Here is a 57,671-nt window from a genome sequence, read left to right as displayed (position 1 = left end):
GCCGCTCAGTTGCTGCCAGGGCAGCATGCCTTTAACACCGCGTTCCAGTTCCTGCGCGCTACGCACGCCCCGGCTGGCGTATAAACGACGCAGCAAGGGCGGCAGATCAGCAGGCAGGTCTGCCGTTTCATCGATTTCACGGCGACGAAGTTTTATCTGTTGTTTCACGCGAATTATTTACCGCTGGTCATTTTTTGGTGTTCGTCGAGGAATTCTTTCATGTCTTTCGGCGGCTGGTAGCCCGGCACCAGAGTACCGTTGCTCAGCACAATTGCCGGAGTACCACTGACGCCAAGCTGGACGCCAAGCGCGTAATGGTTGGCAATATCCACGTCGCAACTGGCTGGCGCGACGCTTTTACCCGCCATCACATCATCAAACGCTTTGTTTTTATCTTTCGCACACCAGATGGCTTTCATTTGTTGCTCAGCCTGGCTCTCCAACCCCTGGCGCGGGAAAGCGAGATAACGCACGGTGATCCCCAGCGCGTTGTAGTCTGCCATCTGCTCATGCAGCTTGTGGCAGTAGCCACAAGTAATATCGGTGAACACGGTGATGACGTGTTTTTCCTGCGGCGCTTTATAAACAATCATATCTTTTTCAAGCGCGTTCAGTTGCTTTAACAGCATCTTATTGGTGACATTGACCGGAGCTGTGCCGCTAACGTCATACATTGGCCCCTGAATGATATGTTTACCATCATCGGTGATGTACAACACACCGCTGTTAGTCAGAACTGTCTTCATGCCAGCCACGGGTGCGGGCTGAATATCGCTGCTTTTGATGCCCATTTTGGCTAACGTTTGTTGAATTGCCGCGTCATCCGCCTGAACAAAGCCTGAAAACGCCGCCAACAAAGTAAACAACATAAAACCTTTCTTCATAAATCTTCCCGTTCTTTTCAGACATCACGCCCGTGGGTGATGCTGTTGATGAAGTTGCCGCAGACGCTCGGTAGCGACATGCGTATAAATTTGCGTGGTGGAGAGATCGCTATGGCCCAACAACATCTGCACCACGCGTAAGTCCGCACCATGATTTAACAAATGAGTGGCAAAGGCATGACGCAACACATGCGGTGACAGCTTTTCGCTATCGATACCCGCCAGCACGGCATAATGTTTAATGCGGTGCCAAAAGGTCTGGCGCGTCATCTGCTGAGCGCGCTGGCTGGGAAACAGCACGTCAATCGACACACCGTTCAATAGCCACGGACGCCCATGTTCCAGATAGTTTTCCAGCCAGTAGACTGCCTCTTCACCTAACGGCACAAGACGCTCTTTGTTGCCTTTACCAATGACCCGTACCACGCCCTGGCGCAGACTAATGTCGCTCATTGTCAGCCCAACCAGTTCCGAGACACGCAGCCCGGTAGCATACAGCACTTCGAGCATCGCTTTATCGCGAAGCTCCAGAGGCTGATCGACTAAAGGTGCCTGTAATAATCTTTCAACCTGCGCTTCGCTTAAATCTTTCGGCAAACGCTGGGGCAATTTCGGCGAAGCCAGATGCGCACTGGGATCGTCTTCACGAAACTTTTCGCGATAAAGATACTGGAACAATCGGCGCACCGCACTCAGCAAACGTGCTGAACTGGTGGCTTTATACCCGCCCTCCAGCCGTTCTGCCAGTAATGCCTGCAAATCGTCACTTTGTGCCGTTGCCAGCGTCAGCCCACGATGATGCAACCACTCCACCATCATTGACAGATCGCGACGGTATGCGTTCAACGTATTTTCGGCGAGATTTTTTTCCAGCCACAGGGCATCCAGAAACTGCTCGATGCGTGCCAGATCTTGTTTCACTTGCGCCCCTTATCGTTACTCGTTTGATCCATTATGCCTTATTGTGCCGTGACTAAAGCGATTCTGATACACTAGCCGCAAAAGCCACAGCAGAATCGAGAAGCTTACGTTATGAATATGGGTCTTTTTTTACGGTTCCAGCACCTGTTACACCGAAATGGCGGCGGAAAAAATCCGCGATATTATCGGCCCAGAACTGGTGACCTTACATAACCTCAAGGACGACTCCCCGAAATTAATGGAGCAGTACGATGTGCTCATTCTGGGTATCCCGACCTGGGATTTTGGCGAAATCCAGGAAGACTGGGAAGCCGTCTGGGATCAGCTCGACGACCTGAACCTCGAAGGTAAAATTGTTGCGTTATATGGGCTTGGCGATCAGCTGGGATACGGCGAGTGGTTCCTTGATGCGCTCGGCATGCTGCATGACAAACTCTCGACCAAAGGCGTGAAGTTCGTCGGCTACTGGCCAACGGAAGGATATGAGTTTACCAGCCCGAAACCGGTGATTGCTGACGGACAGCTGTTCGTGGGTCTGGCGCTGGATGAAACTAACCAGTATGACCTTAGCGACGAGCGTATTCAGAGCTGGTGTGAGCAAATCCTTAACGAAATGGCAGAGTATTACGCCTGATGTGACTGACGGCTTTGCGCATTAGCGTTGCCGTCATGTTTACCTTTGCGTCTCTTGTTGCAACAAAATTCGCCGTAAATCCCGCCATTCGGCTTCGTCCATGCTGTCGGCTGCCAGCCATAAATGCTGCCGTTTACCGCTGTCAGAACGTAAACGCAGCATCATGCCGCTTTTAACCATCCACGGCGCTTTGACGATGCTCCACTCCTGCCCTTGCCAACGCAAACGCCCGTCCATCAACAGGCGAATCTCCCCCTGGCGAGCATTAATACGCCGCTGGCTGCGAACGCAATCAAACACCACCAGCGAAAGCAACACCATCCATAACGGGGTGTAACTGAGCGGCCAGGGCATGAGTAAAATAACAGCGGCAACCAGCCCATGAATCAGCAAGGAAAGCCACTGTGCGCGCCAGGAGACGCGCAGATCAGATTGCCACAGGACCACGTTCCCGGTTCCGTGTCTGGATGAGTCGGACCATCATTTCCAGTTCTGCATCGGCCGGTTTACCGTGATTCATCAGCCAGTTGAACAGGTCCGGGTCGTCGCATTCCAGCAGACGAATAAAGATGCGTTTTTCGTCATCACTTAAGCTGTCGTACTCATGTTCGAAAAACGGCATGATTGAAATATCGAGTTCGCGCATACCACGGCGGCATGCCCAATGAATGCGGGCTTTGTTGTTAATGTCCATCTTCTTCCTGTCTCACGAAAATCCAGTACCTGGCTATTGTAACGTGTTTTTCGACTTCTTTTGCGGGAATATCGGTAAACACAATCGCGATCGCGAAATTAATCCGCAACAATTCAATAGCTTCATTTTTTTGGATGTCGCCTCGCAAAGCATATCAGAAGGCACAGATCGCGTAGTGAAAGCACTTGCATTGCCTCATAGCTCTTTTACCATTAGTCATTAATACGCCGTTTGTTACACAGGACTCCATTATGGCTTTTACACCTTTTCCTCCCCGTCAGCCTACGGCTTCTGCCCGTTTACCACTGACGCTGATGACGCTTGATGACTGGGCGCTTGCCACTATTACTGGCGCGGACAGCGAAAAATATATGCAGGGTCAGGTGACAGCAGACGTCAGCCAGATGTCAGAAGACCAGCATTTGCTCGCCGCGCATTGCGACGCCAAAGGTAAAATGTGGAGCAATTTGCGTCTGTTCCGCGATGGCGACGGCTTTGCATGGATTGAACGCCGCAGCGTGCGTGATTCGCAGCTGACTGAACTGAAAAAATATGCGGTGTTTTCTAAAGTGACCATCGTGCCGGACGATGAACGTGTGCTGCTCGGTGTTGCCGGTTTTCAGGCACGCGCCGCGCTGGAAAACCTCTTCAGCGAAATGCCTTCGAAGGAAAAACAGGTAGTCAGAGAAGGTGCGACCACACTGCTATGGTTTGAACATCCGGCAGAACGTTTTCTGATCGTAACCGATGAAGCTACCGCTAATACTTTGACCGATAAACTGCGCGGTGAAGCGGAACTGAACAATAGCCAACAGTGGCTGGCATTAAACATTGAAGCGGGTTTCCCGGTTATTGACGCTGCTAACAGCGGGCAGTTTATCCCGCAGGCAACTAACCTTCAGGCGCTGGGCGGTATCAGCTTTAAGAAAGGCTGCTATACCGGACAAGAGATGGTGGCGCGAGCAAAATTCCGCGGAGCCAACAAACGCGCGCTCTGGTTGCTGACAGGTAGTGCCAGCCGTTTGCCGGTAGCTGGTGAAGACTTAGAGCTGAAAATGGGCGAAAACTGGCGTCGTACCGGTACGGTGCTGGCTGCGGTAAAACTGGAAGATGGTCAGGTCGTGGTACAGGTCGTCATGAATAACGATATGGAACCGGACAGCATCTTCCGCGTGCGCGACGATGCGAATACATTGCGTATCGAGCCGCTGCCGTATTCGCTGGAAGAGTAAATCGCTGTATCGCTTCGGGCATCTATTGCCTGATGCGACGCTGGCGTGTCTTATCAGGCCTAAGATTTGATGTCTTTATCACAAATGGGAAGCGGCCCGTAGGCCGGATAAGGCGTTCACGCCGCATCCGGCAGTTGCGCTCCGATGCCTGATGCGACGCTGACGTGTCTTTTCAGGCCGACAAAGGCACAGCCATTACGGCTGTCCAATATACAAATAGATCGCCAGGAAATGGCACACACTGCCGCCGAGCACAAAGCCGTGCCAGATGGCGTGGTTGTAGGGGATGCGTTTGCAGACGTAGAAAATCACCCCAAGCGAGTAAACCACTCCGCCTACCGCCAGTAAGGTAACGCTGCCCGCCGCGAGCTTAACTGCCATTTCATAAATTACCACCAGCGACAGCCAGCCCATCGCCAGATAAGTCACCAGAGATAAAATTTTGAATCGGTGCGCGATGGTCAGTTTGAACAGAATCCCCAGCAGAGCCAGGCTCCAGATAACAATCATCAACCCGCGCGCTAACGGAGAATCCAGCCCCACCAGCAAAAACGGCGTGTAGGTTCCGGCAATCAACAAGTAAATGGCGCAATGGTCAAATTTCTTCAGCCACATTTTTGCCCGTTGATGGGGAATCGCGTGATAGAGCGTCGAAGCGAGGAACAGCAGGATCATACTGCCGCCATAAAGGCTGTAACTGGTTATCGCCGTGGCGCTGGCATTAAGATCCACCGCCTGAACCAGTAGCAACACCAGCCCAACGATACCAAACACCAACCCAATGCCGTGACTGATGCTGTTGGCAATTTCCTCTGCCAGCGAATATCCCTGCTTAATGAGAGGCTTCTGAACCATAACTTACTCCGGAGAAACGTACACGCACGTGAACACTTCTCCAGCGTAACTGAGAATAGTTCCAGTGAACACCTGTTAGCTAAAATAAATTCTGATTTGAGAGTAATCTCCGAAAAATCATGAAATTAAATGTTAAATTTCAACTAACAGGCGTGAGTTCAACTTAAAGGCATTTAAATTCAATTACATAAAACCGTGTCTGACCAGGATAGATGTCGGCAATGACTTTTTTCAGTTCAGGCAGGGTCATATTTTCCTGTTGTGCATGTTTTTCTGTGAGAGTATCCAGCGTTACGGTTGAAGTTGCGGTAACTTCAATGGTGCAAAAATAGCCGTTATCTTCAAAGCGCCCGACGCGAAGCACATCGCCCGTTTTAAAGTGCGATTCAGACTCGTCGCGGATGGTGATGGTTTTACGCCCAGCCAGAATGTCATCCTGGAAACGTTGAAAAAAAGTGATGTCGTTTGGCTGCATGGTACTATTTCCTGTAAGAATTGACTCATTTGGAGCCTATGATAGTGAAAAAACTCACCTTACCGAAAGATTTCTTATGGGGCGGCGCAGTAGCCGCTCATCAGGTCGAAGGCGGCTGGAACAAAGGCGGCAAAGGGCCGAGTATTTGTGACGTACTGACTGGTGGCGCACACGGCGTGCCGCGCGAAATCACCAAAGAAGTCTTGCCGGGCAAATACTATCCGAACCATGAAGCCGTTGATTTTTATGGTCACTACAAGGAAGACATCAAGCTATTTGCCGAAATGGGCTTCAAATGTTTTCGGACTTCCATCGCCTGGACACGCATTTTTCCAAAAGGCGATGAAGCTCAGCCAAACGAAGAAGGGCTGAAGTTCTACGATGATATGTTCGATGAACTGCTGAAATACAACATCGAACCGGTGATCACCCTCTCCCACTTTGAAATGCCGCTGCATCTGGTGCAGCAATACGGTAGCTGGACCAACCGTAAAGTGGTTGATTTCTTTGTCCGTTTCGCGGAAGTGGTATTTGAACGCTATAAGCATAAAGTCAAATACTGGATGACCTTCAACGAAATTAACAACCAGCGTAACTGGCGTGCGCCGCTGTTCGGTTACTGCTGCTCCGGCGTGGTTTATACCGAGCATGAAAACCCGGAAGAGACGATGTATCAGGTGCTGCATCACCAGTTTGTCGCCAGCGCTCTGGCGGTGAAAGCCGCGCGTCGCATTAACCCGGAGATGAAAGTCGGCTGTATGCTGGCGATGGTGCCGCTCTATCCTTACTCCTGTAACCCGGACGATGTGATGTTTGCCCAGGAGTCGATGCGCGAACGCTACGTCTTTACCGATGTGCAGTTGCGTGGCTATTACCCGTCCTATGTGTTGAACGAGTGGGAGCGTCGCGGATTTAACATCAAAATGGAAGACGGCGATCTGGATGTGCTGCGCGAAGGCACCTGCGATTATCTTGGTTTCAGCTATTACATGACCAACGCAGTGAAGGCCGAAGGCGGCACCGGCGATGCCATCTCTGGTTTTGAAGGCAGCGTACCAAACCCGTATGTGAAAGCATCTGACTGGGGCTGGCAGATTGATCCTGTGGGTCTGCGTTACGCGCTATGCGAATTGTATGAGCGTTACCAGAAGCCGCTGTTTATTGTCGAAAACGGTTTTGGCGCTTACGACAAAGTGGAAGAAGACGGCAGCATCAACGACGACTACCGCATTGATTACCTGCGCGCCCATATCGAAGAGATGAAAAAAGCGGTGACTTACGATGGCGTAGATCTGATGGGCTACACGCCGTGGGGCTGCATCGACTGTGTGTCGTTCACCACCGGACAGTACAGCAAACGCTACGGCTTTATCTATGTGAATAAACATGACGACGGTACTGGCGATATGTCGCGTTCACGTAAGAAGAGCTTTGACTGGTACAAAGAGGTAATTGCCAGCAACGGCGAGAAGCTTTAAGTCGATGAAATACCGGATGCAATACTCGTTGCATCCGGTCAGATAACTTTCCTGTTTTATTTTCCACCCGCCAAATCGATAAAACTTCCCGTGACATAAGAGGCTTTATCACTTAACAGCCAGACGATGGCCTGCGCGACCTCTTCCGCCTGTCCGCCGCGCTGCATGGGGATGTTCGACTTGACGCGATCTACGCGTCCGGGTTCACCGCCGCTGGCGTGCATTTCGGTATAAATAAACCCTGGCCGCACGCCGTTAACGCGAATTCCTTGCGCAGCGACTTCCAGAGACAGTCCGGTGGTTAACGTATCAATCGCCCCTTTCGATGCCGCATAATCAACGTATTCTCCCGGCGATCCCAGCAGTGAGGCCACTGAAGAGACATTGACGATAGCACCGCCATTACCGCCGTTTTTTAGCGCCATACGCTTTACTGCTTCGCGGCAGCAGAGAAAAAAACCCGTCACGTTGGTGGAAAGTACCCGGTTGATTCGCTCTGCGGTAAGGTTTTCTACGGTGCACTGGGTAAACAAGATCCCGGCGTTATTGACCAGCGCGGCTAGCGGTTCATCGTGCTGATCGATTGCTGCAAACATCGCGACGACCTGGTTTTCGTCGCTGATATCCGCCTGGAGTGCAAATGCCTTGCCACCGGCTTGCGTTATTAAGTTCACCACTTCCTGCGCCGCGTGGAGGTTTTGTTGATAATTAACCGCCACCGTATACCCTTCTTGCGCCAACAGTAATGCAGTTGCCCGCCCGATGCCGCGACTGCCACCGGTCACAAGTGCTGTAGCCATTTGTTTTTCCCAAAAAATAAAGGCGCCAAAGCGCCTTTCAAATTATTGATGACAAAGTACTTTTATTATGCCGGATGCGGCGTGAACGCCTTATCCTGCCTACAAGATCGTGCAAATTCAATACATTGCACAGACTATGTAGGCCTGATAAACGAAGTGCATCAGGCAATGTTGAGTTTGACATCAGTGTCAAAGGCGCCGAAGCGCCTTTAGAAGATAGTCGAATCAGTGAATTACTGGTATTCGCTAATCGGTACGCAGGAGCAGAACAGGTGACGGTCGCCGTAAACATCATCCAGACGTTTCACCGTCGGCCAGTATTTGTCTGCCACGCCTGCCGGGAATACTGCAACTTCACGGCTGTACGGATGCGCCCACTCGGCGACCAGTTCGCTCTGAATGTGCGGCGCGTTCACCAGCGGGTTATCTTCCAGCGACCAGACATCTGCTTTCACCTGGTCAATTTCTGCGCGGATAGCCAGCATCGCGTCGATAAAGCGATCCAGTTCCACTTTGCTTTCAGATTCAGTCGGTTCAACCATCAGCGTACCCGCCACCGGGAACGACATCGTCGGCGCGTGGAAACCGTAGTCGATCAGGCGCTTGGCAATATCCAGCTCGCTGATGCCGGTTTCTTCTTTCAGCGGGCGAATATCGAGAATACATTCGTGCGCCACGCGACCGTCGCGACCGGTATACAGCACCGGGAAGGCATCCTGCAGGCGGCTGGCAATATAGTTGGCGTTAAGAATTGCCACCTGGCTTGCTTTTTTCAGCCCTTCTGCGCCCATCATGCGGATGTACATCCAGCTGATTGGCAGAATGGATGCGCTACCGAACGGTGCCGCAGAAACCGCGCCCTGACGGGTTAACATGCCTTCGATTTGCACCACGCTATGGCCCGGCACAAACGGCGCCAGATGCGCTTTCACGCCGATCGGTCCCATACCTGGGCCGCCACCGCCGTGCGGAATGCAGAAAGTTTTATGTAGGTTAAGGTGCGAAACGTCCGCGCCAATAAAGCCCGGCGAGGTGATGCCAACCTGGGCGTTCATGTTCGCGCCATCAAGGTAAACCTGACCGCCGAACTGATGCACGACTTCACACACTTCACGGATCGTTTCTTCATACACGCCATGGGTGGAAGGATAGGTCACCATGATGCAGGAAAGATTGTCGCCCGCCTGTTCCGCTTTCGCGCGCAGGTCAGTCAGATCAATGTTGCCGTTTTTATCACACGCCACAACTACCACCTGCATTCCTGCCATATGTGCAGAAGCGGGGTTAGTTCCGTGCGCAGAAGCCGGGATCAGGCAGATATCGCGATGCCCTTCGTTGCGGCTTTCATGATAATGACGAATCGCCAGCAGGCCCGCGTATTCGCCCTGTGCGCCAGAGTTCGGCTGCATACAAACGGCGTCGTAACCGGTCAGTTTCACCAGCCAGTCAGCCAGCTGCGCGATCATCTGCTGATAACCTTCGGCCTGTTCCGGCGGGCAGAACGGGTGCAGTTCGGCAAATTCCGGCCAGGTGATCGGGATCATCTCGGCGGCGGCGTTCAGTTTCATGGTACAGGAACCCAGCGGAATCATCGCCTGATTCAGCGCCAGATCTTTACGCTCCAGCGAGTGCATATAGCGCATCATTTCGGTTTCGCTGTGGTAGCGATTAAACACCGGATGGGTGAGGATTTCGTCATCACGCAGCATCGCAGGTTGAATAGAGCGACTGTCGTGAGCCACGTCTTTATCCAGCGTGTCGATCTCCAGCCCGTGGTTATCGCCCAACAGCACGCTGAAAAGCTGCATCACGTTTTCGCGCGTGGTTGTTTCATCAAGGGTGATCCCAACCGCGTTCAGAATATCGCTACGCAGGTTGATTTCAGCCGCTTCGGCACGCGCCAGTACGCCCGCTTTGTCGGTCACTTCCACACACAAAGTATCGAAATAGTGCGCATGGCGCAGCTTCAGACCTTTTTGTTGCAGGCCCGCCGCCAGGATATCGGTCAGACGATGAATACGGTTAGCGATACGTTTCAGGCCAACCGGACCGTGATAAACGGCATACAGGCTGGCGATGTTTGCCAGAAGTACCTGGGAAGTACAAATGTTGGAGTTCGCTTTCTCACGGCGAATATGTTGCTCGCGAGTCTGCATCGCCATGCGCAGCGCGGTATTGCCAGCTGCATCTTTCGATACACCGATAATACGGCCCGGCATTGAGCGTTTGTATTCATCTTTCGCCGCAAAGAATGCCGCGTGCGGGCCACCGTAGCCCATCGGCACGCCGAAACGTTGCGCCGAACCAAAACAATATCCGCGCCCTGTTTACCCGGCGCGGTTAACAGCACCAGCGCCATAATATCGGCGGCGACGCTGACCACAATTTTGCGTGATTTCAGTTCGCTGATAAGCGCAGTGTAGTCATGGATTTCGCCCGTCGTACCGACCTGCTGTAACAGCACGCCGAACACCTCCTGGTGATCGAGCACTTTTGCGCGTCATCGACAATCACTTCAAAACCAAAGGTTTCGGCACGGGTGCGAACCACATCCAGCGTTTGCGGATGAACGTCAGAAGCAACGAAGAAGCGGTTGGCATTTTTCAGTTTGCTGACGCGTTTCGCCATCGCCATTGCTTCGGCGGCAGCAGTGGCTTCGTCAAGAAGAGAAGCCGAAGCCATATCCAGCCCGGTTAAATCCAGCGTTACCTGCTGGAAGTTGAGCAGTGCTTCGAGGCGGCCCTGGGAGACTTCAGGTTGATACGGAGTATACGCGGTATACCAGCCCGGATTTTCCAGCATGTTACGCAGAATAACCGGCGGCAACTGCACGGCGGTGTAACCCATGCCAATGTAAGACGTGAAGCGTTTATTGCGACTGGCAATAGCCTTGAGTTCCGCCAGCGCGGCGTATTCGGTCGCCGGTGCGCCAACCTGCGGCGGAGTCGCAAGCTGAATATCTTTCGGCACAATCTGGCCGGTCAGCGCGTTTAACGATTGTGCGCCAACGGCATTCAGCATTTCTTGCTGTTGCGCGGCGTCCGGTCCGATATGGCGTTCAATAAAAGCGCCGCTGTTTTCAAGCTGGCTTAACGTCTGTGTCATGAGCGATGGTTCCTGAAACGTGCAGTGAATTGTGAACCTCTCTCCTTGCGAAGAGAGTGAGGGTGAGGCGTAAATTTCCCTCACCCTGATCCTCTCCCGCAGAAGAGGATTAAAGCCGTTACTCGTCTTCTAACAATGCTTCGTATGCGGTCGCATCCAGCAGTGATTCCAGTTCGCTTTCATCGCTGGCTTTGATTTTAAAGATCCAGCCGCCTGCATACGGTTCGCTGTTCACCAGTTCCGGGGAATCGCTCAGTACGTCGTTTACCGCCACGATTTCACCGCTTACTGGCGCATAAATGTCTGACGCCGCTTTTACCGATTCGGCAACCGCGCAGTCATCGCCCGCGCTAACCGTCGCGCCCACTTCCGGCAGGTCAACAAACACCATATCGCCTAACAGCTCCTGAGCGTGTTCGGTGATGCCAACGGTGTAAGTGCCGTCGGCTTCTTTACGCAGCCATTCGTGTTCTTTGCTGTATTTCAGTTCTGCTGGTACGTTGCTCATCAATCAATCTCCAAAAAAGTAATCACGCGACGGCTTTGCCGTTACGCACAAAAACAGGTTTCGTCACTTTAACCGGCATTTCACGGTTGCGAATTTGCACAATCGCTGTTTCACCAATACCTTCCGGCACGCGCGCCAGCGCAATGCTGTAACCCAGCGTCGGTGAGAAAGTACCGCTGGTGATAATGCCTTCATGCTGGTTGCCCTGCGCGTCGGTAAAACGTACCGGCAGTTCATTACGCAGCACGCCTTTTTCGGTCATCACCAGACCAACTAATTTTTCTGTGCCATGCTCACGCTGCACTTCCAGAGCTTCACGGCCGATAAAGTCACGATCTGCCGGTTCCCAGGCGATAGTCCAGCCCATGTTGGCGGCTAAAGGAGAAATGGTTTCGTCCATCTCCTGACCATAAAGATTCATGCCCGCTTCCAGACGCAGCGTGTCACGCGCGCCCAGGCCGCATGGCTTAACGCCCGCTTCCACCAGCGCGCGCCAGAAATCCGCCGCTTTTTCATTGGGCAGCGCAATTTCGTAGCCCGCTTCACCGGTATAACCAGTGGTGGCAATAAACAGATCGCCCGCCTGCACGCCAAAGAACGGTTTCATCCCTTCCACCGCCTGACGCTGGGCGTCATTAAACAGTGTGGCAGCTTTTGCCTGCGCATTCGGCCCTTGTACGGCAATCATGGAAAGGTCATCACGAACGGTAATTTCGATGCCGAAAGGTTCAGCGTGTTGGATAATCCAGGAGAGGTCTTTTTCGCGAGTGGCGGAGTTAACAACGAGGCGGAAGAAATCTTCAGTGAAGTAGTAGACGATGAGGTCATCTATCACACCGCCAGAGGCATTCAACATCCCCGAGTAAAGGGCTTTGCCGCTTTTGGTGAGCTTCGCCACATCGTTCGCCAGCAGATAACGCAGAAACTCCCGGGTGCGGCTGCCGCGGAGATCGACGATGGTCATATGCGACACATCAAACATTCCGGCATCGGTACGTACCGCATGATGTTCGTCGATTTGCGAACCGTAATGCAGCGGCATCATCCAGCCGTGGAAATCCACCATGCGAGCGCCGCAAAGCGTGTGTTGTTCGTACAAAGGAGTCTGTTGTGCCATCTTGTCCTCATTGAATAAGCGGGGCTGACAACTTTTCATGGCGAAATTGTCACCACGAAACCCAGCACTGGAGCCACTCCCGGTCCCCAACGCAATCGTTCTCTTTTCCCTGAACTTACCACCGAAACAGACGGTTAACCATAAGGAAAAATTGATCATCACATTAGCTTATGGTTAAAAACCGCAAAAATGACAACAGGACAAAAAACCAAATAACACGACACCAGCAAACAAACATAACGAATTAATAAAACAGTTTTGAATAAAGCGATATTAAGAACTAAAAAATTGTCAAAAATCACTAAATCAAAAATTAACGACATTAGAAAATATAATGCGAAATTGCGGGTGAAATTAGTTTATTTCAAATGAGGAAAATCTCCCGGCGAAAAACCGGGAGATGAAAGTGTGATGGGTATCAAATAAACAAAAGATGAGAAATTTTTAACGCAGCCATTCAGGCAAATCGTTTAATCCCATTGCCTGACGAATAAGTTGCGGTTTAACGCCAGGAAGCGTGTCGGCCAGTTTCAGACCAATATCGCGCAGCAGTTTTTTCGCTGGATTAGCTCCAGAAAACAGATCGCGGAATCCCTGCATACCTGCCAGCATCAGCGCCGCGCTGTGCTTGCGGCTACGTTCATAGCGACGCAGGTAAATGTACTGCCCGATGTCTTTACCCTGACGATGCAGTCGTTTCAGTTCAGCAATCAGCTCTGCGGCATCCATAAAGCCGAGATTTACCCCCTGCCCCGCCAGCGGGTGGATGGTATGCGCGGCGTCGCCCACCAGCGCCAGACGGTGCGCGGCAAACTGGCGCGCATAACGCCCCGTCAGCGGGAACACCTGACGCTCGCTCTCAACCTTGCATAAGCCCAGGCGATTATCAAAAGCGATATTTAACGCGCGATTAAATTCATCTTCCCCTGCCTGCTGCATCCGCTGCGCTTCCTCTGGCGACAGTGACCAGACAATCGAGCAAAGATGCGGATCGCTAAGCGGTAAAAAGGCCAGAATGCCTTCGCCATGGAAAACCTGCCGCGCCACCGCATCATGCGGTTCTTCCGTGCGAATGGTCGCCACCAGCGCGTGATGCTGATAATCCCAGAAAGTCAGCGGAATATCGGCCTTGTTGCGCAACCAGGAATTAGCGCCGTCCGCACCAATTACCAGACGCGCCGTTAACATGCTGCCATCTTTCAGCGTCAGGAAGGTTTCGTTTTCTCCCCAGGCGACCTGCTGTAATTCTGCGGGGGCCAACAGAGTGATATCTGACGACTGCTGCGCTTTGTTCCACAGCGCGTAATGAATCACTGAGTTTTCAACGATATGCCCAAGATGGCTATAGCCCATGCTTTGATCGTCAAACGAAATGTGACCAAAACTGTCTTTATCCCACACTTCCATGCCGTGATAGCAACTGGCCCTATGAGAGAGAATGTCCTGCCAGACGCCAAGACGGGTGAGTAATTTTTCGCTGGCGGCATTGATAGCCGAAACGCGCAGTTGTGGTGGTGCATCCGCCGCCAGAGGTTCCGGTACGCGCTGCTCCAGTACGGCAACGCGTAAGCCGCTCCCCTGTAAGCCGCAGGCAACCGCCAGCCCCACCATGCCGCCGCCAACAATGGCTACATCAACACTTTGCATTGTTTATTCCTTAAAACCGCCTTCAACGCGCCACCCAACCGAGGGTGCGTTGCGCCAGCACATCGCGTGCCGGGGTGAATAATTCCATCGTCATCAGCCCGATGTTGCGTCCGACAACCAACGGCGCCCAACGGTTGGCAAAAAGATGTACCAGACTGTCCGTGACGCCGATGGTTGCTTCGCGATCGCTCTGCCGACGCTGCTGATAACGGCATAATACGCCGTAATCACCAATGTCTTCTGCGCGCTCCTGCGCCTGAGTCAGGGTTTCCGCAAGGCTCATCACATCACGCATACCGAGATTAAATCCTTGCCCGGCAATCGGGTGCAGGGTTTGCGCCGCATTGCCCACCAGCACAGTGCGATGGGTAATCGGTCTGGCGGCGCGGGTTAACGCCAGCGGATAAGCACTGCGTTTACCGGCGTGGGTAATTTGCCCCAGTCGCCAGCCAAAGGCAGACTGGAGTTCATGGCAAAACTTCTCGTCGCTCCACGCCAACACATCTTCGCGCCGTTCCAGTGGATGACACCAGACCAGCGAACAGCGTCCTTCAGACATCGGCAACATCGCCAGCGGGCCATGTTGCGTAAAGCGTTCAAAAGCGCGGCCTTCGTGCGCAACGGAAGTCGCAACGTTCGCAATCACAGCCAGTTGTTCGTAGGGCTCCTGCTGCCAGTCAACGCCGCACACAGAGGCTAACGCTGAATGAGTGCCATCAGCGGCTATCAGCACGCGGCCCGTCAGCATCTCGCCACTCTCCAGCGTCACTTCAACGTTAGCTGGGGTACGAACAACATTAGCAATGCGATCCGGGCAATGCACCGTTACGCCAGGCGCTTTGCGCAACAGCGAAAACAGCCGCTGCCCGACATTATGCAATTCGACAACCTGCCCCAGCGCCGCCAGTTGGTAATCTTCTGCGGCGAGGGTGACGAATCCGGCATGACCGCGATCACTGACATGCACGGTGGTGATGGCGGTTGCGCAATCAGCCAGAGATTGCCAGACGCCAATGCGCGCCAGTTGCTGGCAGGTACCCGCCGCCAGCGCAATAGCCCGTCCATCAAAGCCCGGATGAGCATGTGACTCTGGCGCGGTCGCTTCAATCAAATGTACCGGCAGCGTCCCGTGACTTAACCGGGAAATAGCCAGCGCCAGCGTCGCGCCCGCCATGCCGCCACCGACGATGATTACGCTCATTGCTTTCTCGCAGCTGCCATCAACGCTTCAATTTCTTCCGGCTTTTTCACCACGCTGGCGGTGAGGTTTTCGTTGCCGTTTTCGGTAATCACAATGTCGTCTTCAATACGAATGCCGATCCCACGATATTGTTCTGGTACATCCGCATCCGGCGCAATATACAGACCAGGCTCTACGGTCAGCACCATACCCGGTTCAAGAATGCGCGAGCGCTCCTGGCCATAAACGCCCACATCATGGACATCCAGTCCTAACCAGTGGCTAAGGCCATGCATAAAGAAAGGACGATGGGCGTTCTGAGCGATCAGTTCATCAACATCACCTTTCAGGATGCCGAGTTTTACCAGGCCGCTAACCATGATGCGCACTACTTCACTGGTGACTTCCAGAATGGAGGTTCCCGGACGATACAGACGCAAGCTGGTTTCGAGAGATTCCAGCACAATGTCGTAGATTTCGCGCTGGGCCTGGGTGAATTTGCCGTTGACCGGGAAGGTACGGGTGATATCGCCCGCGTAACCTTTATATTCACAACCAGCATCAATCAACACCAGGTCGCCGTCGCGCAGTTCACACTCGTTTTCGGTGTAATGCAGAATGCAGCCGTTTTCACCACTGCCGACAATGGTGTTATAGGAAGGATAGCGCGCACCGTGGCGGTTGAATTCGTGGTGAATTTCGCCTTCCAGATGGTACTCGAACATCCCCGGACGGCATTTTTCCATCGCCCGGGTATGCGCCAGTGCGGTGATTTCACCCGCGCGGCGAAGTACGGCAATCTCTTCCGGCGATTTGAACAGGCGCATTTCATGAACAATGGGACGCCAGTCGATCATCGTTGCTGGCGCGGTGAGATTTTGCCGCGAGCCTTTACGCAGTTTTTCCAGCGCACTATTCACGATTTCATCAGCATATGCATATTCGCCCTGGGCGTGGTAAACCACATCCAGACCATTAAGTAGTTGATAAAGTTGCTGATTGATTTCGCTGAACGCCAGAGCGCGATCAACGCCCAGTTTCTCTGGCGCGGCATCCTGACCTAAACGACGGCCAAACCAGATCTCCGCCGTCAGGTCGCGCACGCGGTTAAACAAAACGCTGTGGTTATGAGTGTCATCGCTTTTAATCAGCACCAGCACCGCTTCCGGTTCATTAAAGCCGGTGAAGTACCAGAAGTCGCTGTTCTGACGATAGGGGTATTCGCTGTCGGCGCTACGGGTCACTTCTGGTGCCGCAAAAATCAGCGCGGCGCTGCCGGGTTGCATTTGCTCCACCAGGGCCTGACGGCGGCGCTGAAATTCCTGCTGAGATATCTCACTCATAACACTCTCCTTACGTTTTTTGTTTTTAGTGTAGAGTTGGTTTTTGTACTTCTGGTGCGGTCGGTTGCGGATGAGTAAAGGTGTCGTGGCATAACAGCGCGGCAACACGGACGTACTCGATGATCTCTTCAAGCGACATTTCCAGCTCTTCTTGATCTTCGTCTTCGTCGTAGCCCAGTTGCGCGATGTTACGCAGATCGTCAATGGCTTCGCCAGTTTCACCGGTCACTTTATCCAGCTTCGGCTGAGTGACGCCAAGACCGAGCAGGAAGTGATTTACCCAGCCTGCCAACGCATCAGCGCGATCGAAAACGCTAACGTCATCGCCATCAGGCAGATAAAGCTGAAAAAGGAAGCCGTCATCTTGCAAGGCATCACTGGTGGCAGAGTGCATTTTGCGCAATGCCTGGGCAAGTTCATGCCCGAAAGCCATACCTTCGTTCGTCAGGTCGTGAAGCAGCGGCAGCCAGGAGCTGTCATCATTACCGCCACATATCATCCCACTGATTAAACCATGCATCTCAGCAGGGGTCAGACCTGTCCCTTGTTGGTTCAGATACTGGTTCATTTCATTGTAACCAGGCATTTCGTTCTGTATTGACATAAGCATTCGGCATCAAAGGGAGGAAGATTCATGATATGCTATCACTTTGGACCCTGGTGGACCAGAAAAGGGCTTGTCTCATTGCACCAGGGTAGCTATAGTTTCGCCCCTTCGCAGACCAAAGGTCTGAAGGCGAAGGCAGCGCAGTCAATCAGCAGGAAGGTGGCATGTCTGCACAACCCGTCGATATCCAAATTTTTGGCCGTTCACTGCGTGTGAACTGCCCGCCTGACCAAAGGGATGCGTTGAATCAGGCTGCGGACGATCTGAACCAACGGTTGCAAGATCTGAAAGAACGCACTAGAGTCACAAATACTGAACAGTTGGTTTTCATTGCCGCATTGAATATCAGCTACGAGTTAGCGCAAGAAAAAGCGAAGACTCGTGACTACGCGGCAAGTATGGAACAGCGTATTCGGATGCTGCAACAGACCATAGAACAAGCGTTACTTGAACAAGGCCGCATCACCGAAAAAACGAACCAAAACTTTGAATGACACTTTCCGGTTTACTGTGGTAGAGTAACCGTGAAGACAAAATTTCTCTGAGATGTTCGCAAGCGGGCCAGTCCCCTGAGCCGATATTTCATACCACAAGAATGTGGCGCTCCGTGGTTGGTGAGCATGCTCGGTCCGTCCGAGAAGCCTTAAAACTGCGACGACACATTCACCTTGAACCAAGGGTTCAAGGGTTACAGCCTGCGGCGGCATCTCGGAGATTCCCTTCTTATCTGGCACCAGCCATGACGCAACTACCAGAACTCCCACTGACATTATCCCGACAAGAAATCCGTAAAATGATTCGGCAGCGTCGTCGTGCGTTAACGCCGGAGCAACAACGTGAAACGGGCCAGCTGGCTGCCATGCGGATGATGAGTTATCCCCCTGTTGTGATGGCGCATACGGTCGCTGTTATTTCTCTCTTTTGATGGCGAACTCGACACCCAGCCGCTCATAGAGCAACTCTGGCGCGCAGGTAAGCGCGTGTATCTTCCAGTTTTACATCCCTTTAGTGCCGGTAATTTACTGTTCCTGAATTACCATCCTAAGAGTGAACTGGTGATGAACAGGTTGAAGATCCACGAGCCAAAACTGGACGTGCGTGACGTGCTACCCCTTTCCCGATTAGACGTCCTGATAACGCCGCTGGTCGCCTTTGATGTGTTCGGTCAACGCCTCGGAATGGGCGGTGGATTTTATGATCGGACATTGCAAAACTGGCAGCACTACAACATGCAGCCAGTAGGTTATGCCCATGATTGCCAGTTGGTGGAAAAACTCCCCGTAGAAGAATGGGACGTCCCGCTGCCTGCGGTGGTTACGCCATCGAAAATCTGGGAGTGGTGAGGGCGACACACCTGCATCGCCCTGATTGACATCGTTGATTCTTTGACCTAATTTAGTGAGTAAGGGTAAGGGAGGATTACTCCTCCCCTGTGACTGACTGTTAATAAGCTCCGAAACTTATGAGTAACAGTACAATCAGTATGATGACAAGTCGCATCATAACCCTTCTCCTTTAAGCCCTCGCTTCGGTGAGGGCTTTACCGTTACAGCCCTGTGCTGCCCCGTCATCGTAAATCCTCTTTGAATAAACACAACGCATTGATCTAGCTTTAATTTATTTCTTCGAGCAGGCTCGCAAAGGCGATTACACAGCGATGCAAAGGCCGTAATTAGCGCGGTAAAAGGGAATAAAAAAACGGGCAAGTCAGTGACCTGCCCGTTGATTGTCAGAGAAGGGGAATTAGTACAGCAGACGGGCGCGAACAGTACCCGGAATAGCTTTCATGGCCTGTAACGCTTTTTCAGCAACGTCTTCGTCAGCTTCAATATCAATAACGACGTAACCCATCTGGGCAGAAGTTTGCAGATATTGCGCGGCAATGTTGACGCCCTGCTCGGCAAATATTTTGTTCAGCGCAGTCAGCACGCCCGGGCGGTTTTCGTGAATGTGCATCAGACGGCGTCCACCATGCAACGGCAGCGAGACTTCCGGGAAGTTCACCGCAGAGAGTGTGGAGCCATTGTCAGAGTACTTGATTAATTTGCCCGCAACTTCCAGGCCGATATTCTCCTGCGCTTCCTGAGTCGAACCGCCAATGTGTGGCGTCAGAAGGACGTTGTCGAATTCGCACAGCGGAGAGGTAAACGGATCGCTGTTAGTCGCCGGTTCCGTCGGGAATACGTCGATTGCCGCCCCCGCCAGATGTTTGCTCGCCAGCGCGTCACACAGCGCCGGAATATCAACCACCGTTCCGCGCGAAGCGTTAATCAGTAGCGAGCCCGGCTTCATCAGCGAGATCTCTTTCGCGCCCATCATATTTTTGGTAGATGCATTCTCTGGCACATGCAGACTCACTACATCGCTCATATTCAGCAGGTCGGAAAGATGCTGTACCTGAGTGGCGTTGCCCAGCGGCAGTTTGTTTTCAATATCATAAAAGTAAACATACATTCCCAGCGATTCAGCCAGAATGCCCAATTGCGTACCAATATGACCGTAGCCGATGATACCCAGCTTTTTGCCGCGCGCTTCAAAAGAGCCTGCGGCCAGCTTGTTCCATACGCCACGGTGCGCTTTGGCGTTGGCTTCCGGCACTCCGCGTAATAGCAGCAGAAGTTCGCCAATCACCAGCTCAGCAACGGAACGCGTATTTGAAAACGGGGCATTAAATACCGGGATCCCGCGTTTTGCCGCAGCATTCAAATCAACCTGGTTGGTCCCAATGCAGAAACAGCCAATAGCGACCAGTTTTTCAGCCGCGTTGATCACGTCTTCGGTCAGATGGGTACGGGATCGCAAGCCGATGAAGTGGGCATCGCGGATGGATTCTTTTAATTGTTCATCATCCAGCGCGCCTTTGTGAAATTCGATGTTGGTGTAACCTGCCGCGCGAAGGCTTTCGAGCGCCTTTTGATGCACGCCTTCTACCAGCAGAAACTTAATCTTGTCTTTCTCCAGCGATACCTTTGCCATTTACCCAATCCTGTCTTTGAAATGTTGTGTGCGGATTTGCGTCCGCCTTTCAACATATCAAAAAATAATATTGCGGCAATATGAACGTTTGCGTCGCGATGTTGAGGAAATATCACGCAAAGGTATTTCTTGGATGAATATGCTGGTTTAGAGGATTTATTTAGAGCAATCGACAATAGCCTGGTAAAAACGTGACACATGTCACCAAATTTAACGAAGAGAATTTTTTTAACGGGGGAGGTTCCCCCGTCAGATCATTTCACAATGGTTTTGACACCGTCAGGTGTGCCAATCAGCGCAACGTCCGCGCCACGGTTAGCAAACAAGCCAACGGTCACCACGCCAGGAATCGCATTTATAGCGTTTTCCATCGCGATCGGGTCAAGGATTTCCATGCCGTGGACGTCGAGGATCACGTTGCCATTATCGGTCACCACACCCTGACGGTATTCCGGACGACCGCCCAGTTTCACCAGCTGGCGCGCCACTGCACTACGTGCCATCGGGATAACTTCTACTGGCAGCGGGAATTTGCCCAGAATATCAACCTGCTTGGAAGCATCTGCAATACAGATAAATTTTTCCGCAACCGAAGCAATGATTTTTTCACGAGTCAGCGCCGCGCCGCCGCCTTTGATCATTTGCATGTGGCCGTTGATTTCATCTGCGCCATCAACGTAGATGCCAAGGCTGTCGACTTCGTTGAGATCAAAAACGTGAATGCCGAGGCTTTTTAGTTTTTCAGTGGAAGCATCTGAACTGGAAACGGCCCCTTCAATCTGGCCTTTCATTGTACCGAGCGCGTCAATAAAGTGTGCGGCGGTGGAACCTGTACCTACACCAACAATGGTGCCGGGCTGAACATACTGAAGTGCCGCCCATCCTACTGCTTTTTTCAATTCATCCTGCGTCATGATCGTTTCGCCTGTGGTATGAAATTTCACACGCATTATATACAAAAAAAGCGATTCAGACCCCGTTGGCAAGCCGCGTGGTTAACTCATCCATAAAATAACGGGCAATGTTGCTCTTCAGGAAAAAGATAGACAAGGGGCCTGATATTCAGCTCCACTGCATAAACCGTTGCACCAACTCTCCGTTCTCCCGCGCAGACGCAATGGGATTATTGGCCGATAAACCAACCTTTACAACACACGGCCTGGGTACTTCACAAAGGCTTAGAAAGCACGGTATTGCCAACCAAAATGTCCACTATGACCGCTTTTGTATGCGTTAAATACTCTGTAACCAAAGCAAAATTATGTCATAGTTCGGCATGAGAATATTTGAGGAGCAGGTTAGAGAAATGAAACGCCCGGACTACAGGACATTACAGGCACTGGATGCGGTGATACGTGAACGAGGATTTGAGCGCGCGGCACAAAAGTTGTGCATTACGCAATCAGCCGTCTCACAGCGCATTAAGCAACTGGAAAATATGTTCGGGCAGCCGCTGTTGGTGCGAACAGTTCCCCCGCGCCCGACAGAACAAGGGCAAAAATTACTGGCACTGCTTCGCCAGGTCGAGCTGCTGGAAGAAGAGTGGCTGGGCGATGAACAAACCGGTTCCACCCCACTACTGCTCTCGCTGGCAGTCAACGCCGACAGTCTGGCAACCTGGTTGCTTCCGGCACTGGCTCCTGTACTGGCTGATTCGCCTATTCGTCTGAACTTACAGGTAGAAGATGAAACTCGCACCCAGGAGCGTCTGCGCCGAGGTGAAGTGGTCGGCGCGGTGAGTATTCAACATCAGGCGCTGCCTAGTTGCCTGGTCGATAAACTTGGCGCGCTCGACTATCTGTTCGTCAGCTCCAAACCGTTTGCCGAGAAATACTTCCCCAACGGAGTAAGCCGCTCTGCGCTGCTCAAAGCACCAGTAGTCGCGTTTGACCATCTTGACGATATGCACCAGGCATTTTTGCAGCAAAATTTCGATCTGCCGCCAGGTAGCGTACCGTGCCATATCGTTAACTCGTCCGAAGCCTTCGTGCAGCTCGCTCGCCAGGGTACAACCTGCTGTATGATCCCACACCTGCAAATTGAAAAAGAATTGGCCAGCGGAGAGTTGATTGATCTGACGCCCGGGCTATTCCAACGGCGAATGCTCTACTGGCATCGCTTTGCCCCAGAAAGCCGCATGATGCGTAAAGTCACTGATGCTTTGCTCGACTATGGTCACAAAGTGCTTCGTCAGGATTAATCAATCAGTTAACGCCTGGTAGCACATATCAGGCGTTTTTTCTTTTTTTCTTTTTTATTCTTTGAATAACGTCACAAAACAGACTAATCTCACACGGCAAAAAACGACGCCCCATTCCATTTTTTTTGCTGGCGACAAACCCGTATAAAAAGCTCACCGTAAGCGCAAACACCCTCATTTTTATTGCGTTTTATGGAGCAAATAATGTCAAACGTGCAAGAGTGGCAACAGCTTGCCAACAAGGAGTTGAGCCGTCGGGAGAAAACCGTCGACTCACTGGTTCAGCAAACGGCGGAAGGGATCGCCATCAAGCCACTGTATACCGAAGCCGATCTCGACAATCTGGAAGTGACCGGTACCCTTCCTGGCTTGCCGCCCTATGTTCGTGGTCCCCGCGCAACCATGTATACCGCCCAACCGTGGACCATCCGTCAGTATGCCGGTTTCTCGACCGCCAAAGAGTCCAACACTTTTTATCGCCGTAACCTGGCTGCCGGGCAAAAAGGTCTTTCCGTGGCGTTTGACCTTGCCACCCACCGTGGCTACGACTCCGATAACCCGCGCGTGGCGGGCGATGTTGGCAAAGCGGGCGTCGCTATCGACACCGTAGAAGATATGAAGGTGCTCTTCGACCAAATCCCGCTGGATAAAATGTCGGTTTCGATGACCATGAACGGCGCAGTCCTGCCAGTGCTGGCCTTTTATATCGTGGCGGCAGAAGAGCAAGGCGTTCCCCCCGATAAACTGACGGGTACAATTCAGAACGATATCCTCAAAGAGTACCTCTGCCGCAATACCTATATTTACCCACCGAAACCTTCTATGCGCATTATCGCTGACATTATCGCCTGGTGTTCCAGCAATATGCCGCGCTTCAATACCATTAGCATCAGCGGCTACCACATGGGCGAAGCCGGTGCGAACTGTGTGCAACAGGTGGCGTTTACTCTCGCCGATGGGATTGAGTACATCAAAGCAGCTCTCTCTGCTGGCTTAAAAATTGATGACTTCGCCCCGCGCCTGTCGTTCTTCTTTGGTATCGGCATGGACCTGTTTATGAACGTCGCCATGCTGCGTGCCGCACGCTATCTCTGGAGCGAAGCAGTAAGCGGGTTTGGTGCCAAAGATCCGAAATCGCTGGCGCTACGCACCCACTGTCAAACCTCCGGCTGGAGTCTCACCGAACAGGATCCGTATAACAACGTTATCCGCACCACCATTGAAGCGTTGGCAGCTACCCTTGGCGGAACCCAGTCGCTGCATACAAATGCCTTTGATGAAGCGCTTGGTTTGCCGACCGATTTTTCGGCTCGTATTGCCCGTAACACCCAGATCATTATTCAGGAAGAGTCTGAACTCTGTCGCACCGTCGATCCGCTGGCCGGTTCTTATTACGTTGAGTCACTAACCGATCAGATCGTGAAACAGGCCAGAGCCATCATTGATCAGATCGACGAAGCCGGAGGCATGGCGAAGGCGATCGAAGCAGGTCTGCCAAAAAGGATGATCGAAGAAGCGTCTGCTCGTGAACAGTCGTTGATCGACCAGGGCAAACGCGTGATCGTCGGCGTCAACAAGTACAAACTGGATCACGAAGATGAAACTGATGTCCTTGAAATCGACAACGTGATGGTGCGTAACGAGCAAATTGCTTCGCTGGAACGCATTCGCGCCACCCGTGATGATGCCGCCGTAACCGCCGCATTGAACGCTCTGACTCACGCTGCACAGCATAACGAAAACCTGCTGGCTGCCGCTGTTAATGCGGCTCGCGTTCGCGCGACGCTGGGTGAAATATCCGATGCGCTGGAAGCCGCTTTTGACCGTTATCTGGTACCGAGCCAGTGCGTTACCGGCGTCATTGCGCAAAGCTATCATCAGTCGGAAAAATCAGCCTCCGAGTTTGATGCAATTGTTGCGCAAACGGAGCTGTTCCTTGCCGACAATGGTCGTCGCCCGCGCATTCTGATCGCCAAAATGGGACAAGATGGACACGATCGCGGAGCGAAAGTTATTGCCAGCGCCTATTCTGATCTTGGTTTCGACGTTGATTTGAGTCCCATGTTCTCCACGCCGGAAGAGATCGCCCGCCTGGCAGTGGAAAACGACGTTCATGTGGTGGGCGCATCCTCGCTTGCAGCAGGACATAAAACGCTGATCCCGGAACTGGTTGAAGCCCTGAAAAAATGGGGGCGCGAAGATATTTGCGTGGTCGCCGGTGGCGTTATTCCGCCGCAAGATTATGCCTTCCTGCAAGAGCGTGGCGTGGCGGCGATTTACGGTCCTGGAACTCCCATGCTTGACAGCGTGCGTGATGTGCTGAACCGGATTAGCCAACATCATGATTAACGAAGCCACGCTGGCAGACAGCATTCGACGCCTGCGTCTGGGTGAGCGAGCCACGCTCGCCCAGGCCATGACGCTGGTTGAGAGCCGTCACCCTCGCCATCAGGCACTCAGCACTCAACTGCTTGATGCCATCATGCCGTTTGTGGTAACGCCCTGCGACTGGGCGTTACGGCACGCCAGGAGCAGGAAAAAGTACCTTTCTTGAAGCCTTTGGCATGTTACTGATTCGCCAGGGGCTTAAGGTCGCAGTGATTGCCGTCGATCCCAGCAGCCCAGTGACCGGTGGCAGCATCCTTGGGGATAAGACTCGTATGACCGAACTGGCGCGTGCCGATGCAGCATTTATTCGCCCGGTTCCGTCATCTGGTCACCTTGGCGGCGCCAGCCAGCGGGCGCGGGAGTTAATGCTGTTATGTGAAGCGGCGGGTTATGACGTGGTGATCGTTGAAACCGTCGGCGTCGGGCAGTCAGAAACGGAAGTCGCCCGCATGGTGGACTGCTTTATCTCGCTGCAAATTGCCGGTGGCGGCGATGATCTCCAGGGCATTAAAAAGGGACTGATGGAAGTGGCAGATCTGATTGTCATCAACAAAGATGATGGTGATAACCACACAAATGTCGCCATTACCCGCCATATGTACGAAAGCGCTCTGCATATTCTGCGCCGCAAATATGACGAATGGCAGCCACAGGTCCTCACCTGTAGCGCACTGGAAAAATGCGGTATCGATGAGATATGGCGCGCAATTATTGATTTCAAAACCGCACTGACTACCAGTGGTCGTTTACAACAGGTGCGGCAACAACAATCGGTGGAATGGCTGCGTAAACAGACCGAAGAAGAGGTACTGCACCACCTGTTCACTAATGAAGATTTCGATCGCTACTACAGCCAAACGCTACTGGCGGTCAAAAATAATATGCTCTCGCCGCGTACAGGTTTGCGGCAGCTCAGTGATTTTATCCAGACTCAGTATTTTAATTAAGGGAATTTTTATGTCTTATCAGTATGTTAATGTAACCATCATCAACAAGGTGGCGGTCATTGAGTTTAACTATGCCCGCAAACTCAATGCGTTAAGTAAAGTCTTTATTGATGACCTGATTCAGGCATTAAACGATCTCAACCGTCCAGAAATCCGTTGCATCATTCTGCGCGCCCCAGGTGGTTCCAAAGTCTTTTCCGCAGGCCACGACATTCATGAGTTGCCGTCAGGAGGTCGCGATCCGCTCTCTTACGATGATCCGCTACGTCAAATTACCCGCGTGATCCAAAAATGCCCCAAACCGGTAATTTCGATGGTCGAAGGTAGTGTCTGGGGCGGTGCCTTTGAAATGATCATGAGCTCTGATCTGATCATCGCCGCCAGTACTTCTACTTTCTCAATGACGCCAGTCAACCTGGGCGTACCGTATAACCTGGTGGGGATCCACAACCTGACTCGTGACGCGGGCTTCCACATTGTCAAAGAGCTGATTTTTACCGCTTCGCCAATCACCGCTCAACGCGCGCTGGCTGTTGGCATTCTCAACCACGTTGTTGAGGCCGATGAACTGGAAGATTTCACCTTACAAATGGCTCACCACATTTCCGAAAAAGCGCCGTTAGCCATTGCAGTAATCAAGGAAGAGCTGCGCGTGTTGGGTGAAGCGCACACCATGAATTCAGATGAATTTGAGCGTATTCAAGGGATGCGCCGGGCGGTTTATGACAGCGAAGATTATCAGGAAGGTATGAACGCCTTCCTGGAAAAACGTAAACCTAATTTCGTCGGTCATTAATGATCCACGAACTAAGGAGCAAAGGATGAATATTACCCGGACAAGGATGACCGCCGATGAAGCGGCGGAAATTATCCAGCACAATGATATGGTGGCATTCAGTGGTTTTACCCCTGCAGGTTCGCCCAAGGCTCTTCCTGTCGCCATTGCCCGTCGCGCCAATGAACAACATGAGGCGAAAAAACCGTATCAAATTCGCCTGCTGACCGGAGCGTCGATTAGCGCCGCCGCCGATGACATTCTCTCTGAAGCTGACGCCGTTTCATGGCGCGCGCCATATCAGACATCATCGGGATTACGTAAAAAGATCAATCAGGGGTCGGTTAGTTTTGTTGATCTGCATTTGAGCGAAGTTGCGCAAATGGTCAACTACGGCTTTTTCGGCGACATCGATGTTGCGGTAATTGAAGCCTCAGCCCTCGCTCCGGATGGTCGCGTCTGGTTAACCAGTGGGATAGGTAATGCCCCGACCTGGTTGCTGCGTGCAAAGAAAGTGATCATTGAACTCAATCATTATCACGATCCGCGCGTTGCAGAGCTGGCGGATATTGTGACTCCTGGCGCGCCACCGCGGCGCAATAGCGTGTCGATCTTCCATGCGATGGATCGCGTCGGTACCCGCTATGTACAAATCGATCCGAAAAAAATTGTCGCCGTCGTGGAAACCAACTTACCTGATGCAGGTAACTCGCTGGATAAACAAAATCCCATGTGCCAGCAAATCGCCGACAATGTGGTCACCTTCTTGTTGCACGAAATGGCGCAGGGCCGCATTCCGCGGGAATTTCTGCCACTGCAAAGCGGGGTAGGCAACATCAATAATGCGGTAATGGCGCGTCTGGGGGAAAACCCGGAAATTCCTCCATTTATGATGTATTCAGAAGTGCTACAGGAGTCTGTGGTTCATCTTCTGGAAACCGGCAAAATTACCGGGGCCAGCGCCTCCAGTCTGACAATTTCTGCCGATTCACTGCGCAAGATTTACGCCAATATGGATTACTTCGCCAGTCGCATTGTGTTACGTCCGCAAGAGATTACCAATAACCCAGAAATTATCCGCCGCCTTGGTGTTATCGCTCTGAATGTCGGCCTCGAGTTTGATATTTACGGCCACGCCAACTCAACGCACGTAGTCGGCGTTAATTTAATGAATGGTATCGGCGGTAGCGGTGATTTTGAACGCAACGCGTATCTGTCGATCTTTATGGCACCGTCGATTGCTAAAGAAGGCAAGATCTCAACCGTCGTGCCTATGTGCAGCCATGTTGATCACAGCGAACACAGCGTGAAAGTGATCATCACAGAACAAGGGATCGCCGACTTGCGTGGCCTCTCTCCACTTCAGCGCGCGCGCACTATCATCGATAACTGCGCACATCCGATGTACCGTGACTATCTGCACCGCTATCTGGAGAATGCACCCGGCGGGCATATTCACCACGATCTTAGCCACGTTTTCGATCTGCATCGTAATTTGATCGAAACGGGCTCAATGCTGGGTTAATCGCTCGTACCGTCACGATCTTCAGCAATTTGCTGTAGCAGCGTGGCGGTATAGCGATGATTTTTCAGTGAATAAAGGTATTCCTGCATATACATTGGCGTATGCGGTGCATCAAAATATTTCAACGTAGCTGGGTTCACCAGCCGCCATGCAAAATGTGGGATCACCGTAAGAAAATGTCCGTGCTCAACGGCGCTGATTTTGGCCATAAAACTGTATGGGCGATAAATAATTGTTGGATTGATCCCACAAGGGCGCATGTTCGCATCTATCATCGCTTCATAATTAGCACGGTTTTGAAAGCGCATCTGTAACCAGGGCAACTCCTGTAATAACTCCTGCTCCTGACGCTCTTCATAACGGCGAGAAACGAGAAACCCCAGTCGCAGCGGCGGCAGTTCACTCATTGTTAGATTATCCAACCCGTGTACACGAGCGGAAACATGCTGCGGAGAGATAATAAAATCAAGCTGACGATAGAAGAGATTGTCGATAACCTCATTTTCGCTGAATTCAACCGGCTGGGCCGTCACGCCTTCGTACTTATCACCCAGGCTAATTAACTGATCAAAAATAATCGTCGGATAGGTATTATCGATACCAATCACAATTTCACGAGAACGACGTCCAGAATTATGAATTTCATTATCGATAGCAGAAAGCCGTTGGTAAACCGGGAAGAGCTTTTGATAAAGCTCCTGCCCGGCTTTATTAAGGCTGATGTTATTATCTTTACGGGTAAATAATGTATAACCAATTTGCTCCTCTAGCGCGGCAATACTTTTGCCGAACGGCGAAGCAGTCATATGTAACTTTTCTGCCGCTCGGGCAATATTATTGGTTTGCGCTAATAAAATAAAATTGCGCATCTTTTTCGAAATAAAAATATCCATCGCCGCTTCCTCCAAACATCCCTGTCCGCTTAACCGTTTCAGTAAGTTAATCCTTAATGAAATCGCAAGCAAAGATAGGTGCTTATGTCATGGTTTTACAGAAAATTACAGAAAAAAGAGGCGATATCAGATAAAGACATTAGCCCGACAATGAGTCGGGCTACAAGTATTATTGTGCGGCAGGTGTTTTAGCGGGTTGTTGATCCACTGGTTCTAACTGGAAGACCACATCGACCTGATCATCAAACTGAATAGCGGCCTGCTCGTAAGTTTCCTGGGCGGAAACCGGTGCGGCATCGGCTTTCATCATGCGTACCATTGGGCTGGGCTGATAATTGGAAACATGGTAGCGCACGCTATATACCGGCCCCAGTTTGCGATTAAAGCCGTTCGCCAGCTCCTGAGCCTGATGAATCGCGTTATCAATCGCTGCCTTACGCGCTTTGTCTTTATAGGCATCTGGCTGTGCCACGCCCAACGACACAGAACGAATTTCGTTGAGTCCGGCCTTCAGCGCGCCATCCAGCAAGGAATTCAGTTTGTCTAACTGACGAAGCGTGACTTCCACCGTTCTCACGGCACGATAGCCTTTCAGGATACTTTTACCATCCTGGTAATCGTAGTCTGGCTGGGTACGCAAATTCGCGGAACTGATATCTTTTTTCGCGATCTGATTGAGTTCAAGGAAAGAAATATATTGCGCGACACGCTCATCCGCCTGCTTCTTGGCAGAAGCGGCGTCCTTCGCCGTCACGTTAACTTCAATAGCAAGAATAGCGATATCTGGCACCGCATCAACGCTTGCCGTTCCTGAAGTGACAATGTGCGGACCATCCGGTAGTTCATTGGCCTGCACAGCCATCCCGCTGAAACCCATCAATGCCGCCAGGGCGATAACTTTGAACTTCACGTTAGTCTCTCCGTGTTAATTGACTTGCCCAAAATTCAGGACCTCTGGAGGCAAGCTTAGCGTCTCTGTTTTATTTTTCCATCAGATAGCGCCTAACTGAACAAGGCTTGTGCATGAGCAACCCCCTCTTTCGCCAGTTGTAGGGCGATAATCCACATAACGCAGCCCACCACGAGATTGATAATGCGCTGCGCTTTGGCGGTACGCAAACGCGGCGCCAGCCAGGCGGCTAATAACGCCAGACCAAAAAACCACAGGAAAGAGGCACTGATCGTCCCGAGCGCAAACCAACGTTTGGGATCTGGCTCAAGTTGCCCGCCCAGACTGCCCAATACCACAAAGGTATCCAGGTAAACATGCGGATTCAGCCAGGTTACTGCCAGCATAGTGGCAATAATTTTCCAACGTCCCTGCTTCATCACTTCAGCACTAACCAGCTCAATATTGCTGCTCATCGCCGTTTTAAAAGCACCAAAGCCATACCACAGCAAGAAGGCCACACCGCCCCAGGTCACCAGCGCCAGCAACCACGGTGACTGCATCAATAACGCGCTACCACCAAAAATCCCGGCGCAAATCAGGACCAAATCGCTTATCGCGCAGAGCAAAGCAATCATAATGTGGTACTGACGGCGAATGCCCTGATTCATCACAAAAGCATTTTGCGGGCCAAGCGGTAGAATCATAGCAGCACCAAGTGCAAGACCTTGAAAATAATAAGAAAACACGTTGAACATTCCGAACTAATTATCTGATAAAGAGACTATAGCGCGGGATTGTTATTAGATAAAATTTATAATGCTAATAGCATATAAATAATTTTAATAAAAAAATAAATAATTCTATTCGGTAACTGATTTTAGGATAAAGATCTCATCTTCCCCATAACATAAACGGCGTTATGGCTCTCTTTCCTGCTAGCGTTGTAAAGGACTAACACTATGCAAGCCTATGATCTCACTCTTCTCCCCTACCCTATCCACGAAAATATGCCGCGCCAACAAGGTTGGTGCTTTGGCCTACCGCCAGGCATAACGCCCGAACAGTGGCCGCTGGATCCAAATAATGGTTTCCCATTGAATCATGGATTTACCCTGCTGTTGCCGGAAGATTATCGGATTTATGGGCCAGAGATTGTCGCGTTATCCTTCTTTGCTGTTGCGCCCGAGCACAACGATGGCGGAACACCCTGTACGGAAGCAATATTGGATGTGTTTGAGAATTTTGAATCCTGCCCCCCACCCAAAGATCCAGACCTTTATGTTTTCTGGCAGGCAGAAAAGCAACGACATCCACGGCTATTTCGGATGGAAGATATATTAGGCTGTTCTTATGCCGTAATCTTACTCACCCAGCACGAGTTCAACGGCCCATTTTGTGAGCCACCTGAACTTATACCTAACCACTATCGCGACCAGCAAGATACGCCAGAATGGCTGACTATTGGCAGTGCGTTTAGTTATTTTCAGGCTAACGTCAGGCCAAAAGATACGCCTGAAAGCAATTTTGTATACCGTAAAATGGGCACCATTCCTGAGCAGTCGCTGGCTTTCAATCTGGCGATTTCATGCGAGCCGCGCGCTTTTGATCCTAATGCGGGAATTAGCCCCACAGAAAGAAATAATACGGAATATCAGTCCATTCGTTATTTTTCTAAAGATGCAGAGGGAAAGAGTAAATGTGAAACTCACCAGTGGCATAGCGCTCATCAGCTTGATCATCTCGGTGGTTCAATGGCGCCCGTGCAGTCTATACCAAACGAAATGTCGCCTTATTATATTGAGTTTGAGGAGTATTTCGGCGGGTATAATTTTGGTGCGGGTAATGCCTGGCTGGACTTTAAAAATATGAAGTTTGATTTTAGTTGTTAAAGTTTACAGCTTTTAATATTAATGACGACAAATAAAATTACAGAAGGAACTGACATGATATTCAAACCATTCTTACTCTCTGTGTTATCAGGATCACTTCTGATATCTACACCCAATTTTACCGCAGAAAAAATTCTACGCTATACCGATCATGAACCTTATGGCGGAATGCGTACCCAGCTAATTCAAAATACATTTTTTGCCGAAATTGAAAAAGAATCTCAGGGGCGTTTGAAAATCGAACCACACTGGAACGGTGAAACCGCCATCAGCTATGATGCACTGGCGACGATAAGCGATGGCAGTAAAGCTGATATGGGTATAGTGGTGCCGGAATACACAGCGAAACAATTGCCGCTTCATCAAATCTTCAAGAGCTTTGCTATTGGCCCGGATCATGGTACCAGTCAGGTAGAATTTTTTCGTCGCGTTTATGCAGAAATGCCTGAGTTTAACGCTGAACTTGAGCATAACAATATCGTGAATTTACAGTTTTTCCTTGGCTACCCGGTAGGTTTTTTCTCTACCAGGCCCATTGATAAATTGACTGCGCTTCAGGGAACCACCTGGCGAACAGCCAGTTTCTGGCATCGGGCTTATTTAAATCATACGGGAGCAAAAACCGTAACTTTACCGTGGAATGAGCAAATTACGACAGCACTCCGCGAGGGAAAACTCGATGGCTTAATGGTCAATCTTGATAGCGGATATGACATCCATGCTGAACGTGCTGCGCCGAATGTGTTGCTCTCCCCTTCTCTCTGGCTTGGTCATGTCTATCTGCTGGTAATGAATAAACAAACGTGGGAAAACCTTGATAAAAGAGATCGTGAGGCGATTCAACGAGCTGCCATTACAACCGAGAAAGCGCTGGGCAAGGCATTAGATAACAACCTGATCAGCATGGTAAAAACACTTGAGCAGGACGGTGCACAGGTTCGCTATCTGAAAAAATCAGAACTGGACGCCTGGCAGAAAGCAATTGGTTATCAGCAAGAGCAAACTCAGTGGGTAGAACAGCAAAATAATGAAGGCGTGGAGAAAGCCGGGGAAGTCATGCAAAAAGTTGCCAATATACTAGATGAAACAATGCGTTAAATTGGTAGTGCGCCCATGAACTTCATGGGCGCTTCACATGATTAACGTGTTACCGCTCCGCTCTCTTTATTTTCTTTCACCCGCTTAAAGTTCACATCCATTTGCGGATACGGGAAGCTGATACCAGCAGCATCAAATTCACGTTTAATACGTTCCAGCACATCCCAGTACACGTTTTGCAGATCGCCACTGTTGCTCCAGGCACGAACGACGAAATTAATCGACGATGCGCCAAGTTCGTTCAGGCGTACGGTAATTTCACGATCTTTTAAAATACGATCTTCGGACTGAATAATATCGGTCAGGATCTGCTTAACCTGATCGATATCAGAATCATACGCTACGCCAATAATAAATTCGTTACGGCGCGCCGGCTCACGAGAGAAGTTAATAATATTACCGGCAATAATTTTACCGTTCGGAATAACAATTATTTTACCGTCTGCGGTACGCATGGTGGTGGAGAAAATCTGCACACTCTGCACAGTACCAGCAACGCCGCCGAGGTCAACATATTCTCCTGCACGGAACGGGCGGAACATAACCAGCAAAACGCCAGCAGCCAGGTTAGACAGTGACCCCTGCAAGGCCAGACCTACAGCTAAACCTGCGGCACCGAGTACGGCAATGACCGATGCGGTTTGTACGCCCACGCGGCCCAGTGCTGCAATTAACGTAAAGGCGATAATTGCATAACGGATTAATGCAGAAAGAAAATCAGCAACGGTGGCATCTATGTTACGGGAGATCATCAGGCGATTCACCGCGTTGGAAATCATCCGCGCGATAATCAAACCAACGATGATGATCGCGAGTGCCGCCACGATGTTTACAGCATAACTCAGCAACAGTGCCTGGTTATTTACCAACCAGGATCCTGCGCCGTTTATGCTATCGACAACTTTCAAATCTTCCATTCAATATTCCTTTTCAACTGACTTAAATTGGAGAAACATACTCCGCCGCCTTACGACGGGCAGTCTGACAAGGGTAAACAATAAAGCATAATTTTGCCAAATAGATCACAGATTTCTTAAGTACATCACCTTGCTTTTGGCGAAAAAAAGGTCCGCAGAGCGGGCCTCAGACAGATGACAATGTGCGCTTTGTCATGCCGGATGCGGCGTGAACGCCTTATCCGGCCTACAAAAACCTGCAAATTCAATATATTGCAGGATTCGTGTAGGCCTGATAAGCGTAGCGCATCAGGCAATTTTGCTTTTGGCGAAAAAAAAGACCCGCAAAGCGGGTCTCAGACAGATGACAATATGCGCTTTGTCATGCCGGATGCGGCGTGAACGCCTTATCCGGCCTACAAAAACCTGCAAATTCAATATATTGCAGGATACGTGTAGGCCTGATAAGCGTAGCGCATCAGGCAATTTTGCTTTTGGCGAAAAAAAAGACCCGCAGAGCGGGCCTTGAGATAAGCAGAAAGGAATATCTTACAGAACGTCGATCGCGTTCAGTTCCTGGAATGCTTTTTCCAGACGAGCGATCATCGAAGTCTGACCGGCACGCAGCCATACGCGCGGATCGTAGTATTTCTTGTTCGGCTGATCTTCGCCTTTCGGGTTGCCCAGCTGGCCCTGCAGGTAAGCTTCGTTCGCTTTGTAGTAGTTCAGAACACCTTCCCAGGTCGCCCATTGGGTGTCGGTATCGATGTTCATTTTAACTACACCGTAGCTTACGGAGTCTTTGATTTCCTGAGCAGTAGAACCGGAACCACCGTGGAATACGAAGTTCAGGCTGTTGTGCGGCAGATTGTGTTTCTTAGAAACATATTCCTGAGAGTCACGCAGGATGGTCGGAGTCAGAACAACGTTACCCGGCTTGTAAACACCGTGTACGTTACCGAAGGACGCTGCGATGGTGAAACGCGGGCTGATTTTGCTCAGCTCGGTGTATGCGTAATCAACGTCTTCCGGCTGGGTGTACAGTGCAGAAGCGTCCATGTGGCTGTTGTCCACGCCGTCTTCTTCACCACCGGTGCAACCCAGTTCGATTTCCAGAGTCATGCCGATTTTGGACATGCGCTCCAGGTATTTAGAGCAGATTTCGATGTTCTCTTGCAGAGATTCTTCAGACAGGTCAATCATGTGAGAAGAGAACAGCGGCTTACCGGTAGCAGCGAAGTGTTTTTCACCCGCGTCCAGCAGACCGTCGATCCACGGCAGCAGTTTCTTCGCGCAGTGGTCAGTGTGCAGGATAACCGGAACACCATAATGTTCAGCCATCTGATGAACGTGATGCGCACCAGAGATCGCACCCAGGATAGCAGCGCCCTGCGGAACGTCAGATTTCACGCCTTTACCAGCGATAAAGGAAGCACCACCGTTGGAGAACTGAACGATAACCGGCGCTTTAACTTTAGCAGCGGTTTCCAGTACGGCGTTGATGGAGTCAGTACCGACGCAGTTTACTGCTGGCAGTGCGAAGTTGTTTTCTTTTGCTACCTGGAAAACTTTCTGTACGTCATCACCAGTGATTACGCCAGGTTTTACGAAATCAAAAATCTTAGACATGTCTCTTGTCCTGTATCGTCGGGCCTTATACTCGTCATACTTCAAGTTACTGTGCTGCAACTCGAATTATTTAGAGTATGAAAAAGTGCGTGCTTTAAAAGCGCGCTGCAACAAGGGCAGGTTTCCCTGCCCTGTGATTTTTTACTTCTTAGCGCGCTCTTCGAGCATCGCTACTGCAGGCAGTACTTTACCTTCCACGAATTCGAGGAATGCGCCGCCGCCAGTGGAGATGTAGGAGATTTTGTCAGCAATGCCGAACAGGTCGATTGCTGCCAGAGTGTCGCCGCCGCCAGCGATGGAGAACGCTTCGCTGTCTGCGATAGCGTTAGCCACGATTTCAGTACCTTTGCGGAAGTTCGGGAATTCGAACACGCCAACCGGACCGTTCCACAGAATGGTTTTCGCATTCTTCAGGATTTCAGCCAGTTCCTGAGCGGAAGCATCACCGATATCCAGGATCTGCTCGTCAGCTTTCACATCGTTAACAGATTTCAGAGTAGCCGGAGCGGTTTCAGAGAACTCAGTCGCTACGCGAACGTCAGACGGAACCGGGATGTCGCAGATGGTCAGCAGACGTTTTGCTTCGTCAACCAGGTCAGCTTCGTACAGAGATTTACCCACATCGTGGCCTTGTGCCGCGATAAAGGTGTTAGCGATCCCACCACCTACGATCAGCTGGTCAGCGATTTTAGACAGGGAGTCCAGAACGGTCAGTTTGGTAGAAACTTTAGAACCACCAACGATAGCCACCATCGGGCGAGCAGGTTCTTTCAGTGCTTTACCCAGCGCGTCCAGTTCAGCTGCCAGCAGCGGGCCTGCGCACGCAACATCAGCGAATTTACCGATACCGTGAGTAGAAGCTTGCGCGCGGTGAGCAGTACCGAATGCGTCCATTACGAACACGTCACACAGTGCAGCGTATTTTTTGGACAGGGTTTCGTCGTCTTTCTTCTCGCCTTTGTTGAAGCGAACGTTTTCCAGAACAACCAGTTCACCTTCAGCAACGTCAACGCCGTCGAGGTAATCTTTAACCAGACGAACCGGGTTAGACAGTTTGTCTTTCAGGTAGTTAACAACCGGCAGCAGAGAGAATTCTTCGTTGTACTCGCCTTCGGTAGGACGACCCAGGTGGGAAGTTACCATCACTTTTGCGCCTTGTTTCAGGGCCAGTTCGATGGTTGGCAGAGAAGCACGGATACGCGCGTCGCTGGTTACTTTCCCGTCTTTTACTGGTACGTTCAGATCCGCACGGATAAATACACGTTTCCCAGCAAGATCCAGATCGGTCATCTTAATTACAGACATGGTGAATCCTCTCGTTGATTCTAAAAGTTTTGCAGACGCTGCTTGCGTCTTACCTGAAAGCAACAGTAGCCATAGCTAACGTCGTGTCGAGCATTCGGTTAGCAAAGCCCCATTCGTTATCGCACCAGACCAACGTTTTGATCAGGTGTGCGCCACTGACCCGGGTTTGGGTGCCATCGACAATGGCACTGTGCGGATCGTGGTTAAAATCTACAGAGACCAACGGTAATTCCGTATAGTCAACTATACCATGAAATGCACCTTGTGCTGCTTTTTGCAGCAACAGATTGACTTCATTGGCTTTTACAGGTTTCTTCACCGTTACGCTTAAATCGATTGCCGTCACATTTATGGTTGGCACACGTACCGCAATCGCTTCAAAGCGATCATTAAATTGCGGAAAAAATCGTGTGATACCTGCGGCCAGTTTGGTATCGACCGGAATGATCGACTGGCTGGCTGCCCGGGTGCGGCGCAGGTCAGGATGGTATGCATCAATAACCTGTTGATCGTGCATGGCGGAGTGAATTGTGGTCACAGTGCCGGACTCAATACCGTACGCATCATCCAACAATTTGATGACAGGAATTATGCAATTCGTGGTACAGGAAGCGTTAGAAACGATGCGGTGTTCCGCACGAAGTTGATCCTGATTGACGCCGTAAACAACGGTCGCGTCGAGATCGTTACTGCCAGGATGTGAAAAGAGCACTTTTTTGGCCCCGGCGGCAATGTGCGCTTCGCCATGCTCGCGGGTGCCATATACGCCGGTGCAGTCGAGAACCACATCAACGCCTAGTTCACGCCAGGGAAGCGATTGCAGTGAACGTTCATGCAATACGCGGATGGCATCATCACCAACAAAAAGTTGATCACGCTCCTCACGGACTTCCCATGCAAAACGGCCATGACTGGTGTCATATTTCAACAAATGCGCCATGCCCGCAGCATCCGCCAGTTCGTTGATTGCCACCACGGTAATTTCCGCACGGCGTCCTGATTCATACAAAGCACGAACCACATTACGCCCGATGCGACCGAAGCCATTTATCGCTACGCGTACGGTCATAGATCTCCTGCAAGGCTTTCCCTGAGCAAATTTGCCAGACAGAGTAATCCAGCAAATCGTTCGGGGAAACCTTACCTGTCGCAAACTGCGACTGATTGGTTAATTGTCGAACATTTAATCGACTGAAACGCTTCAGCTAGGATAAGCGAAACATGGAATAAAAGGAATGATTGTCCAGTCAAAGAAGACAATTATCTGACTTGCGTCACGTTTTCCGGCCTGATGCGTTGGAATTTATTCCACTTTGCAGAATCACGAATAAGCGTAGCAAAATCTTTTCGTTGTGCCGTCACAAACCCTGACTTATATCAGAATATGACTGATGCAGCGTCGATATTATCCGCAATACGTCCGAGTTTCGGAGTACTCCAATGATGACATTGCCCTACCCATATTCTTCCTCCGCACGCTTTTACGCGCTGCGCCTGCTCCCCGGGCAGGAAGTTCTCTCCCAATTACGCGCCTTCTCGCAGCAACAACAACTCCACGCCGCGTGGATTGCCGGTTGTACCGGCAGTCTGACTGACGTCGCCTTACGCTATGCCGGGCAAGAAAACACGGCCCTACTAAGCGGTAAGTTCGAAGTGATCGCACTGAACGGCACGCTGGAACACACTGGCGAGCATCTTCATCTCTGCGTTTCTGACCCACGCGGCGCGATGCTTGGCGGTCATATGATGTCCGGCTGTACCGTGCGGACCACGCTTGAACTGGTGATCGGCAGCCTTGAGGAACTGGCGTTTAGCCGCCAACCTTGCGCGCTTTCTGGTTACGACGAGTTGCATATTTCCCCCGTTAAATAACTATTTGCAGAGAGGTTTTCTTATGGCGCGTCGCCACTTTTCCAGTCAGGCACTGGTGTTGATCGTTATCTCTATCGCCATCAATATGATCGGCGGGCAACTGGCCAGCATGGTTAAATTACCTATTTTTCTCGACTCAATCGGTACGCTCATTAGCGCGGTACTACTTGGCCCGGTTATTGGCATGTTGACCGGCTTACTGACCAATTTACTCTGGGGATTGCTAACTGACCCGATCGCCGCCGCATTTGCGCCCGTCGCGATGGTCATCGGCCTGGTCGCCGGTTGGCTGGCGCGGGCGGGTTGGTTTCGCACTCTGCCAAAAGTCGTTGTCAGCGGCGTGATTATTACGCTTGCGGTAACGGTCGTCGCTGTACCGCTGCGTACTGCGCTGTTCGGCGGCGTGACAGGAAGCGGAGCCGATTTGTTCGTTGCCTGGATGCACTCTATGGGGCAAAACCTGGTGGAGTCGGTGGCGATTACGGTGATAGGCGCAAACCTGGTCGATAAAATTCTTACAGCAGTGATTGTCTGGCTTTTGCTCCGACAACTGCCGATTCGCACCACGCGGCATTTCCCGGCAATGGCTGCTGTGCGCTAAATGCATCCATTTACCTCATTAACACTGTGGGCATTGGCGGCCTGCACCACGTTTATCCTGCCCACACAGACAATATTGTCAGTCTATAGCGCGGCGACCTTTTTCTGCCTTATTGCGCTAAAGGCCACGCGGCGGCGGGCAAAATATGTCGTCTGGCTGATGTTCTCGCTGGGAGCCGGGCTGTGGCTGGTACACGGTGTCTGGCTAACAGAATGGCTTAGCGGCACGCCGCGTTCGCCGGAACGTTGGACGTATGCCATTACGCTCTGGTTGCGGATTCTGGCGATTGTTTCAACCTCGCAGTTGTGGATGCAATTCGTCCCCGTGCAACATTTTATCCGCGCTCTGTTTGCTTCTCGCCTGCCGCCGGGCGTCGCTTATCTGTTCGCCGGGCCGTTGTTGGTCGTTGAGCAGTTAAAACGGCAATTAGCGATTATTCATGAGGCGCAGCGCGCCCGCGGCGTGCCGCTGGATGAGGGCTGGTATCAGCGTTTACGTGCGATGCCCGCGTTAATTATTCCGCTAACACACAATGCGCTTAACGATCTTGCTGTCCGTGGTGCGGCGCTGGATATGCGGGCATTTCGAATCAACAATAGGCGCACTACGTTATGGGCACCAGCCGATAGCACCCTACAACGCGTAGCACGTTACGCCATGATCTTGCTAATGCTGGCTGAATTCGGAGTGTGGATATGGTTACGTTAGAACAGTTTCGCTATTGCCCGACACACTCAACGCATCCTCCGTTCTGTTATGACTTTCACTATGCCAAACCGGGGATGGTCGCCATCTTTGGTGACAACGGCAGTGGCAAAAGTACGCTGGCACAGCTGATGGCGGGCTGGTATCCGGACTTTCTGCCAGGAGAGATAGCCGGCACGGGGACGCTTCTCGGTACGCCCATTGGACATCTCCCGCTTAATGAGCAATCCGCCACTATCCAGCTTGTCCAGCAATCGCCCTATTTGCAACTCTCCGGCTGTACCTTTAGCGTGGAAGAAGAAGTTGCCTTTGGGCCAGAAAATCTGTGTCTTGCTGAAGAAGAGATTATGGCGCGGATTGATGCCGCCCTGACTCTGACCGAGTGCCAGCCGTTGCGCCATCGTCACCCGACAACACTCTCCGGTGGAGAGACACAGCGCGTGGTCGTTGCCTGCGCCATCGCGATGCAGCCAAAGCTCTTAATTCTTGATGAAGCCTTTAGCCGCCTGACGTCGCAGGCCAGCGAAATGCTGTTGCAGCGCTTACAACACTGGGCGTTTGAACGTGGTTCGCTGATTATTCTTTTTGAACGTCATCGCACGCCTTTCCTGAACTACTGCCAGCAGGCGTGGCACCTGCAAAACGGAGCGATCCAGCCATTATGTTAACGTTAAATCAGGTAACTTATCGCTGGCCAGGTGCAGTAACGGATTGTCTTTTCGACATTTCTCTGCAACTCAAACAAGGTGAATGGTTGGCACTGACCGGCGACAATGGCGCGGGAAAATCGACGCTGTTGCGGATAATGGCAGGTCTTCTTACGCCCACAGCCGGTACGGTTATGCTGCAACAACAGGCGATGAAAAAGCTGAAAAACCGCCAGCGCGCGGCAAAGATTGGCGTACTGTTTCAGGAAGCGGAAAACCAACTGTTTCACAGCACCGTCGCCGACGAGATCGCATTTGGTTTGAAACTGCAAAAATGCCAGGCGGATGAAATCACTCAACGTACCAATGCTGCTCTGCAATGCTGTCAGTTAGCAGATGTTGCCAGTGCGCATCCGTTAGATCTGCATAGTGCGCAGCGACGGATGGTCGCCGTCGCCTGCCTGGAAGCACTCTCTCCGCTATTATTGCTACTGGACGAGCCGAGTCGGGATTTTGACGAAAATTGGTTGGGCGTGTTTGAAAGCTGGCTGGAAAAGTGCCGCCAGCGAGGCACGAGCGTCGTGGCAATCAGTCATGACGCCGCATTTACCCGGCGTCATTTCTCTCGTGTGGTGCGACTGGAAGGCGGTGTAGTGAAGGATGTTAATCCACCAGACGATATTCACCCGTAGCGGTCATCATTAAGGTCAAATTTGCAGGCAGACTCTCTTCAAGCACCCGGCGAACATTCGGCCCGTCGGTACGGTCATAAAAGGCTTCTGCGTCTGCCAGCGATAACCCTCCCGCCAGCTTGCGCCCCACCAGTCGTTCCCGCAACGCAGTAGCTGGCGCGTTGATAAAGATCGAGAAATCACAAAATTGCGCAAGCTGGCACCACTTCTCGTCGTCCAGCAACAACCAGTTTCCTTCGACGATGACGAGTGGTGCGGTAACGTGCAACGCATCTTCAACAGGATCATGCTTTTGTCGATCGTACTGCGGCCACGTACAATCCCCTTCCACTACCTGGCGCAGATTTTCCGCCAGTTTCGCCACATCGAATGTCTCTGGTGCGCCTTTGAAGGGGCGCAATTGATGCGCATCCAGCCAGCTATTGTAATGGTGAAAACCATCCATCGGGAGCGTCTGAATGGCGGGCAGTTCGGGATCCTGTTGTGCGAGATATTCCCAGAAGGTAGTTAGGGTCGATTTTCCCGTCCCCGGCGGAGCGCAAAGAAAAACCACCGTACGTCGCTGCGGATTTACCGCCTGTAAGGCCGCCAGCATACGCAGTAGCGGTTTATGAACATTCTCAATTTCATCATCAGAGTACTGCGCCTGTACCTTTAGTCCATTCACCGTCAGTTCGATTTTCACGGCGTTAATTCCTTTAAAGTTGTCGTTACTGCCAGCGTCAGCGCCGTTTTGACCATCCCGCTAAAACGCGCCTCTGACCAGACGGCGAAATCGGCGAACTTCATCGCTTTCAACGCGTCATAGAGCGTCGCATTGCGAGTTATACTGTTGACATTGCTGATAAAATCCCAGGTTATATCATCGGTAAATCCGGGCGTTTCATCCTGTTCGTTCAGGTAATGCCAGAACTGGGAAAAGTGCGTGATATCGGCGTACAGCCATTTATCCATCTTCCCCAGCGCATAAATCAAACGCAGCGCAACATCAATATCATCAAGCGGGCCACTTTGGGCGAGCAACGGCTTCACTGCATATTCGACGATCTCTTCATCGTTATCGACAAACAGCGACGGCAGAAACTGGCGTATCCCCTGGAGCAAAATGGCATGTGTAGTTTTCATAAATGACAATAAATTGTCCTGTGCATCCAGTTGCTCAAGCACATCATCTTCTGTCAGCGTCGCCATTCGTCTTCCGATAGATCACCATCAATGCAGGGAGTCTATTATATTACACCTTTGGTCCGCGCCGCCGATCAGTAATGTCTGCGTCCGCACCCCATTCGCCGTTTGTTGGATACCGTTCACCAACTCGCCGCCCGTCACGCCCGTAGCGCTAAAGAGGATATCGTTCCCCCTCACCAGTTCATCGAGCGAGTACACACGGTTAACGTCAACGCCCATTGCCTTGCAACGCTTGCGCTCCTGCTCTGCAATCTGCCGATTTTCCGTGTAATCCCCTTTAGCCTGACAAAAGTCAATCAGCTCGGCCTGCATATCCCCGCCTAATGCTTTAACGGCACAGGCAGAAATCACGCCTTCTGGCGCACCGCCGATGGTGTACATCACATCGTAAGGATTATCCTGCCAGCAGGTCAGCACGCTGGCGGCGACATCGCCATCCGGCAGGGCAAAAACCTTCACGCCCAGCTGTGTTGCTTCCTCAATCGCGGCACTCAGACGCGGTTTATCCAGCGTAACCATGCGCAGCTTGTCCAGCGGTTTACCTAACGCCCGCGCCACGTTACGCAAGTTGTCCGCCAGAGGCAAAGACAGATCAATCGCCCCGGCAGCCAGTCGATTAACAACCAGCTTTTTCATATACATATCGGGCGCATGTAACAGGCTATCTCGAGGGGCGAAAGCCATGACCGCCAGCGCATTGCTCTCGCCCCATCGCCACCATCCGCGTGCCTTCAATCGGGTCAACCGCGATATCGACTTCTGGCCCGTCGCCTTTGCCCACCTCTTCGCCAATCCACAGCATCGGCGCATGGTCAATTTCTCCTTCGCCGATAACCACTCGTCCACGAAAAGCGACGTCGTTCAACGCCTGGCGCATCGCGGTGACCGCCAGGCCATCAATTTTATTTTTGTCGCCACATCCGGTTTGCGGCCAGGCAGCCAACGCTGCCTGTTCCGTAACGCGAAATAATGGCCACGTCAGGGACATCATTGCGCGGCCTCCCCAATATCAACGCCAAATTGTGCCAGCAGATATTTCTCGGCCTGTTCATTCCAGATGCCGTGCGTTTCCTCAACCAGCCGCGCCAGCTCTTTAAACAGCGGATCGGTTTTGCCTTTTTCGGCAAAATCGGCAATGGCAGTGAGCGGCATGGTCACGCCGTTATAAATGAGTTTTTTACCGCCTGGGATATCCGGCAGATTGAGCACGGTTTCTGGCACCGCATCCAGCCCACCGATATGGGTCACCATAAACGACGGCTGCAACTGCCCCGTGGCGCTAAGGGCTATCGCCTCTTTCATGTTGTCCGTTGAACCGCCGGATGTACCGACGACGTGCGTGCTGTTGTAATGGACGTTGTAGAAATTAAACGGCACTTTGAAGTTTTTATCTGTCGGCCCGGCGAAGAAATTCAGACAACCATCTTCCGCCAGTAATTCATCAGCCATTTCAACGACAGCAGGCACCGCCGCATAAACAAAAATGTCATCGAACCCGGCATCTCCTGTTAGTCCCCGCAGCATCTGGACAGGATCGCTCATCCCTTTAGTATTCACATACACCAGTTCAATGCCTTTACTGGCCGCCAGCTCCACTGGCAGCAGCTTCTCTACCTGCGCCAGGCGTTTGTCGTCGATATCGACCACTACCACCCGCGACGGTTGTATGCCGCCGTTAATGGCGTAATCGATAGCGCCAATGCCCATCGGACCTGCACACGCCAGCAGCGCAATATTGCCGCCAGGTTTGACGCCCATACGATGCTCATAAACATATTGCGTAGTGTGATAATTGGCATGATAAGCGCCAATAATGCAGCACATAGGCTCTGCCAGCGACGCCGCAGCAAAATAAGAGCCGTGATACGGTAATACGCAGCCCAGATTAATGGCGATCTCGGGAATAATCATATAAGTGGCGTTACCGCCAAAATATTCGTAGCTGTAGCCCGCTGAATATCCGCTTGGTAACCCCATCGCCGGTTGCAATACAAAACGCTGACCTTTTTTATATTTGCCAGTGAGATTTTTACCCACTTCGACAATAACCCCGGCACATTCATGCCCGGTAATGACCGGATGATTTTCTAAATCGTCGGGTACGCGTTTATGTTCACTACCGAGTAACGCCGCTTTCCAGGTGGATAAACAGACGCTGTCAGAAATTACACTCACCAAAAGTTCGTTATCAGTAATTTCTGGCAATTCAAATTCGCGCAGACGGACATCCCGCTTGCCATAAATAGCAGCAACTTTGGTTTTCATTTTTACCTCTGCAATCAGTTTTTATGTTCGGCGGTTAATTGATTAAATAAAGTGTCAAGTTTTGGATCGCCAATATAGTTATTAATCAATATCAGCGGTTTATCCGTCACACGTTTCAGGCGCCCTTCCAGACTGGCGTGAGTGACAACGATATCCGCATCCGCAGGCACGTTTTCTATGGCGTAATGTTTTACTTCAATTGCCAGCCCTGTTTTTTCCAGGCGTTTACGGAAGGTGGTTGCGCCCATCGCGCTGGAGCCCATCCCCGCATCGCAAACAAAGGCAATACGCTTAACACGGCTTAACGAGAATGCGCCTTCCTGCTTCATTGCTTTAACCGCATTGGCTGACTCGGTAAATTCATCTTCGCTCTCAGTCTCCACTGTTTTTTCCATCTTCAGTATCAGGGAAGTGATGACAAAGGACACCAGCGTGCCTACCGTAACTCCGGCAATTGTCGCCAGGAACGAGCCTTTCGGCGTCAGCGCCAGGTAAGCAAAGATAGAACCTGGGCTTGGGCCTGCAACCAGACCACCGTCCAGTAAGTTAAACATCCAGGTGCCAGACATACCGCCCGCAATCATGGCGATAATGGTCAACGGCTTCATCAGCACATACGGGAAATACAGTTCGTGGATCCCACCGAGGAAGTGAATAATCATCGCCCCGGGCGCAGAACGTTTACTCATTCCTTTACCAAACAAGGTAAACGCCAGCAGCAGCCCCAGACCAGGACCTGGGTTGGAGGCCACCATAAAGAAGATGGATTTACCGTTAACCGAAGCCTGTTGCATTCCCAACGGGTAATAGACGCCCTGATCGATCGCATTATTGAGGAAAAGCACTTTCGCCGGTTCATTGATGACTGACAGCAGAGGCAGATAACCCGCATGTACCAGCGCCTCAATACACTCTTTGACGAAAGTATTGGCAATTAACACCGCCGGGCCGATAACTTCAAAACCCAGCAGACAGAGAATCATCCCAGCAATACCTAATGAGAAGTTATTGATAACCATCTCAAAACCAGCAGGTATGCGTTTTTCCAGTGCCTTATCGACATATTTTATGACCAGCCCACCTAACGGTCCCATGATCATTGAGCCAAGGAACATCGGGATTTCAGCGCCGACGATAACACCAATCGTACCGATTCCGCCCATGACCGCGCCGCGTTTACCGCCGACCAGATGACCACCGGTAGAACCAATCATCACGGGCAATAAATAGGTAATCATCGGGCCGACAATTTTGGCGAAATGTTCATTCGGCAGCCAACCGGTGGGAATAAATAACGCAGTTATAAAGCCCCAGGCAATAAAAGCACCGATATTGGGGATGACCATTGCCGTCAAAAAGCCCCCAAAAGCCTGGACCTTTGCACGAGCAGACTTGTTTTCCATAATATTATCCTGTAGAGGAGAGAGTAATTATCCGCGGTTGATTATGTCCGCTAATTGTTTTTCTGATGTTGCTGTTAAGAGTTGTTCGAGTATTTCCTCTTCGCACAGTAATTCACTTAACGCCTGAATAGCGCCAATGTGCGAATCGGCATCGGCAGCCGAAAGCCCGATGAGTAAATTGATCGATTCATCATTTCCCGGAAAATACACTGGTCGTTCAAGTAATGTCAGTGACATCCCGGTTTTAAGCGCCCCACATTCCGGTCGCGCATGAGGCATCGCCACGCCTGGTGCGAGAATATAATAAGGACCGTTGCTAATGGTGGAATCTTTAATAGCCTGAATGTAATTCTCGCTGATATAGTTTTTATCCAGCAATGATGCCATCGAAAAATCGATAGCTTCCTGCCAGTCTTTTGCTGAATGTATAACTGAGATTGATGACTCTGGAAAATAATCAATAAGCCGCATAAATCATCCTTATTTTATTTTTACGGTACCGTCCGGCGGTAAAAATAAAATACTCGTGCGGTTTAATGAAAGCAATTGGGTACGCGAGAAGAAAAACCCCATAAACCAAAATAATAAAACCTTAAATAACAACAAGATGAAATTGATATTTTTAAAGTCAACTTTGTATTTGTTATGTTTATCACAAAATCAATATTTTGTTTGTTATTGTATTTGTGATGCATATCTCTATTTATTTATTGAATGTTCGAAAACATACTTTTCTAATGCAATGTTTTTTCGCTATACCCCTTTATAGATTCTGAATTCTCACCTGTCGGCTGTTTTCCCCTCACCTCATGTGACATATTCCCACACTTTACTCAAGGAAGATTGTCATGAAAGCACCTGTTTCTATAACCTCATTTCGCCCACAAAAATCTATTGCTATCGCCATTGGCGTGCTTGCCGTGGTTGTGCTGCCATTTCTCTCGTATTACACCGTTAATGAAGGTGAACGCGGCATTTTGCTGCGCTACGGAAAAATAGTAAAAGTCGCCGAGCCGGGCCTGGGTTTTAAGATCCCGTTTATGGAAAGCGTGGAGAAAATTTCTACGCGTAATCAGGCCGTGGTCTATCAGGGATTACAGGCATACAGCCGCGACCAGCAACCTGCACAAATGACAGTATCAGTCAGCTTCCACATTAAACCTTCAGAAGCAGGCGCGGTTTATACCACCTACAACACCATTGAAGCATTAAAAGATCGCCTGATTGTTCGCCAGTTGCCAACCCAACTGGAGAACGTTTTCGGTCAATATACCGCCATCAGCGCGGTACAGGATCGCACGAAACTGGTTCAGGATCTGCAAAATGCCATGCGCAAAGCCGTTGTTGGGCCAGTGGTAATTGACGGGGTCCAGATTGAAAATATTGATTTTTCTGACGCTTATGAAAAGTCGATTGAAGATCGAATGAAAGCGGAAGTCGCCATTGCCACTCGTAAGCAAAATCTGGAAACAGAGAAAATCCAGGCGCAAATTGCGGTAACTCAGGCCCAGGCAGAAGCAGACAGTAAACTGGCGGCAGCCAAAGCAGAAGCTGAGACTATTCGCGTAAGAGGCGCGGCAGAGGCTGAAACTATTCGTTTAAAAAGTGCGGCTGAAGCAGAAGCTATCCGCCTGCGCGGTGAAGCCCTGCGGGATAATCCCGGCCTTGTAGCCCTCACCACCGCCGAACGTTGGGACGGTAAGCTGCCCGATACCATGATCCCCGGCAGCACAGTTCCGTTTATCTCTACTAAGTAAAAAAAGGGCCGCTTTCGCGGCCCTTAAGAGTGATGGCAAAGGCAAAACTGCCTGATGCGCTACGCTTATCAGGCCTACATACTTCCTGCAATATATTGAATTTGCACGATCTTGTAGGTCGGATAAGGCGTTCACGCCGCATCCGACATGAACAACGCGCACTTTGCCAACAATCTGAAGGGCCGCTTTCGCGGCCCTTCTCACAAAGCATCTTACCGATTACAGCAACGCTTTTGCTTTCGCAACAACGTTGTCAACGGTGAAGCCGAACTCTTCAAACAGCAGCTCAGCCGGAGCAGATTCACCGAAGGTGGTCATACCGACGATAGCACCGTTCAGGCCAACATACTTGTACCAGTAGTCAGCAATGCCTGCTTCTACTGCAACACGAGCAGTAACCGCTTTCGGCAGTACAGATTCGCGGTAAGCCGCGTCCTGCTTGTCGAATGCGTCGGTAGACGGCATGGAAACCACGCGCGCTTTCACGCCTTCGGCAGTCAGTTTTTCGTAGGCAGCAACCGCCAGTTCAACTTCAGAACCGGTAGCGATGAAGATCAGTTCCGGCTGACCAGCACAGTCTTTCAGCACATAACCACCGCGCGCGATGTTTGCCAACTGCTCTTCAGTACGTTCCTGCTGCGCCAGGTTCTGACGGGAGAGGATCAGCGCAGTCGGGCCGTCCTGACGTTCTACGCCGTATTTCCACGCTACTGCGGATTCAACCTGGTCACACGGACGCCATGTAGACATGTTCGGGGTTACGCGCAGAGAAGCGACCTGCTCTACCGGCTGGTGAGTCGGGCCATCTTCGCCCAGACCGATGGAGTCGTGGGTGTAAACCATCACCTGACGCTGTTTCATCAGCGCAGCCATACGTACGGCATTACGTGCGTATTCCACGAACATCAGGAAGGTGGAGGTGTACGGCAGGAAACCACCGTGCAGGGAGATACCGTTAGCAATCGCGGTCATACCGAACTCGCGAACACCGTAGTGGATGTAGTTACCCGCAGCATCTTCGTTGATTGCTTTAGAACCAGACCACAGGGTCAGGTTAGACGGTGCCAGGTCAGCAGAACCGCCGAGGAATTCCGGCAACAGCGGACCGAACGCTTCGATAGCATTCTGCGACGCTTTACGGCTGGCGATTTTCGCCGGATTAGCCTGCAGTTTAGCGATGAATTCTTTCGCTTTCGCGTCGAAGTCAGACGGCATTTCGCCTTTCATACGACGGGTGAATTCAGCAGCTTCCTGCGGATAAGCTTTCGCGTAAGCCGCAAACTTCTCATTCCATGCGGATTCTTTCGCCTGGCCTGCTTCTTTCGCATCCCACTGAGCATAGATTTCAGACGGAATTTCGAACGGTGCATATTTCCAGCCCAGCTGTTCGCGGGTCAGGGCAATTTCAGCGTCGCCCAGCGGCGCACCGTGGGAGTCGTGGGTACCGGCTTTGTTCGGGGAACCGAAACCGATGATGGTTTTGCACATCAGCAGGGACGGTTTGTCGGTCACTGCGCGCGCTTCTTCTACTGCGCGTTTGATGGATGCTGCGTCATGACCGTCGATGTCGCGAATAACGTGCCAGCCGTAAGCTTCGAAACGCATTGCGGTATCGTCGGTGAACCAGCCTTCAACGTGACCATCGATAGAAATGCCGTTGTCATCGTAGAACGCAATCAGTTTACCCAGCTTCAGCGTACCCGCCAGAGAGCAAACTTCGTGGGAGATGCCTTCCATCATGCAGCCGTCGCCCATGAAGGCGTAGGTGTAGTGGTCGACAATGTCGTGACCCGGACGGTTAAACTGCGCCGCCAGCGTTTTTTTCTGCAATCGCCATACCGACTGCGTTGGCAATACCCTGCCCCAGCGGACCAGTGGTGGTTTCCACACCAGCGGTGTAACCCACTTCCGGGTGGCCCGGAGTTTTAGAGTGCAGCTGACGGAAGTTTTTCAGTTCTTCCATCGGCAGATCGTAACCGGTGAGGTGCAGCAGGCTGTAGATCAGCATGGAGCCGTGGCCGTTGGACAGCACGAAGCGGTCACGGTCAGCCCAGGACGGATTCTGCGGGTTGTGTTTCAGGAAATCACGCCACAGGACTTCGGCAATGTCAGCCATACCCATCGGGGCGCCCGGGTGACCGGATTTGGCTTTCTGTACTGCGTCCATGCTCAGCGCACGAATAGCATTGGCAAGCTCTTTACGTGAGGACATTTTGACTCCAGATCGGATGATGAAGGGCACGCCCTTAACGACTTGACGACAGCGCGTTTTGGGCTACGCCGGAAAATTTGCCAACAATTTACCGCAAGCCGCGCGTCATGTACATGGAACATCCTTTTGCCGTTTCAGAAATCTCTGGATCATGCTCGCATGTTGCGCAATCTGCTCGCCCGTCCGCTGCGCTTTTTCTTATACTGAGACTGAGCGTCGATTCACCTGCAAACGGCGCATTTTTAGAATAATCCTGACCTTGTGCGGAAGAGAAAACATGAAAATTCGCGCCTTATTGGTAGCAATGAGCGTGGCAACGGTGTTGACCGGTTGCCAGAATATGGACTCCAGTGGACTGCTCTCATCAGGAGCGGAAGCTTTTCAGGCTTACAGTCTGAGCGATGCGCAGGTGAAAGCCCTGAGCGAGCAGGCGTGCCAGGAGATGGACAGCAAGGCGACGATTGCGCCAGACGGTAGTGAATACGCTAAACGTCTGACCACCATTGCTAATGCGCTAGGAAATAACATCAACGGCCAGCCGGTAAATTACAAAGTGTATATGGCGAAGGATGTGAATGCCTTTGCAATGGCAAACGGCTGTATCCGCGTCTATAGCGGCTTAATGGATATGATGACGGATAACGAAGTCGAAGCGGTGCTCGGTCACGAAATGGGGCACGTGGCATTAGGCCATGTGAAGAAAGGAATGCAGGTAGCACTTGGTACAAACGCAATTCGCGTTGCGGCGGCCTCTGCAGGCGGAATTGTCGGCAGTTTGTCACAATCACAACTGGGAGACCTGGGCGAAAAGCTAGTCAATTCGCAATTTACCCAACGTCAGGAATCAGAGGCCGATGATTACTCCTACGATTTGCTGCGCCAACGCGGTATCAGCCCGGCAGGTCTTGCCACCAGCTTTGAAAAACTGGCGAAACTGGAAGAAGGCCGCCAAAGCTCAATGTTTGACGACCATCCTGCATCCGCCGAGCGCGCCCAGCATATTCGCGATCGTATGAGCGCGGATGGAGTTAAGTAAGGCCTGGTGGTGCCGAACCCTGGTCAGATAAGGCGTTCACACCGCATCTGACATGAATGGCACATTTGTACCCCGTGCGCATTGCCGGATGCGATGCTGGCGCATCTTATCCGGCCTACGGGTGCCGAACGTAGGTCGGATAAGGCGTTCACGCCGCATCCGACATTAATGGCACATTTGTTACCCCGTGCGCATTGCCGGATGCGATGCTGGCGCATCTTATCCGGCCTACGGGTGCCGAACGTAGGTCAGATAAGGCGTTCACGCCGCATCCGACATTAATGGCACATTTGTTACCCCGTGCGCATTACTCGCCCTTTTTCGCCGCCTGAATATACAGCATCTCCAGCGCCAGCGTCGCAGCAGCCAGAGCGGTGATTTCCGACTGATCGTATGCCGGAGCCACTTCCACTACGTCCATCCCAACGATGTTGAGATCTTTCAGGCCGCGTACCAGTTTAATGGCGCGATCGGAGGTCAGGCCGCCAATTACCGGCGTACCGGTTCCCGGCGCGAAAGCAGGATCCAGGCAGTCGATATCAAAGGTCAGGTAAACCGGCATATCACCCACAATCTGTTTCACCTGGGCGATAACGTCATCCACGCTGCGATCGTTCACCTGGCAGGCGTCCAGCACGGTAAAGCCGTTGTCTTTATCAAACTCGGTACGAATACCAATCTGCACGGAATGATTCGGGTCGATCAGACCTTCTTTCGGCGCGGTATAGAACATGGTGCCGTGGTCAAATTCACAACCGTTCGCGTAGGTATCGGTGTGGGCATCAAAGTGTACCAGCGCCATTTTGCCGAAATGCTTCGCATGTGCACGCAGCAGCGGCAGCGTAACAAAGTGGTCACCACCAAAGGAGAGCATACGCTTACCAGCAGCCAGCAGTTTCTCGGCGTGCGCCTGCAGCTTCTCGCTCATCTCACGGGCATCGCCGAAGGCATATACCAGATCACCGCAGTCCACCACGTTCAGACGCTCACGCATGTCGAAATTCCACGGGAAGCGGTTGTGTTCCCAGGCCAGATTCGTCGAAACCTGACGGATAGCTGCCGGACCGTGGCGACCACCCGCACGACCAGAAGTGGCCATATCGAACGGCACGCCAGTAATCACCCAGTCAGCATCGCTGTCATACGGCTGGAAGTTCATCGGCAGGCGTAAAAAACCAAAGGCGTTGGAAACCAGTGAGTTATCGTATTGATGACCTAAGGTGCTCATGGATGGACTCCTATTACAAAGTCGATATAAAAAAACCCTTCCGCGTCGTTAGGCCCGACGAGGAAGGGTTGGATTTGCGAAACACAAGTTTGTGCTAATTATCGCCTTAAATGGGCGAGGCATCAAGCAAGGTTACTATTTACGGCACGGCGGCGGCGCATAGCCATTGTTGTCCGCCGGAAATGCTTGTCCAGAGCACGGCGGCATCGCGTTTTGCGCCGGGCCTTGTAATTCAAAGGCGGCAAAGCCGATTACACCGGTATTACGCACATCGCCTTGCGCCGAATTGGCTGCGTAGGAATCAGCAACGTTGGCGAACTGAAAAGCCGCTTCGGTATGTTTATCTTTGCGGAATCCTTTAATCGCTAACGAATCTCCGGCATTCACAATATAACCGTTGTTATTCAGCGAACCTTGTTTACCGTTCAGAACATCCAGGCCATCAACCGTAGCAACGATCTCGTAGTTGGTGTTACGACTGTAATTGCGGACATATAATTGATAATTCATTCCTACTCTGGCATGGACAATATAGCGTGGTTCATTATTAGATGAATCATAAACCCGCGTAATAGGTAGAGAATTAAAATTACCATCGCGAATAGCATATTCCAGTTCGTTAATACGAATGCTATAAACGCGGTCGTAGCCGGAAGGAACATTAGTCGAATAACTAATAACGATCATCTCCGCCGGATCGCGCCAGGCTCGCTCAACAGATACGCCCTGAACCGTTGAGTGCACATCCCCACCCCAGGCGGTGCCGACATTGCCAGATGCACTGCTATTATACTGCGCATTACTGGAACAACCAGCCAGCAGCACGATTAATGCCACCAACGCGCTACGTACTTTCCATTTTTTCATAACCGTTCCCTCTGCATTTAATTAATGAAGCGATTGTAGGGAGATTATTTAATAAGAAAAGCAGCTAAATTATTTTTAAGAATATATAAAAAGAAAGCGGGCCAATTTACGTAAATAAATCGACCCGCCAGCGGAATAATCTTAATTATTCATCTTCAAGATAGGTATAACCGTACAAACCTGCCTCGAACTCTTCCAGGAACTGTTGTTGCAGTTCAGCATCAAGATCGGTTTTCTTCACTTGATCACGGAACTGAGTTAACAGCGTTTTCGGATCGAGTTGTACATATTGCAGCATGTCCGCCACGGTATCGCCTTCGTCAGAAAGTTCCACTTCTACACTACCGTCAGGGAACACGAACACGTCAACCGCTTCGGTATCACCGAACAGGTTGTGCATGTTGCCGAGGATCTCCTGATATGCGCCGACCATAAAGAAACCGAGCATCGGCGGATTCTCCGGATCGTACTCCGGCATAGGCATTGTCGTGGCAATACCGTCACCATCGATATAGTGGTCGATAGCACCGTCAGAGTCACAGGTAATATCCAGCAGCACAGCGCGGCGTTCCGGCACTTGATCCAGCCCTTCCAGCGGCAGAACCGGGAACAACTGGTCGATCCCCCATGCGTCCGGCATCGACTGGAACAGCGAGAAGTTGACGTACATTTTGTCCGCCATACGTTCCTGCAATTCATCGATAATCGGACGATGAGCACGGTTTTGCGGATCCAGCTGCTTCTGCACTTCATGGCACATGCTCAAATAAAGCTGCTCAGCCCATGCGCGTTCTTGCAGGCTAAAGGTGCCGGAAGAGTAGCCGATATGAATATCGTGCAGATCCATCTGGCTGTCGTGCAACCATTCACGCAGAGAACGGCGAGTTCCCGGTTCGTGCATCTCCTGCCAGGTTTCCCACATGCTTTGCAGCGCGCGCGGCGCATCTTCTGCGGGCGCGGTCGGCACCGTGTATTCGTTACGTTCCACGCCGATGATATTAGACACCAGCACGGTGTGATGCGCAGTCACCGCACGACCCGATTCGGTGATTACCGTCGGATGCGGCAGACCATTTTCTTCACACGCATCGCCAATCGCCCAGATGATGTTGTTGGCGTATTCATTGAGGCCGTAGTTTACGGAGCAGTCAGACTGCGAACGGGTGCCTTCATAATCCACGCCCAGACCGCCGCCGACGTCGAAGCACTGAATATTGACGCCCAGCTTGTGCAGTTCCACATAGAAACGCGCGGATTCACGAACGCCCGTGGCGATATCGCGAATATTCGCCATCTGCGAACCAAGGTGGAAGTGCAGCAGTTGCAGGCTGTCGAGACGCCCGGCTTCACGCAACGTTTCAACCAGTTGCAGTACCTGAGTCGCAGCCAGGCCGAACTTCGATTTTTCCCCGCCGGAGGACTGCCATTTCCCCGAGCCCTGCGAAGCCAGACGTGCACGCACGCCCAGACGAGGAACGACATTCAGACGTTCTGCTTCATCCAGCACAATGGCGATTTCTGACATCTTCTCAATGACCAGATAGACCTTGTGGCCCATCTTCTCGCCAATTAATGCCAGGCGGATATATTCGCGGTCTTTATAACCATTACAGACGATGACGCTACGGGTCATGCCAGCATGCGCCAGCACCGCCATCAACTCTGCTTTCGAGCCTGCTTCCAGCCCCAACGGTTCGCCAGAATGAATCAGGGACTCAATCACGCGGCGGTGCTGGTTAACTTTGATCGGATAAACGAGGAAGTAATCGCCGTTATAGCCGTAGGATTCCCGCGCACGTTTAAACGCGGCGTTAATGGAACGCAAACGGTGCTGCAGGATCTGCGGGAAACAGAACAGTGCAGGCAGACGCTGGCCCTGTGCTTCGCGGGTTTTCACCAACTGCGCGAGATCGACGCGAGCTTCCGGGACGTCCGGGTCCGGGCACACGCTGATGTGGCCCAGCTCGTTAACGTCATAGTAGTTATTGCCCCACCAGGCAATATTGTAAGTACGCAGCATCTTGCTGGCTTCCTGGGAGCTCATTGCAACCTCCTGCATGGAGCGTAGTACACCGTGTTCGCCCGCTGACGAAGGCAAACTCATAGACATGTCGTCAGACATAGCGAACCTCAAATTATTTTATTAAGTGTAAAACAGTTAACCACTATCGCAGCCTGAAACTGCGATAACAACCCATAAGCACATGGATTTTCCAGCAGTGTATGCTGACGCTCCGACTGCGCAACCGGTTTCTTTTTCATAACATTATTAAGCACATAACCGAACGTAAGTGTGACAGTTCGGCGAAACCACGAGAAAACTCTTGTTTTTACAAGAGCGCCCTTGTTCAGTCCTCAGTAACTGTAACCAGCTCTTGAATCCTGAGAAGCGCCGAGATGGGTATAACATCGGCAGGTATGCAAAGCAGAGATGCAGAGTGCGGGGAACGAATCTTCACCAGAACGGTGAGACAGGTTAAGCAGCAGACAACGGTTCATTATTTCGTATCACCTCCACGGCCGCCCGTTAAGACGAACCCACAAGCCAAAACTCTGATTTCAACCCGGCTGGAAGTGGCAACACGAAAGAAACGTCGTGTGCTTTTTATTTAAGCCGCGCGCCGCGTTTTATACCCCACAATGGCAGAAAATTGCAAAAGATAAATACGAAGAATGCCAGCATTGTCAGGAAAAATTTCCAGCCACGTTTCTAACAGAATGAGACACGATTCAAAAAAAAGTGGAAATCGGGTGAAGGATTGACCTAAAATAGCCATCCAGATGTTAATCCATCCATACTGATTAACACTCAGACTGCCAGTGTTTTTAACCTGTCGAGTCGTGGTAGGATCCGCTACCACAGAAAATCCACACAACAGTTTGAGCTAACCAAATTCTCTTTAGGTGATATTAAATATGGCAAAACACCTTTTTACGTCCGAGTCCGTCTCTGAAGGGCATCCTGACAAAATTGCTGACCAAATCTCTGATGCCGTTTTAGACGCGATCCTCGAACAGGATCCGAAAGCACGCGTTGCTTGCGAAACCTACGTAAAAACCGGCATGGTTTTAGTTGGCGGTGAAATCACCACCAGCGCCTGGGTAGACATCGAAGAGATCACCCGTAACACCGTTCGCGAAATTGGCTATGTACATTCCGACATGGGCTTTGACGCTAACTCCTGTGCGGTCCTGAGCGCTATCGGCAAACAATCTCCTGACATCAACCAGGGCGTTGACCGTGCCGATCCGCTGGAACAGGGCGCGGGCGACCAGGGTCTGATGTTTGGCTACGCAACCAACGAAACCGACGTGCTGATGCCAGCACCTATCACCTATGCACACCGTCTGGTACAGCGTCAGGCTGAAGTGCGTAAAAACGGCACTCTGCCGTGGCTGCGCCCGGACGCGAAAAGCCAGGTAACTTTCCAGTATGACGACGGCAAAATCGTCGGCATCGATGCTGTCGTGCTTTCCACTCAGCACTCTGAAGATATCGACCAGAAATCGCTGCAAGAAGCGGTAATGGAAGAGATCATCAAGCCGATTCTGCCGGCTGAATGGCTGACTTCTGCAACCAAATTCTTCATCAACCCGACCGGACGTTTTGTTATCGGCGGCCCGATGGGTGACTGCGGTCTGACTGGTCGTAAAATTATCGTTGATACCTACGGCGGCATGGCGCGTCACGGTGGCGGTGCGTTCTCCGGTAAAGATCCATCAAAAGTGGACCGTTCCGCAGCCTACGCAGCACGTTATGTCGCGAAAAACATCGTGGCTGCTGGCCTGGCTGACCGTTGCGAAATTCAGGTTTCCTACGCAATTGGCGTGGCTGAACCGACCTCCATCATGGTGGAAACTTTCGGTACCGAGAAAGTGCCTTCTGAACAGCTGACCCTGCTGGTACGTGAGTTCTTCGACCTGCGTCCATACGGTCTGATTCAGATGCTGGATCTGCTGCACCCGATCTACAAAGAAACCGCAGCATACGGTCACTTTGGTCGCGAACATTTCCCGTGGGAAAAAACCGACAAAGCGCAACTGCTGCGTGAAGCTGCCGGTCTGAAGTAATCTTTCTTCACCTGCTTTCAAAGGCCAGCCTCGCGCTGGCCTTTTTCTTTTACCTCTCCGCGGTGGATAGGCGTTCACGCCGCATCCGGCATTTGTGTCGGATTCGATGCTGCCGCATCTTATCCGACTTACAGACATCCCGCGCTCGTAGGCTGGATAAGGCGTTCACGCCGCATCCGGCATTGTGTCGGATGCGATGCTGCCGCATCTTATCGACCTACAGATATCACCGCG

The 57,671-nt window shown here is 51.4% G+C and carries 53 protein-coding genes, 1 other RNA gene and 6 pseudogenes (1 of these 60 running past the window's edge); 22 read left to right on the top strand and 38 right to left on the bottom strand.

All coding sequences use genetic code 11. The features are described 5' to 3' along the window. The 3 genes in view from recJ to xerD are tightly spaced (at most 24 nt apart) and all read right to left on the bottom strand, a layout consistent with a single transcriptional unit that may run on beyond the window. Positions 1-168, bottom strand: the 5' end (the start) of a protein-coding gene (recJ, locus tag CRI63_RS14230) for a single-stranded-DNA-specific exonuclease RecJ (RefSeq protein WP_135519883.1). It extends 1,566 nt beyond the left edge of the window; 168 of the gene's 1,734 nt are visible here — the first part of the coding sequence; it begins with the start codon at positions 166-168; the stop codon falls past the left edge of the window. Positions 169-173: 5 nt separating this feature from the next. Further along, complete coding sequence (gene dsbC, locus CRI63_RS14225) at positions 174-884, bottom strand: bifunctional protein-disulfide isomerase/oxidoreductase DsbC (RefSeq protein ID WP_130207826.1); 711 nt, start codon at positions 882-884, stop codon at positions 174-176. 24 nt (positions 885-908) lie between these two features. Further along, positions 909-1,805, bottom strand: a complete 897-nt coding sequence (gene xerD / locus CRI63_RS14220; protein WP_064529792.1) for a site-specific tyrosine recombinase XerD — start codon at positions 1,803-1,805, stop codon at positions 909-911. Between the two features lie 111 nt (positions 1,806-1,916). Here xerD and fldB point away from each other — a divergent pair. Beyond that, positions 1,917-2,439: pseudogene (gene fldB / locus CRI63_RS14215) on the top strand (flavodoxin FldB). Positions 2,440-2,478: 39 nt separating this feature from the next. On the opposite strand, the gene CRI63_RS14210 reads toward fldB, so the two are convergent. Continuing rightward, entirely contained in the window at positions 2,479-2,886 is a 408-nt protein-coding gene (locus CRI63_RS14210; RefSeq protein WP_130258059.1) for a protein YgfX, read from the bottom strand. Then, positions 2,867-3,133, bottom strand: a complete 267-nt coding sequence (sdhE, locus tag CRI63_RS14205) for an FAD assembly factor SdhE (protein ID WP_000354046.1) — start codon at positions 3,131-3,133, stop codon at positions 2,867-2,869. Before sdhE ends, CRI63_RS14210 begins: the two co-directional genes overlap by 20 nt. Before the next feature lie 251 nt (positions 3,134-3,384). Here sdhE and ygfZ point away from each other — a divergent pair, with 251 nt between their 5' ends. Further along, positions 3,385-4,365, top strand: a complete 981-nt coding sequence (gene ygfZ, locus CRI63_RS14200) for a tRNA-modifying protein YgfZ (RefSeq protein WP_135519881.1) — start codon at positions 3,385-3,387, stop codon at positions 4,363-4,365. 195 nt (positions 4,366-4,560) lie between these two features. Here the strand turns inward: ygfZ and CRI63_RS14195 are convergent, their stop codons facing one another. Continuing rightward, on the bottom strand, positions 4,561-5,220 hold the full coding sequence (locus CRI63_RS14195) for a hemolysin III family protein (protein WP_130217956.1): 660 nt from the start codon (positions 5,218-5,220) through the stop codon (positions 4,561-4,563). Positions 5,221-5,383: 163 nt separating this feature from the next. Then, positions 5,384-5,695: a N(4)-acetylcytidine aminohydrolase gene (yqfB, locus tag CRI63_RS14190; RefSeq protein WP_130221460.1), complete on the bottom strand. Its 312-nt coding sequence runs from the start codon at positions 5,693-5,695 to the stop codon at positions 5,384-5,386. Positions 5,696-5,739: 44 nt separating this feature from the next. Here yqfB and bglA point away from each other — a divergent pair, with 44 nt between their 5' ends. Beyond that, a complete protein-coding gene (gene bglA / locus CRI63_RS14185) occupies positions 5,740-7,173 on the top strand; it encodes a 6-phospho-beta-glucosidase BglA (RefSeq protein WP_034173731.1) in 1,434 nt (477 codons plus the stop codon). Between the two features lie 56 nt (positions 7,174-7,229). Here bglA and CRI63_RS14180 read toward each other — a convergent pair whose 3' ends face one another. The 4 genes and pseudogenes from CRI63_RS14180 to gcvT all read right to left on the bottom strand — a co-directional run bounded on the left by CRI63_RS14180 (position 7,230) and on the right by gcvT (position 12,703). Beyond that, on the bottom strand, positions 7,230-7,973 hold the full coding sequence (locus tag CRI63_RS14180) for an SDR family oxidoreductase (RefSeq protein WP_135519879.1): 744 nt from the start codon (positions 7,971-7,973) through the stop codon (positions 7,230-7,232). A 233-nt stretch (positions 7,974-8,206) separates the two neighbouring features. Beyond that, positions 8,207-11,078, bottom strand: a pseudogene (gene gcvP, locus CRI63_RS14175) (aminomethyl-transferring glycine dehydrogenase). A gap of 118 nt (positions 11,079-11,196) precedes the next feature. After that, complete coding sequence (gcvH, locus tag CRI63_RS14170) at positions 11,197-11,586, bottom strand: glycine cleavage system protein GcvH (protein ID WP_001307993.1); 390 nt, start codon at positions 11,584-11,586, stop codon at positions 11,197-11,199. A 22-nt stretch (positions 11,587-11,608) separates the two neighbouring features. Then, on the bottom strand, positions 11,609-12,703 hold the full coding sequence (gcvT, locus tag CRI63_RS14165; RefSeq protein ID WP_135519877.1) for a glycine cleavage system aminomethyltransferase GcvT: 1,095 nt from the start codon (positions 12,701-12,703) through the stop codon (positions 11,609-11,611). 288 nt (positions 12,704-12,991) lie between these two features. Between gcvT and CRI63_RS14160 the strand changes: the two genes are divergently transcribed. Further along, the gene (locus CRI63_RS14160) at positions 12,992-13,075 is read left to right on the top strand and encodes a hypothetical protein (RefSeq protein ID WP_123057965.1); all 84 of its coding nucleotides are present in this window, start codon (positions 12,992-12,994) and stop codon (positions 13,073-13,075) included. A gap of 72 nt (positions 13,076-13,147) precedes the next feature. On the opposite strand, the gene ubiI is transcribed toward CRI63_RS14160, so the two are convergent. Genes ubiI through ygfB form a run of 4 tightly spaced genes read right to left on the bottom strand, consistent with a single transcriptional unit; the run spans position 13,148 to position 17,477 of the window. Then, a complete protein-coding gene (ubiI, locus tag CRI63_RS14155) occupies positions 13,148-14,350 on the bottom strand; it encodes an FAD-dependent 2-octaprenylphenol hydroxylase (protein WP_135519875.1) in 1,203 nt (400 codons plus the stop codon). A gap of 22 nt (positions 14,351-14,372) precedes the next feature. Continuing rightward, entirely contained in the window at positions 14,373-15,551 is a 1,179-nt protein-coding gene (gene ubiH / locus CRI63_RS14150; protein ID WP_135519873.1) for a 2-octaprenyl-6-methoxyphenyl hydroxylase, read from the bottom strand. Further along, positions 15,548-16,873 (bottom strand): Xaa-Pro aminopeptidase, encoded by a 1,326-nt coding sequence (gene pepP, locus CRI63_RS14145; protein WP_135519871.1) that lies wholly within the window; start codon positions 16,871-16,873, stop codon positions 15,548-15,550. Before pepP ends, ubiH begins: the two co-directional genes overlap by 4 nt. A 25-nt stretch (positions 16,874-16,898) precedes the next feature. After that, on the bottom strand, positions 16,899-17,477 hold the full coding sequence (ygfB, locus tag CRI63_RS14140; RefSeq protein ID WP_001295378.1) for a UPF0149 family protein YgfB: 579 nt from the start codon (positions 17,475-17,477) through the stop codon (positions 16,899-16,901). Positions 17,478-17,644: 167 nt separating this feature from the next. Here ygfB and zapA point away from each other — a divergent pair, with 167 nt between their 5' ends. From zapA to CRI63_RS14125, 3 genes and pseudogenes are all read left to right on the top strand, one after another. Then, a complete protein-coding gene (gene zapA, locus CRI63_RS14135; RefSeq protein WP_001276008.1) occupies positions 17,645-17,974 on the top strand; it encodes a cell division protein ZapA in 330 nt (109 codons plus the stop codon). A gap of 41 nt (positions 17,975-18,015) precedes the next feature. Continuing rightward, positions 18,016-18,199: non-coding RNA, 6S RNA (gene ssrS, locus CRI63_RS14130), on the top strand. Positions 18,200-18,219: 20 nt separating this feature from the next. Beyond that, positions 18,220-18,823: pseudogene (locus tag CRI63_RS14125) on the top strand (5-formyltetrahydrofolate cyclo-ligase). Between the two features lie 100 nt (positions 18,824-18,923). Here the strand turns inward: CRI63_RS14125 and ibsC are convergent. The 3 genes from ibsC to rpiA all read right to left on the bottom strand — a co-directional run bounded on the left by ibsC (position 18,924) and on the right by rpiA (position 21,370). Beyond that, positions 18,924-18,983: a type I toxin-antitoxin system toxin IbsC gene (gene ibsC, locus CRI63_RS14120; RefSeq protein WP_071524576.1), complete on the bottom strand. Its 60-nt coding sequence runs from the start codon at positions 18,981-18,983 to the stop codon at positions 18,924-18,926. A 240-nt stretch (positions 18,984-19,223) separates the two neighbouring features. Further along, positions 19,224-20,456 carry a phosphoglycerate dehydrogenase gene (gene serA, locus CRI63_RS14115; RefSeq protein ID WP_130217979.1) on the bottom strand — a complete coding sequence of 411 codons (1,233 nt, stop codon included), beginning with the start codon at positions 20,454-20,456 and terminating at the stop codon, positions 19,224-19,226. A gap of 254 nt (positions 20,457-20,710) precedes the next feature. Next, a complete protein-coding gene (gene rpiA, locus CRI63_RS14110; protein WP_000189743.1) occupies positions 20,711-21,370 on the bottom strand; it encodes a ribose-5-phosphate isomerase RpiA in 660 nt (219 codons plus the stop codon). Positions 21,371-21,762: 392 nt separating this feature from the next. Between rpiA and argP the strand changes: the two genes are divergently transcribed. From argP to scpC, 5 genes and pseudogenes are all read left to right on the top strand, one after another. Next, positions 21,763-22,656, top strand: coding sequence for a DNA-binding transcriptional regulator ArgP (gene argP / locus CRI63_RS14105; protein ID WP_000828349.1), 894 nt, complete (start codon positions 21,763-21,765; stop codon positions 22,654-22,656). A 204-nt stretch (positions 22,657-22,860) separates the two neighbouring features. Further along, positions 22,861-25,005 (top strand): methylmalonyl-CoA mutase, encoded by a 2,145-nt coding sequence (gene scpA / locus CRI63_RS14100; protein WP_135519869.1) that lies wholly within the window; start codon positions 22,861-22,863, stop codon positions 25,003-25,005. Beyond that, positions 24,998-25,991, top strand: a pseudogene (gene meaB / locus CRI63_RS14095) (methylmalonyl Co-A mutase-associated GTPase MeaB). Before scpA ends, meaB begins: the two are co-directional and overlap by 8 nt. 10 nt (positions 25,992-26,001) lie before the next feature. Further along, positions 26,002-26,787: a methylmalonyl-CoA decarboxylase gene (gene scpB, locus CRI63_RS14090; protein WP_135519867.1), complete on the top strand. Its 786-nt coding sequence runs from the start codon at positions 26,002-26,004 to the stop codon at positions 26,785-26,787. Between the two features lie 25 nt (positions 26,788-26,812). Continuing rightward, on the top strand, positions 26,813-28,291 hold the full coding sequence (gene scpC, locus CRI63_RS14085; protein ID WP_135519865.1) for a propionyl-CoA:succinate CoA transferase: 1,479 nt from the start codon (positions 26,813-26,815) through the stop codon (positions 28,289-28,291). Here the strand turns inward: scpC and CRI63_RS14080 are convergent. The 3 genes from CRI63_RS14080 to argO all read right to left on the bottom strand — a co-directional run bounded on the left by CRI63_RS14080 (position 28,288) and on the right by argO (position 30,822). Continuing rightward, entirely contained in the window at positions 28,288-29,184 is an 897-nt protein-coding gene (locus CRI63_RS14080) for a LysR family transcriptional regulator (protein WP_130207863.1), read from the bottom strand. The genes scpC and CRI63_RS14080 overlap by 4 nt on opposite strands. A gap of 169 nt (positions 29,185-29,353) precedes the next feature. Further along, on the bottom strand, positions 29,354-30,094 hold the full coding sequence (locus CRI63_RS14075) for an oxidative stress defense protein (protein ID WP_064529765.1): 741 nt from the start codon (positions 30,092-30,094) through the stop codon (positions 29,354-29,356). A gap of 92 nt (positions 30,095-30,186) precedes the next feature. Then, positions 30,187-30,822 carry an arginine exporter ArgO gene (argO, locus tag CRI63_RS14070; protein ID WP_130217989.1) on the bottom strand — a complete coding sequence of 212 codons (636 nt, stop codon included), beginning with the start codon at positions 30,820-30,822 and terminating at the stop codon, positions 30,187-30,189. Between the two features lie 213 nt (positions 30,823-31,035). On the opposite strand from argO, the gene CRI63_RS14065 reads away from it, so the two are divergent. Together CRI63_RS14065 and dctP are read left to right on the top strand one after the other, a co-directional pair. Beyond that, positions 31,036-31,965, top strand: coding sequence for a hypothetical protein (locus tag CRI63_RS14065; protein WP_135519863.1), 930 nt, complete (start codon positions 31,036-31,038; stop codon positions 31,963-31,965). A 54-nt stretch (positions 31,966-32,019) separates the two neighbouring features. Then, positions 32,020-33,063 (top strand): TRAP transporter substrate-binding protein DctP, encoded by a 1,044-nt coding sequence (dctP, locus tag CRI63_RS14060; protein ID WP_135519861.1) that lies wholly within the window; start codon positions 32,020-32,022, stop codon positions 33,061-33,063. Positions 33,064-33,104: 41 nt separating this feature from the next. Here the strand turns inward: dctP and mscS are convergent, their stop codons facing one another. The 4 genes from mscS to epd form a co-directional block, all read right to left on the bottom strand. Further along, entirely contained in the window at positions 33,105-33,980 is an 876-nt protein-coding gene (gene mscS / locus CRI63_RS14055; protein ID WP_135519859.1) for a small-conductance mechanosensitive channel MscS, read from the bottom strand. A 528-nt stretch (positions 33,981-34,508) separates the two neighbouring features. Then, entirely contained in the window at positions 34,509-35,588 is a 1,080-nt protein-coding gene (gene fbaA / locus CRI63_RS14050) for a class II fructose-bisphosphate aldolase (protein ID WP_000034372.1), read from the bottom strand. A 141-nt stretch (positions 35,589-35,729) separates the two neighbouring features. Further along, complete coding sequence (pgk, locus tag CRI63_RS14045; protein ID WP_130217997.1) at positions 35,730-36,893, bottom strand: phosphoglycerate kinase; 1,164 nt, start codon at positions 36,891-36,893, stop codon at positions 35,730-35,732. A 49-nt stretch (positions 36,894-36,942) separates the two neighbouring features. Beyond that, positions 36,943-37,962 carry an erythrose-4-phosphate dehydrogenase gene (gene epd, locus CRI63_RS14040; protein ID WP_096121752.1) on the bottom strand — a complete coding sequence of 340 codons (1,020 nt, stop codon included), beginning with the start codon at positions 37,960-37,962 and terminating at the stop codon, positions 36,943-36,945. 371 nt (positions 37,963-38,333) lie between these two features. Here epd and CRI63_RS14035 point away from each other — a divergent pair, with 371 nt between their 5' ends. From CRI63_RS14035 to CRI63_RS14015, 5 genes are read left to right on the top strand one after another with little or no spacing between them, the layout of a single operon-like run. Beyond that, entirely contained in the window at positions 38,334-38,765 is a 432-nt protein-coding gene (locus CRI63_RS14035) for a PPC domain-containing DNA-binding protein (protein WP_135519857.1), read from the top strand. 22 nt (positions 38,766-38,787) lie between these two features. Next, entirely contained in the window at positions 38,788-39,366 is a 579-nt protein-coding gene (locus CRI63_RS14030; RefSeq protein WP_000113903.1) for an ECF transporter S component, read from the top strand. After that, positions 39,367-40,074 (top strand): energy-coupling factor transporter transmembrane component T, encoded by a 708-nt coding sequence (locus tag CRI63_RS14025; protein WP_135519855.1) that lies wholly within the window; start codon positions 39,367-39,369, stop codon positions 40,072-40,074. Continuing rightward, a complete protein-coding gene (locus CRI63_RS14020; protein ID WP_135519853.1) occupies positions 40,062-40,739 on the top strand; it encodes an energy-coupling factor ABC transporter ATP-binding protein in 678 nt (225 codons plus the stop codon). Before CRI63_RS14025 ends, CRI63_RS14020 begins: the two co-directional genes overlap by 13 nt. Then, entirely contained in the window at positions 40,733-41,410 is a 678-nt protein-coding gene (locus CRI63_RS14015) for an ATP-binding cassette domain-containing protein (RefSeq protein WP_135519851.1), read from the top strand. The genes CRI63_RS14020 and CRI63_RS14015 overlap by 7 nt, the downstream gene beginning before the upstream one ends. On the opposite strand, the gene CRI63_RS14010 is transcribed toward CRI63_RS14015, so the two are convergent. The 6 genes and pseudogenes from CRI63_RS14010 to cmtB form a co-directional block, all read right to left on the bottom strand. Next, on the bottom strand, positions 41,382-42,095 hold the full coding sequence (locus CRI63_RS14010; protein ID WP_135385536.1) for a nucleoside/nucleotide kinase family protein: 714 nt from the start codon (positions 42,093-42,095) through the stop codon (positions 41,382-41,384). The two genes, CRI63_RS14015 and CRI63_RS14010, sit on opposite strands and share 29 nt — an antisense overlap. Then, complete coding sequence (gene fumE / locus CRI63_RS14005; protein WP_135519849.1) at positions 42,092-42,601, bottom strand: fumarase E; 510 nt, start codon at positions 42,599-42,601, stop codon at positions 42,092-42,094. The genes CRI63_RS14010 and fumE overlap by 4 nt, the downstream gene beginning before the upstream one ends. Positions 42,602-42,622: 21 nt before the next feature. After that, positions 42,623-43,589, bottom strand: a pseudogene (glpX, locus tag CRI63_RS14000) (class II fructose-bisphosphatase). Further along, positions 43,586-44,863 carry a zinc-binding dehydrogenase gene (locus tag CRI63_RS13995; protein WP_135519847.1) on the bottom strand — a complete coding sequence of 426 codons (1,278 nt, stop codon included), beginning with the start codon at positions 44,861-44,863 and terminating at the stop codon, positions 43,586-43,588. Before CRI63_RS13995 ends, glpX begins: the two are co-directional and overlap by 4 nt. A 14-nt stretch (positions 44,864-44,877) precedes the next feature. Then, a complete protein-coding gene (cmtA, locus tag CRI63_RS13990) occupies positions 44,878-46,266 on the bottom strand; it encodes a PTS mannitol transporter subunit IICB (protein ID WP_135519845.1) in 1,389 nt (462 codons plus the stop codon). Between the two features lie 27 nt (positions 46,267-46,293). After that, positions 46,294-46,737 (bottom strand): PTS mannitol transporter subunit IIA, encoded by a 444-nt coding sequence (cmtB, locus tag CRI63_RS13985; protein ID WP_135405562.1) that lies wholly within the window; start codon positions 46,735-46,737, stop codon positions 46,294-46,296. A gap of 377 nt (positions 46,738-47,114) precedes the next feature. On the opposite strand from cmtB, the gene CRI63_RS13975 reads away from it, so the two are divergent. Further along, positions 47,115-48,023, top strand: coding sequence for a prohibitin family protein (locus CRI63_RS13975; protein ID WP_000646923.1), 909 nt, complete (start codon positions 47,115-47,117; stop codon positions 48,021-48,023). A gap of 219 nt (positions 48,024-48,242) precedes the next feature. Here the strand turns inward: CRI63_RS13975 and tkt are convergent. Next, positions 48,243-50,235, bottom strand: a pseudogene (tkt, locus tag CRI63_RS13970) (transketolase). A gap of 277 nt (positions 50,236-50,512) precedes the next feature. Here tkt and loiP point away from each other — a divergent pair. Further along, the gene (gene loiP / locus CRI63_RS13965; RefSeq protein WP_135519843.1) at positions 50,513-51,271 is read left to right on the top strand and encodes a metalloprotease LoiP; all 759 of its coding nucleotides are present in this window, start codon (positions 50,513-50,515) and stop codon (positions 51,269-51,271) included. A 307-nt stretch (positions 51,272-51,578) separates the two neighbouring features. Here loiP and speB read toward each other — a convergent pair whose 3' ends face one another. The 6 genes from speB to CRI63_RS24710 all read right to left on the bottom strand — a co-directional run bounded on the left by speB (position 51,579) and on the right by CRI63_RS24710 (position 56,227). Beyond that, positions 51,579-52,499 (bottom strand): agmatinase, encoded by a 921-nt coding sequence (gene speB, locus CRI63_RS13960; RefSeq protein ID WP_000105566.1) that lies wholly within the window; start codon positions 52,497-52,499, stop codon positions 51,579-51,581. Positions 52,500-52,634: 135 nt separating this feature from the next. After that, positions 52,635-53,366: a hypothetical protein gene (locus CRI63_RS13955; protein ID WP_135405559.1), complete on the bottom strand. Its 732-nt coding sequence runs from the start codon at positions 53,364-53,366 to the stop codon at positions 52,635-52,637. A 145-nt stretch (positions 53,367-53,511) separates the two neighbouring features. Continuing rightward, a complete protein-coding gene (gene speA, locus CRI63_RS13950) occupies positions 53,512-55,488 on the bottom strand; it encodes a biosynthetic arginine decarboxylase (protein WP_010347927.1) in 1,977 nt (658 codons plus the stop codon). An 8-nt stretch (positions 55,489-55,496) separates the two neighbouring features. After that, on the bottom strand, positions 55,497-55,628 hold the full coding sequence (yqgB, locus tag CRI63_RS13945) for an acid stress response protein YqgB (protein ID WP_001338822.1): 132 nt from the start codon (positions 55,626-55,628) through the stop codon (positions 55,497-55,499). A gap of 93 nt (positions 55,629-55,721) precedes the next feature. Then, positions 55,722-55,865 carry a protein YqgG gene (yqgG, locus tag CRI63_RS24715; protein WP_001297404.1) on the bottom strand — a complete coding sequence of 48 codons (144 nt, stop codon included), beginning with the start codon at positions 55,863-55,865 and terminating at the stop codon, positions 55,722-55,724. A 110-nt stretch (positions 55,866-55,975) separates the two neighbouring features. Further along, on the bottom strand, positions 55,976-56,227 hold the full coding sequence (locus CRI63_RS24710; protein WP_130218033.1) for a hypothetical protein: 252 nt from the start codon (positions 56,225-56,227) through the stop codon (positions 55,976-55,978). 55 nt (positions 56,228-56,282) lie between these two features. Between CRI63_RS24710 and metK the strand changes: the two genes are divergently transcribed. Further along, complete coding sequence (gene metK, locus CRI63_RS13930) at positions 56,283-57,437, top strand: methionine adenosyltransferase (RefSeq protein ID WP_130207895.1); 1,155 nt, start codon at positions 56,283-56,285, stop codon at positions 57,435-57,437. Positions 57,438-57,671: the final 234 nt, after the last annotated feature.

This window comes from Escherichia sp. E2661, assembly GCF_004745185.1.
Lineage (GTDB): Bacteria > Pseudomonadota > Gammaproteobacteria > Enterobacterales > Enterobacteriaceae > Escherichia.
This window is presented reverse-complemented; position numbering and strand designations above follow the sequence as displayed.

Coding starts and splice junctions, on each gene's coding strand:
- CRI63_RS13995 (WP_135519847.1), bottom strand. CDS start 44,863: ATGAAAACCAAAGTTGCTGCTATTTATGGCAAGCGGGATGTCCGTCTG.
- ygfB (WP_001295378.1), bottom strand. CDS start 17,477: ATGTCAATACAGAACGAAATGCCTGGTTACAATGAAATGAACCAGTAT.
- pepP (WP_135519871.1), bottom strand. CDS start 16,873: ATGAGTGAGATATCTCAGCAGGAATTTCAGCGCCGCCGTCAGGCCCTG.
- dsbC (WP_130207826.1), bottom strand. CDS start 884: ATGAAGAAAGGTTTTATGTTGTTTACTTTGTTGGCGGCGTTTTCAGGC.
- mscS (WP_135519859.1), bottom strand. CDS start 33,980: ATGGAAGATTTGAAAGTTGTCGATAGCATAAACGGCGCAGGATCCTGG.
- CRI63_RS14080 (WP_130207863.1), bottom strand. CDS start 29,184: ATGGATATTTTTATTTCGAAAAAGATGCGCAATTTTATTTTATTAGCG.
- CRI63_RS14065 (WP_135519863.1), top strand. CDS start 31,036: ATGCAAGCCTATGATCTCACTCTTCTCCCCTACCCTATCCACGAAAAT.
- CRI63_RS14020 (WP_135519853.1), top strand. CDS start 40,062: ATGGTTACGTTAGAACAGTTTCGCTATTGCCCGACACACTCAACGCAT.
- speA (WP_010347927.1), bottom strand. CDS start 55,488: ATGTCTGACGACATGTCTATGAGTTTGCCTTCGTCAGCGGGCGAACAC.
- yqgB (WP_001338822.1), bottom strand. CDS start 55,628: ATGAAAAAGAAACCGGTTGCGCAGTCGGAGCGTCAGCATACACTGCTG.
- CRI63_RS13975 (WP_000646923.1), top strand. CDS start 47,115: ATGAAAGCACCTGTTTCTATAACCTCATTTCGCCCACAAAAATCTATT.
- CRI63_RS13955 (WP_135405559.1), bottom strand. CDS start 53,366: ATGAAAAAATGGAAAGTACGTAGCGCGTTGGTGGCATTAATCGTGCTG.
- cmtA (WP_135519845.1), bottom strand. CDS start 46,266: ATGGAAAACAAGTCTGCTCGTGCAAAGGTCCAGGCTTTTGGGGGCTTT.
- scpA (WP_135519869.1), top strand. CDS start 22,861: ATGTCAAACGTGCAAGAGTGGCAACAGCTTGCCAACAAGGAGTTGAGC.
- CRI63_RS14030 (WP_000113903.1), top strand. CDS start 38,788: ATGGCGCGTCGCCACTTTTCCAGTCAGGCACTGGTGTTGATCGTTATC.
- ygfZ (WP_135519881.1), top strand. CDS start 3,385: ATGGCTTTTACACCTTTTCCTCCCCGTCAGCCTACGGCTTCTGCCCGT.
- speB (WP_000105566.1), bottom strand. CDS start 52,499: ATGAGCACCTTAGGTCATCAATACGATAACTCACTGGTTTCCAACGCC.
- yqfB (WP_130221460.1), bottom strand. CDS start 5,695: ATGCAGCCAAACGACATCACTTTTTTTCAACGTTTCCAGGATGACATT.
- CRI63_RS14195 (WP_130217956.1), bottom strand. CDS start 5,220: ATGGTTCAGAAGCCTCTCATTAAGCAGGGATATTCGCTGGCAGAGGAA.
- fbaA (WP_000034372.1), bottom strand. CDS start 35,588: ATGTCTAAGATTTTTGATTTCGTAAAACCTGGCGTAATCACTGGTGAT.
- fumE (WP_135519849.1), bottom strand. CDS start 42,601: ATGGCGACGCTGACAGAAGATGATGTGCTTGAGCAACTGGATGCACAG.
- CRI63_RS14035 (WP_135519857.1), top strand. CDS start 38,334: ATGATGACATTGCCCTACCCATATTCTTCCTCCGCACGCTTTTACGCG.
- epd (WP_096121752.1), bottom strand. CDS start 37,962: ATGACCGTACGCGTAGCGATAAATGGCTTCGGTCGCATCGGGCGTAAT.
- yqgG (WP_001297404.1), bottom strand. CDS start 55,865: ATGAACCGTTGTCTGCTGCTTAACCTGTCTCACCGTTCTGGTGAAGAT.
- CRI63_RS14025 (WP_135519855.1), top strand. CDS start 39,367: ATGCATCCATTTACCTCATTAACACTGTGGGCATTGGCGGCCTGCACC.
- dctP (WP_135519861.1), top strand. CDS start 32,020: ATGATATTCAAACCATTCTTACTCTCTGTGTTATCAGGATCACTTCTG.
- cmtB (WP_135405562.1), bottom strand. CDS start 46,737: ATGCGGCTTATTGATTATTTTCCAGAGTCATCAATCTCAGTTATACAT.
- ubiH (WP_135519873.1), bottom strand. CDS start 15,551: ATGAGCGTAATCATCGTCGGTGGCGGCATGGCGGGCGCGACGCTGGCG.
- scpC (WP_135519865.1), top strand. CDS start 26,813: ATGAATATTACCCGGACAAGGATGACCGCCGATGAAGCGGCGGAAATT.
- gcvH (WP_001307993.1), bottom strand. CDS start 11,586: ATGAGCAACGTACCAGCAGAACTGAAATACAGCAAAGAACACGAATGG.
- argP (WP_000828349.1), top strand. CDS start 21,763: ATGAAACGCCCGGACTACAGGACATTACAGGCACTGGATGCGGTGATA.
- gcvT (WP_135519877.1), bottom strand. CDS start 12,703: ATGGCACAACAGACTCCTTTGTACGAACAACACACGCTTTGCGGCGCT.
- rpiA (WP_000189743.1), bottom strand. CDS start 21,370: ATGACGCAGGATGAATTGAAAAAAGCAGTAGGATGGGCGGCACTTCAG.
- ubiI (WP_135519875.1), bottom strand. CDS start 14,350: ATGCAAAGTGTTGATGTAGCCATTGTTGGCGGCGGCATGGTGGGGCTG.
- zapA (WP_001276008.1), top strand. CDS start 17,645: ATGTCTGCACAACCCGTCGATATCCAAATTTTTGGCCGTTCACTGCGT.
- scpB (WP_135519867.1), top strand. CDS start 26,002: ATGTCTTATCAGTATGTTAATGTAACCATCATCAACAAGGTGGCGGTC.
- sdhE (WP_000354046.1), bottom strand. CDS start 3,133: ATGGACATTAACAACAAAGCCCGCATTCATTGGGCATGCCGCCGTGGT.
- loiP (WP_135519843.1), top strand. CDS start 50,513: ATGAAAATTCGCGCCTTATTGGTAGCAATGAGCGTGGCAACGGTGTTG.
- pgk (WP_130217997.1), bottom strand. CDS start 36,893: ATGTCTGTAATTAAGATGACCGATCTGGATCTTGCTGGGAAACGTGTA.
- CRI63_RS14015 (WP_135519851.1), top strand. CDS start 40,733: ATGTTAACGTTAAATCAGGTAACTTATCGCTGGCCAGGTGCAGTAACG.
- serA (WP_130217979.1), bottom strand. CDS start 20,456: ATGGCAAAGGTATCGCTGGAGAAAGACAAGATTAAGTTTCTGCTGGTA.
- metK (WP_130207895.1), top strand. CDS start 56,283: ATGGCAAAACACCTTTTTACGTCCGAGTCCGTCTCTGAAGGGCATCCT.
- CRI63_RS14180 (WP_135519879.1), bottom strand. CDS start 7,973: ATGGCTACAGCACTTGTGACCGGTGGCAGTCGCGGCATCGGGCGGGCA.